Source organism: Lentzea albidocapillata subsp. violacea (assembly GCF_900100275.1).
Classification (GTDB): domain Bacteria; phylum Actinomycetota; class Actinomycetes; order Mycobacteriales; family Pseudonocardiaceae; genus Lentzea; species Lentzea violacea.
Map to the genome: position 1 here is coordinate 56,310 of NZ_FNET01000027.1, position 44,012 is coordinate 100,321.

Sequence of the window (44,012 nt, forward strand, 5' to 3'; positions counted from 1 at the left end):
ACGGACGAGGCGGCCGCGCTGAAGGGCAAAGCCGCTCTCGCCAACGCGTGGATCGCCTACGGAGCGTTCGAGAAGACGTTCCAGGGCGAGCGCTGGGAGGCTCTCAAGGCGGACGGCGCGCACGCGCAGCGTCCACTGTGGGCGTCGACCGGCGTGAAGGACCCGAGCTACTCCCCCACCCTCTACGTCGACCAGCTCGTCGTCGCCGACGTCGTGAACACGATGCCGGAGAAGACGCTGCACGCCGTCGCCGACGCGGGCAGGATCACCGGTGACACGGTCACCGGCCGCGCCGCGCAGGGCCAGGAGGTGTTCGACCAGCTCGCCGCCGTGGGAATCGACCTCCCGGATGTCTTCAGGACCCTGGAGACCGAAGGCGTCGACAAGTTCGAGAAGTCCTGGGAAGAGTTGCTCGAGACGGTGACGAACCAACTGGCTCAACTGAAGGGCTGATACCCAAGTGACCTCCGTCGAAATCGTGAGGTCACCGAACGCCGACCAGGTCAGCACCATCGCTGCTGACCTGGTCGCGGATTCGGTGCCGAGCAAGCTGACCGCGCAGGACCCGACCCTGTGGGGGCCGGAAGCCGAGTCCGAGGCGAGCATCCGCCTCTCCTGGACGACGTTGCACGAGTCGTCCCGTGCACTGCTCCCCGAACTCGTGGCACTGCGCGCCGAACTGCACGCCGAGGGTGTCGACCGCGTCGTCCTCGCCGGAATGGGTGGCTCGTCGCTGGCCCCCGAGGTGATCACGCGGACCGCGGGCGTCCCGCTGGTCGTGCTGGACACCACCGATCCCGCCCAGGTCGTCGACGCTCTCGCCGGTGATCTCGAGCGCACGGTGATCGTGGTGTCGTCCAAGTCCGGTGGCACCGTCGAGACCGACAGCCACCGCCGGATCTTCGAGAAGGCCTTCACCGACGCGGGCATCAACGCCGCGTCGCGCATCGTGGTCGTCACCGACCCCGGCTCGCCGCTGCAGAAGGCGTCCGAGGAAGCGGGCTACCGCAAGGTGTTCCTGGCCGACCCGAACGTCGGTGGCCGGTACTCGGCACTGACGGCGTTCGGCCTGGTGCCGTCCTACCTGGCCGGCGCCGATGTCGAGGCGCTGCTGGACGACGCGGCCGAGGTCGCGAAGGTCGTGTCGCAGGACTCCGTGGACAACCCGGCGGTGATCCTGGCCGGCGTCTTCGGTGCCGCGCACGCCCATGGCGCCGAGAAGATCATCTTCGCCGACACCGGGTCCGGCATCGTCGGATTCGGCGACTGGGCCGAGCAGCTCATCGCGGAGTCGACCGGCAAGAACGGCACCGGCCTGCTGCCGGTCGTCGTCGAGGGCCCCGGCGCTCCCGGTTTCGTGGACGCGCGGACGGATGCCACGACCGTCGCGATCGGACCGGCCACCGGGTCGGCGAACATCGCGGTCGAGGGCAGGCTGGGCGCGCAGTTCCTGCTGTGGGAGTACGCGACCGCGCTCGTCGGCCGGGTGCTCGGCATCAACCCGTTCGACCAGCCCGACGTCGAGGCCGCGAAGAAGGCCTCCCGCGCGCTGCTCGACGCGCCGGCCGTCGCCGCCACGATCCCGTCCTTTGTGGACGGACCGGTCGAGGGTCACGGCACCGGCTGGACGCAGCGCAAGGTCCACACGGTCGCGGAAGCGCTTGCGGCGATCGTTGAAGTGACGCCCGAGCACGGCTACATCTCGGTTCAGGCGTACTTGGACAGGATCGACGACGCGTCGTTCGAGCTGCTCCGTGCGGAGATCGCGAAGAGGACGCACCTGCAGACCACGTTCGGCTGGGGTCCGCGCTTCCTGCACTCGACCGGCCAGTACCACAAGGGCGGTCATCAGAACGGCGTGTTCATCCAGATCACCGGCGAGTCGGGTGACGACCTGGAGGTGCCCGGCCGTCCCTACACGCTGGCGCAGCTGCAGCTCGCGCAGGCGCTCGGCGACGGTCAGGTCCTGGCCGAACACGGTCGCCCGGTGCTGCGTCTTCACCTCGAGGACCGCATCGCCGGCTTGGCCCAGCTCGTCGAGGCAGTCCAGGAGGACGGTTCGTGACCACATCCGCCAAGTGGCACAACCCGCTGCGGGACGCGCGTGACAAGCGCATGCCCCGCATCGCGGGCCCAAGCGCGCTGGTCATCTTCGGTGTCACCGGTGACCTGTCGCGCAAGAAGCTGATGCCCGCGATCTACGACCTCGCGAACCGGGGTCTGCTGCCGCCGGGCTTCGGTCTCGTCGGCTTCGCCCGCCGCGACTGGGCCGACCAGGACTTCATGAAGGTCGTGCACGACGCGGTGAAGGAGCACGCGCGCACGCCGTTCAACGAGGCCGTGTGGCAGCAGCTCGCCGAAGGCATCCGGTTCGTGCAGGGCACGTTCGACGACGACGCGTCGTTCGACAACCTCGCGTCGTGCCTCGCGACTCTGGACGCCGAGCGCGGCACGGGCGGCAACCACGCGTTCTACCTGTCGATCCCGCCGGGCGCGTTCCCGACGGTGGTCAACCAGCTCAAGCGCGCGGGCCTGGCGCAGTCGCAGGCCGACCAGTGGCGCCGCGTCGTCATCGAGAAGCCGTTCGGCCACGACCTGAAGTCCGCCAAGGAACTGAACCGCACGGTCAACGAGGTCTTCCCTGAGGAGTCGGTGTTCCGCATCGACCACTACCTCGGCAAGGAGACCGTGCAGAACATCCTGGCGCTACGGTTCGCGAACCAGCTGTACGAACCCATCTGGAACTCGAACTACGTCGACCACGTGCAGATCACCATGGCCGAGGACATCGGTCTCGGTGGCCGCGCGGGCTACTACGACGGCATCGGCGCGACTCGCGACGTCATCCAGAACCACCTGCTGCAGCTGCTCGCGCTGATCGCGATGGAGGAGCCCGTCTCCTTCAAGCCGTCGGACCTGCGGGCGGAGAAGGTGAAGATCCTCTCGGCGACGCGTCCGGCGGAGCCGTTCGAGGAGACCACCGCGCGCGGCCAGTACACCGGTGGCTGGCAGGGCGGCCAGAAGGTCCTGGGTCTGCTGGAGGAGGGCGGTTTCTCGCCCGAGTCGAAGACCGAGACGTTCGGCGCGATCACCTGCGAGGTCAACACCCGCCGCTGGGCCGGGGTGCCGTTCTACCTGCGCACCGGCAAGCGCCTGGGCCGTCGCGTCACCGAGGTGGCCGTCGTGTTCAAGCGGGCGCCGCACCTGCCGTTCGACGACACGGCGACCGAGGAACTGGGCCAGAACGCCCTGGTCGTCCGCGTGCAGCCGGACGAGGGCGTGACGATCCGGTTCGGGTCGAAGGTGCCGGGCAACACCATGGAGGTCCGCGACGTCACCATGGACTTCGGTTACGGCCACTCGTTCACCGAGTCGTCGCCGGAGGCCTACGAGCGGCTGCTGCTCGACGTCCTGCTCGGTGAGCCGTCGCTGTTCCCGAAGAACGACGAGGTCGAGCTCTCCTGGGAGATCCTCGACCCGATCCTCGACTTCTGGGCGCGCAAGGACGAGCCGGCTCTGGAGAAGTACAAGGCTGGGACCTGGGGTCCGCCCTCGGCGGACGCGATGACCGCCAGGACCGGAAGGCACTGGAGGCGTCCGTGATCATCGACCTGCCCTCGACCACCACCTCCCAGATCAACTCGCGGCTGGTCCGGCTGCGGGACGAAGGCGGTGCGACGACCCTGGGTCGCGTGCTGACCCTCGTCATCGTGACCGAGGACGGCCAGCGCACCGACGCCGCGATCGACGCGGCGAACGACGCTTCGCGCGAACACCCGTGTCGCGTGATCGTCGTGGCCCGCGGTGCTCGTCAGGCGGCACCTCGCCTGGACGCGCAGATCCGCGTCGGTGGCGACGCCGGAGCCTCCGAGGTCGTTGTTCTGAGGCTTTATGGCGAACTCGCCAAGGAAGGCGCCTCGTGCGTCATGCCGCTGCTGCTGCCGGACACCCCGGTCGTGGCGTGGTGGCCGTTCGACGCGCCGGTCTCGCCGTCGAAGGACCCGATCGGCCAGCTCGCGCAGCGTCGCATCACCGACGCCGCGGCCGAGAAGAACCCGATCAAGGCCCTGGAGTCCCGGCGGGCGCACTACGCGCCGGGCGACACGGACCTGGCGTGGACGCGGCTCACGTTGTGGCGCGCCATGCTCGCCTCGTCGCTGGACCTGCCGCCGTACGAGAAGGTCCTGGAAGCGGACGTGACCGGTGAGGCCGACTCGCCGTCCACGGACCTGCTCGCCGCGTGGCTGACCGACCGGCTGAAGGTGCCTGCCAAGCGTTACAAGGCGACGTCGGGTGAAGGCATCGTCGAGGTACGGCTCGGCCGTCCCTCCGGCGACGTCGACCTGCTGCGCCCGGACGGCAAGGTCGGCACGCTGACCCAGCCCGGCCAGCCTTCCCGCCGGGTGGCGCTGCAGCGTCGTTCGGTGCGCGACTGCCTCGCCGAGGAGCTGCGCCGGCTCGACCCCGACGAGGTCTACGCGGCGGCGCTGAGGTCGCTCGCGAAGGTCGTGAAGGGCCGCACGCCGTCGCCGAAGGACGAGGCTCCCGCCGCCGTCACGGAAGCCACCAACGGTTCCGTTCCCAAGAAGTCGAAGGCGAAGGCTGGTTCGTGAGCAACCCGCAAGTGGTGGTGCACCGCGACGGCGACCTGCTGGCCGCCGCCGCGGCGGCCCGCCTGGTGACCCGCATGGTCGACGCCCAGGCCGCGCGCGGCTACGCGTCCGTCGTGCTGACCGGCGGCCGCACCGGCACCGCGGTCCTGGAACACCTGAACCGCAACGCCGCGCGGGACGCGGTGGACTGGTCCCGGGTCGACCTGTACTGGGGCGACGAGCGGTTCCTGCCCTCGGGGCACGCGGACCGCAACGAGACCCAGGCACGTGCCGCGCTGCTGGACCACGTTGCGGTGGATCCGTCGCGCGTGCACGTGATGGAGCCGTCGGACGGCAAGTTCGGCGACGACCCCGAGGCCGCCGCCGAGGCCTACGCCGCTCTGCTGGCGTCGGTCGCGCGGCCGGAGGACCACGGCGACGTGCCCGCGTTCGACGTCTGCATGCTGGGCGTCGGCGAGGAGGGGCACGTGGCGTCGGTGTTCCCGGATTCGCCTGCTGTGCACGAGAAGGAGCGGACGGTCGTGGCCGTGCGCAACTGCCCGAAGCCGCCGCCCACGCGCGTGTCGCTGACTCTCGCGTCGGTGCGGTCCGCGCAGGAGGTCTGGCTGATGACCACCGGTGAGGCCAAGGCCGCCGCGGTGGCCATGGCGCTGAGCGGTGCCGGCGAGGTGCAACTGCCCGCCGCCGGTGCCACCGGTCGCCGCCGGACGTTGTGGCTGCTGGACACGGCGGCCGCCTCGGCGGTGCCGGCCTTGTTCAAGCCGCCGCTGGCTTAGGGTCTGTATCGAGGTCTGGTTCGATGAGAGTCGCGCTTGAGGTGGTTCCTGGTGGTGCGGCCGGATGGCCCGCATACCGTTGTTGTATGTGGGTTGTCCGGCCGTGCCGCCAGGGGCCGCCTCGGGCCCGGCTATCACGGACCAGACCGCGATACAGACCCTAGTTCCGGCCCCCAGGCTTCGGCCTGGGGGCTTTTTTCGCTCAGTCCACCAGTTGCTCCATCACGCGCACCGGCAACGACGGGTTCGCCGCCGCGGCCCCCGCCGTGAACTCACGCCGCAGCAACTCCATGATCATCGACACCGGCAGGTGCGGATGAGCGGCCGCGAGGTGCCGGGCCCGGACGTCTTCCAAGCACAGCAACAAGGTCTCCCCCGAAGCGTGCGGATGCCGGGCAACTGCCCTCCAGGTCTGCTGCGCCGAAGCAGCCCGCAAAGCCATGTGGTGCAACAACTCCGCAGGACACAAAGGATTGCGCGCAACCTGCGGGTACAACCGGGGCCCGTGCCGCGAGGCCAGTTCCCACAGCTGCGGCACGGTCGCCAGAGGATGGACGACCACGGCACCGGCAACGCCCGGATCGGCGTCCCGCACCAGGCCGGCGAAGAGATCCGGCGGCAGATCGGCACGTGTCGCCACCATCATCCGCACCTGCGTGACGGGAGACGCGGCCAACGCCCGGAGTTCCGCGGGAGAAGCGGAAGCGATGCGGGGCAACGGATCGGGGCCGATCCGTGCGGCCGGGGCCAGTTCCTCCAGGAGGTCCAGCGGGATCGCCGGGTTGCGCAGGAGCACGAGGCGCAGGGCACGGGTTCCGGTGAGCTGGCGTAGAACCGGAACGGGGACCGCGGGGTTCGCGGCGAGTTGCGACAGGATGCCGGGTTCGAGTTCCGAGGCGAGCTGCTCGTAGACGCTGGGAGGCAGGTCGGGGCGCCCGGCCAGGAAGTAGCGGGACGCGTGGTGTGGCAACAGGTCCGCCGCCACGGCGGGCGGGGTCGCGGAGTTGGCCGCCAGTTCGCGAACCAGGGTGCCGGGCCGGAGCAGCGCCAGCACCGAGGCGGGGGTGTGCGGGCTGGAAGCCAGTGCGCGCAGCACGTCGGGGCTCGGATGGTGGCTCAGCGACTCGGCCAGGGCGGGCGGCAGCGCGTGGAACAGCACCAGTTCGGCCACCACCTCCGGCTCGGGGTCGCGGGCCAGCAGGGTGACCACGTCGGCGGGCAGGGAACAGGCCGATTCGGGCAAACGTGCACGGATGGAACGGTCCGGGTGGAACGCCAGTGCGCGGGCCAGCGCGGGATCGGCGTCGGCGCGGCCGGTCAGCACCAGGGCCACCGGTTCGTTCACGATCGGTACGTCCTCCGGAGCGACCATCCCGTTCTCCAGCAGCCGGTACACGGCCGAGGAGTCGCCGTGCGCGAGCAACGCGCGCACGTGCTCCGCTGTCAGGTCTGGACGGTCGGCCAGTTCGGCGGCCAGGCCGGGGCGGGTGACCAGGCGGTCGAGGAGGTAGCCGGGCAGTGCGGGGTTCGACGCCAGGCCCTCCAGTACAGCGTTCACCAATCTCCCAGGTAGCACGGCAGGCATTCCCCCCGACAACGCGTATCATCCCCAATCGCGTTGAGTAGCGGGGGTTTTGTGGCAGACGGCAGTGCGATGCGACGTCCCACCATCGGGATGATCACCGCTGGCCCGCTCATCGAGCTCGCGGGCGAGCAGTGGCGTGGTGTCAGCGACGGTGCTCAGCGCCTCGGGTGCGACCTCGTGTGCTTCGTGGGCAGTGAACTGGATCATCCGGATCCGCTCAAGCGTCGTGCCAACACGGTTTACGACCTCATTTCGCCGAACCGCATCGATGCGCTCGTGGTGTGGACTACGCGCGTGGGCCAGCTCATCGGCTCCGATGGCATGCAGGAGTACGTGAAGCGGTACGCGCCCATGCCCCTCGTGAGCGTGGAAACAGGCCTTGCTCAATGGCCAACGATTTCGATGGACAACCGTGACGGCATGAAGCAGGCCGTCGACCACCTCATCGAGGTGCACGGCAAGCGCCGGATCGCGTTCGTCCGGGGACCGCAAACGCATGCGGGCGCCCGAGAGCGGTTCCTGGGGTACGCGGACTCGTTGCGCAACCACCGAATCCCGTTCGATCCGGCGCTGGTCACGATGCCGGGCTCGTTCATCTGGGAACCCAGCCGCGCGACCGAGGCCGTGCGCAAGATGCTCGCCCGGATCGAGGACCCACCGGACGCCATCGCCGCCGCGAGCGACGACTACGCGATCGGGGTCGTGTCCGCGCTGGAGGAACTGGGTTTCCGCACGCCGGAGGACGTCGCCGTCGTCGGGTACGGCAACCACACGAACGTCCGCACGCACGACCTCGGTTACCACGCGGGCAGTCAGACGTCGAGGGTGCGGCGCGAGGTGCACGCCGACGCGGCGACGCCCGCGTTCACCACCGTCAGGGCGCCGTTCCACGAGATGGGGTTCCGGGCGGCCGAACTCGCGGTGGCGCTGGTGAGGGGTGAGCCCACGCGCCGGCGGCAGACCATGCCGACCGAACTGATCGTGCGCCGGTCGTGCGGCTGCCTGCCGTCCGGGCTCGGCGATCACGCGCCCGCGCACGACCGGCTGAGCATCAACGAGTCCGCGACCGCGTCCACCGTGGCCGACCACCTGCGCGACTCGCTCGGGCAACCCGCCGCGAAGCTGCCGGAGGGCTGGGCCGAGCAGTTGGTCGTCGAGCTCATGGCGGCAGGCCGCGGCGAGGTCGAGGGCGCGGAGTTCCTGAAGCTGCTGGCCGAGTACATCCGCGGGAGTGCGCGCGCCGGATGCGAACCGGCGCAGTGGTGGCCACCGCTGTTCGACCTGCATCGGTTCGTGACGGCCCGCATCAGTGACGCGACGATCATCAACGACCTGTGGCTGCGCGTGCAGTTGCTTCTGGGCGATGCGTTCGCCGCGGACGCACGGTTCAAGTACCTGTCGCACGAGCGTCACGACCAGACGGTGCGTGAAGCAGGGCAACGGCTCATCGCGTCACGGGACGTGGACGAGCTGACGAGCGCACTGGCCGAGGAACTCCCCCGCCTCGCCATCCCCGGCTGTCACGTCATGGCGTACGACACGCCGGGTACGGCGCGCGCGCTCGTCCGGTACGAGCACGGCGAACTCAAGACCCCGCCGGACACTCCGTTCCCCACCATCAACCTGACGCCGTACCAGTTCCGGCGGAACACCCCGTTCAACGCGCTGATCGCCCCGCTCTACACCGACGAGGACCACCTTGGGTACGTGATCTTCGAGGAGGGCCCGGAGCCGGGCTGGATCTACGAGGCCGTGCAGCAGCAGCTCAGCAGCGCGTTGCGCAGCATCAGGCTGATGCAGGAGCTGAAGGACGCGCGCGCACGGCTCGAAGAACGCGTCGGCGAGACCGAAGCGCAGTTGCGGCACGCACAGAAGATGGAGGCCATCGGCCGGTTGACCGGTGGCATCGCACACGACTTCAACAACATCCTCACGGTCGTGAACGGCAACAGCGAGATGCTGCTGCGCCGCACCCTTCAGGACGATCCGAGGCGCACAGCGATCGAGGACATCAGGCACGCCGGCGAACGAGCCGCGAACCTGACGAGGCAGCTGCTCGCGTTCACCCGCCAGCAGGTCCTGCATCCGGAGTCGTTGGACCTCAAGCACAACCTCACCCAGGTCCACTCGATGCTGCGCACGCTCGTCGGCGACCACATCGAACTGGAGATGCACCTGCCCGACGGCGTCGCCAGGGTGTGGGCGGACGCGGGCCAGGTCGAGCAGATCCTGTTCAACCTCGCGGTCAACTCCCGCGACGCCATGCCCGGCGGCGGCACGCTGAAGGTCTCGATCGCGGACAGGAAGCTCGGCGGCGGCGACACCGGCCGGATCGTCGGCGTGCGGCCCGGCGAGTACGTCGTCCTGCGCGTCCAGGACACCGGTGCCGGCATGGCCCCGGACGTGCAGGCGCAGGTGTTCGAGCCGTACTTCACCACCAAGCCGGTCGGCAAGGGCACGGGTCTCGGCCTGTCCACGGTGTTCGGCATCGTGCAGCAGTCCGGCGGGCAGATCGAACTGAAAAGCGCACTGGGCGTGGGCACGACCGTGGAGGTCTATCTGCCCGTGCCGCACGAACGCGACGGCACGCCCGAAGCGCCGTGCGCGCGCCGCCCCACCACGCATCAAGGCGCCGGCACCGTGCTGCTCGTGGAGGACGACGCGCAGGTGCGGGTCATGACCAGGCGCTCGCTGGAGATCGCGGGCTACGCGGTGATCGAGGCGGGCGACGGCCAGGAGGCGCTGCAACTCGCCACCGCGCACCGCAGCACCATCGACCTCGTGCTCACCGATGTCGTGATGCCGAAGATGGGCGGCCCGGAACTCGTCCGGCTGCTGCGCTCGACCGGTGCCGCGCCCGCCGTGATGTATATGTCCGGCTACACGACCGACGAGGTCCTCGACGACGAGGTGCTGATCACCAAGCCGTACGTGGAGTCGGTGCTGCTCGAACGCGTCCGCGAAGTACTCGCTCAGGACGCCTGAGCGCGCTTGGCGAGCACGGCGCGGATCGTCTCGTCCAGCGTCTCCAGCCGGAACGGCTTCTGCAGGTAGGCGGCGATCTCGTGCCCCGCGAACCGCCGCTCCAGCGACGGGCGGTCGTAGCCGCTGGTCAGCACCACCGGCACGGTCAGGCCCTCGCGTTCGAGCTCCGCGAGCACCTCCTCGCCGGACAGGCCCGGCATGCTGTGGTCGAGCAGCATCGCGTCGATCTCGGTGGACCGCCGGCGCAGGAGCGCGATCGCCTCGATGCCGTCGATGGCCTGCAGAACGGTGAAGCCCAGCTCCTCGAGCAGGCTCACGGTGTACCTACGCACGGGGTCCTCGTCCTCGACGACGAGCACCAGCCCAGCCAGCGACATGCGGGCAAGTATGCCGGAAACTATTCGTGTCCTCAGCACCAGGTCGCCGTCTATTCTCGGTAATTCTTCACGAACTGCTCCATCAGTGTGACCTGGGCCATTTGGATCACACCATTGGTTGAGGCTCTGCGCTAACCTTCGCGACACCGCTGCCGCGCCACGCTGAGAAAGAGGCACCAGGAAAGGCCAACTCCATGCGTAAAGCGACGGCAGCAGCCGCTCTGGCCGTGCTGTTCACATTGTCGTCAGCACCCGCGCACGCCGCGACGATTCCTTCGGAGCGCGTGACGATCGACGTGGTGACGGTGAACGGTTCCGGGTGCAAGCAGGGCACCGCCGAAGTGATCGTCTCACCGGACAACACCTCGTTCTGGGTGATCTACAGCGACTACCTGGCCCAGGCGGGCAAGGGTGCCGGTGCGACCGAATTCCGGAAGAACTGCCAACTGACCCTGCAGGTCAACGTCCCGCAGGGCTTCTCGTACGGCATCGCCGAAGCGACCTACGGGGGCTACGGGTACGTCCGGCCCGGCGCGGTCGGGTACCAGTCGGTGAATTACTACTTCCAGGGTCAGTCGGCCACCACGACGTGGAAGCACATGTTCAACGGCCCGTTCGACGACAACTGGTCGATCACCCACCGGACCGAGTTCTCCGAGATCGTCTGGGCACCGTGCGGCGAGAAGAAGAATCTCAACGTCAACAGCGCCCTGCGGGTCGACAAGGGTACCTCGGACGCTGATACGAACAGTTTCATGACGATGGACTACCAGCGCGGAGAAGTGCGCACCCTGCACCACTTCTCGTGGAAGCGCTGCTGATTTTCGGAAAGGCCGCCGCCACCGAAGTCCAACCGCCGCCACCCTCCTGCGAGACGCGTTTGGAAAGGTGCCTCATGCTCAACGCGGTTGCCGCTGCCCTGCTGGCCTCGGCCATCATCATCCCGCCCGGCGCGCCCGGCGACACGCCGCCGCCCGACCACATCACCATCGACGTCGTCACGGTCAACGGCTCGGGTTGCCCGGCGGGCACGGCGGCCGTCGCGGTGTCCGAGGACAACAAGGCCTTCACCGTCACCTACAGCGACTACCTGGCCCAGATCGGAGTCGGCGCACGACCGACAGACTTCCGCAAGAACTGCCAGCTCAACCTGCGGGTCAACGTCCCGCAGGGCTTCACCTACGGCATCGCCCAGGCCGACTACAGAGGGTTCGCCCACCTGGAACGCGGGGCGTACGCCATCCAGAAGGCCAACTACTACTTCCAGGGCATGTCGCAGAACGACTCGGCCTCACACCGGTACAACGGCCCGCACAGCGACGACTGGCAGGCCACCGACCAGACCGAGCTCGCCGCCATCGTCTACTCACCGTGCGGCGAGAAGCGGAACTTCAACATCAACACCGAGCTCCGCGTCTATCCCGGCTCGTCCAACACGGCCACGACGACCAGCTTCGTGTCGATGGACTCCACGGACGGTGCCATCGACACGATCTACCAGTTCAGCTGGAAGACATGCCCGTAGTAGTGCTGTGACTACCGCACGCGCTCGCACGAGCGTGTGCGGTAGCACATATGTGAGCCGACAGCCGTACAGATTCGCGTGTGACGGCGTCTTACTCCCATGACGGGGCAGGTCGGGGTAAAGGGGCAGCCAATGCCATCCGCCGCATACGCGCAGTACGGTGAGGATCGCAAGGCTCACAGGGGAGGTCGGATACTGACCACGACGCTGCTCCCGGCCAGACGGCCGGCGACGACCGCGGCCGGCTCGCGCTGGCCGCTCAGTGGTGACTACCGTCAGGTCCTCGCCGACCTCGCGTTGCTCTTCTTCGCCGCGCTCGACGTCTGGCTGTACGGGCTGTGGCTCGAAGCCGACCCGATCACGGACCTCCCGCCGATCGAGAACTACCAGCTGTGGCTCAACTGGCTCGGGGTCGGCGCGCTGGTGCTGCGCCGCCGGTTCCCGTTCCTCACGCTGGTCCTCACCATCCCCGGCTTCTTCGTCGGCTGGTCTCAGCTCGCCGCGATGATCGCCCTCTACACGGTCGCCCGCCGCTACATCGGCGGCTGGCAGACGGGTCTCGCGGCCGCGCTGGTGTGGCTCTGCCGGTTCGTCGCCTGGCCGTTCGAGGAACTGATCGAACGGCCCGCGTCGGGTCACTTCCACTCGGCGATCTACGGCTTCCTGGTGGCGGGCCTGCCGATCGCTATCGGCCTGCTGGTGCACGCGCGTCAGGAACTCTCCGACCGCATCTCCGAACTGGCCGAGTCACGCGAGAGAGAGCGTGTGCTCCACGCGCACGCCATCCGTGCCGACGAACGGGCAAAGCTCGCCCGCGAGATGCACGACGTCGTATCGCACCAGGTCAGTCTCATCGCGATGCAAGCGGGCGCGCTCCGCATGGCCGTGGCCGACGCCGAGCACAAGCAGGTCGCCGGCACCATCCGCATGTTGTCGACGCGCACGCTCGATGAACTCCGTCAGCTCGTGTCCGTCCTACGCACCACAGACGACACCCAGCCGAGCCTCGACGAGCTGCCGGAACTGGCCGCCGACGCGGGCTTCGAGGTCACCATCCAGCTCAAGGGCCCCGTAGAGGACCTCTCCGCACCGGTGTCCGGCGCCGTCTACCGGACGGTGCAGGAGGCCCTGACGAACATCCGCAAGCACGCCGTGGGCGCGAGCGCGACGGTGTTCATCGACGCCCAGTACGACGACAACGTGCTGGTCGAGGTGCGCAACACCGCCTCGTCCAGCCCGTCGTCGACGCTGCCCAGCGGCGGTCACGGCCTGGTCGGCCTGCGTGAGCGCGCCACGTTGCTCGGTGGCGAGTTCTCGGCGGGGCCGACCGAGGACGGCGGCTTCCTGGTGTCGGCGACGTTCCCGAGGGAACGCGTCATCACCGATTGAAGCGCTTGAAGGCCTGGTACGACTTCTTGGGCTCCAGGCGGTAGGGCGAGTTCTCGTCGTCGAACCGCCTACGGATCGTGCGCAACAGGCTGTACGAGGCCATGTCGTAGTCACGATCGCGACACGTCGGGTTGTGCGGCGAGTCCGGTGAGATGACCGAGTACAGGTGCGATCCCTCGACGTCGGGCTGTGCGTCGAACACGCGCAGCATGCGGGCGATGTGATCGGCCTGTTCGCGTTCGTTCCGCTCGAAGCCGGGCTTGATCACGGGCGGGTCGGCCCCGTAGTCGACGATGTCCCAGCCCATCCCACCGGCCTTCGCCGCGCCCGTGAACGTGCAGCAGCCGTACTCCAGGATCATCAGCGGCTTGCCCCAGCGCCGGTATTTGTCCAGGTCAGTCGTGTACTCGGTGTCGGTCTCGAAGTGCGTGTAGTAGTCGAGGCCGACGAGGTCGAACAACGACCAGTCGTTCCACTCCGCGTCCGCGCCCGCCGCCGCGCCGTAGGTGATGCGGCCGTGGAACTCCCTGCGCGCCACCTCGACGGCCTTCGCCATGAACTCGCGGAAGCGCCGGACGACCGCCGGCCAGTCCGTGATCGACGGCATGTGCGCGATCCGGTCGAGGAACGTGTCGCCGGGGATGATGCCCGGCGTGAACAGGAAGTGCTCGCAGCCGGTGACGAACGTGATGTCGTCGCCTTGCCGCTTCCGCTCGGCCGTGCACGCGGCCTCCGCCATGTGCTGCAGGATCTCCTCCTGCGGGTGGTCGTAGAGCCTGGGCTGCACGAAGACCCGCATGCCGTGGCGCAACGCCGCGTCGGTCGTCTCGGCGAGGCGGCCGAGGTCGGTGCCGAACGCCGTGATCGAGGGGCAGCGCAGGTCGTCCGCGATCAGCCGGATCTCCCGTTCCAGCTGCGGACGGCTCCAGCGCACGCGGCTCAGCGGTTCCCCTGCCGCGTGCAGCACACCGGTGTCGTAGCAGACGCCGCCACGCTTCCGCGGCGCCGCTGCCGCCGTGCCGCCCCCGATACTCGCCAGCGCCGCGGCACCGGCGACGGACTTCAGGAACACCTTTCGACTGATCATCGTTCCCCCTGACTGGTTGCTCTCCCCGAAGCACTGCTTCTTCGAGAACGCTCGTCAGGGGTCGAATTGTCGCGTCCGAAAATCGGTCAGGCGCGCCTGGAGGCCAGCGACGCACTCAACGCCGCCGCCGCGCCGAGAACACCACAGGTGAGCGCGACGGACATCGTCGGCTCGTGCTTGAGCAACACCGACACCAGCAGCCACACGGCCAGCCCGAGGCCGAGGCCGAGCGGCACCGACGCGATCACCGCCGCCATGCCGGTCTGCCGCCGCCGCAACGCCCGCAGGTTCGACTCCAGGTACGCGAACGTGAACAGCAGCAGCAACGCCGAACCGGTGCCCATGAGGCTCAGCCACGGCGTCCGGCTGGACTCCAGCAGAAACGGCGGCTGCTCGTCGACCTGGGCCGTCACGACGCCGCCGATGATCCACCGCGCCGCGCCGGGCAGCACGAACCCTTCGGGCCCGGGCGCCGGCACGTCCGCGAGCGGAATCCCGGCCGCCGTCACGACCAGATGCGTGCCTTCGACCTTCACGGGATCCGCGAGGTCCATCTCGATGGTCGTCGCGGGCGGGTTGCCGGTCGCCACGAACGGCACCACGGCCATCGCGATCAACGCGAGCGCCGCCACCAGCCACAACGCCCACGGCGTCGACGGCGGCTTGATCACCTGCGAAGCGGGTACCAGCGTGCTGCTGCCGCTCAGGCGCGCGGCGGGGATCGGGTCGACCAGCGTGGCCCGGATCCGCTGTCCCGTGAGCGTGACCGTCTCGCGTTCCGGCACGGGCCGCAGCGACGGACGTGTGGACGACGCCGACACCTGCGGTGCGAGGTGCACGGGAATACCCAGGCGCACGAGCCAGTCCGGGCCGAACAGCTGGCCCGCCGCGCCCGCCAGGTCGATCGCGAACGTCTCGGCGTTGCGGTAGCGCGCGTCGGGCTCCCGCGCGATGCTGCGCATCACCACGCCGGCCAGGGGTTCCGGCACCTTCGGCAACGGCCGCGGTTCCTGGAACACCCGCTTCTGGATCATCGCGATCGGGCCGCCGCCGCGTTCGAACGGCAGGTCGCCGCACAGCAGTTCGTAGAGCATCGTGCCGGTCGCGTAGACGTCGGCCGCGGGCGACAGGGCGTTGCCCATCGCCTGCTCCGGCGCGATGTAGGCGGGCGTGCCGAGCACCGCGCCGCCGTGCGTCACGAGCGTCGCACCCTCCGACACGACCTGGGAGATGCCGAAGTCCGCCACCTTCACCACGCCGTTCGAGGTGAAGAGCAGGTTTTTGGGCTTCACGTCGAGGTGCAGCACGCCGGCCTCGTGCGCCGCGTGCAGCCCGGACAGCGCCGCCAGCACGATCCCGCACGACTGCTGCGCGGTCAGGCCGTCACCGGAGAACCGCGACCAGACCGTGCCGCCGTCGAGGCGTTCCATCACCAGCAGGTGCTCGCCCTGCTGCCGCACGTAGTCGTAGACCGGGACGATGTGCGGGTGGTCGAGGCGCGCCAGCAACCGCGCCTCGTGCTCGAAGCGCTCACTCATCCGCGGATCTTCGGCCACGGCGTGCGGCAGCCGTTTGATCGCCACGGGACGCCCCAGCTGACGGTGCAGACCGCCGTAGACGACACCCATGCCGCCCTCGCCGATCTGGTCGCCGACGGCGTACTGCGGCAGGGCGGCGACCACACTGGACAGAGTCACCGTTGAATCCTCACGGTATCCATTTCGGACGGTGGCCGTTGCTCACCGGGGTGCGGCGTCACGTAACCGAGCACGAACGCCACCGCGGCCGCACCGATGATGAACGGAATCTCGGCCGTGGGCGACGGCGCCACGAGCCGCAGCACCGACAGCGAGATCACCGCGATCAGCCCGGTCCCGATACCGGCGGGCAGAAACCGCATGGCCCGCTGCCACCGGTTCGCGGGCAGCCTCCTGCGCGCCAGCGCGATCAGCGCGCCCGCCCACGACAACGCCGTCAGCACGAGCACGCCCAGCCCGAACGCCCCGTAGACCGACCAGAGCGAGCCCCGGACGTCACCGGTCGTCTCGACGGACGCGATGCTCTCGCGTTGCACGTCGATGACCTCGACCGTGACCGGAAGGAGACCGATCGCCTGCGAGCCGAGGTCGGTCGGCTCCAGCGGGAACGAACGGGTCTCCGAGGTCTTCGCCGGCACGTCGAAGGGAACCGTTGTGTCGTAAGCGAAGAAGGTCAACGCCAGCGCGGTGCCGCTGATCCGCACGGTCTTCACGCGCTGCAGGGTGTTCGTGTTGTTGCGGACCGTGACCGAGACCTTGGCAGTCTGCGACGGGTCCAGCACCAGGTTCCCTACTCCAACCGGCCTACCGTCCACATCGGCCTCGAGGATCACAGACCCGTCCTGTGCGGAAGCCGCGAAGGGAAGCAGCATAATTCCGCACCACAGCAGTAAACCTGCACCGGCCATGCGACGTCTCACTAGCGCACCTTAGGTTCTGATCCGGGGAGTTGGAATGCGGTCTTTAGGTCTACTCGTGGCTGTAGCAGCCGGTGTTACGGTGCTGGTCGCCACACCTGCGACCGCTCAGCAGCAGACGTCGGTGACCGTGAACCCGACCAGCGGTCCTGCGGGCTCTAGCGCGACCTTCACCTGGTCAGGCTTCTACAGATGCAAAGGCACCATGCGCATCAACTGGGCGGGAAGCGTACTGGCCACCGCACCGTGGGCGGCTAACGGTTCGGTCACCGCGACCATCCCGGCCGGTTCCAAGCCAGCCACGTACAGCTACAACGCAACCGACGAGTGTGGCCGGACCGCCTTCGGCAGGTTCACCGTGACCCCGCCGCCGCCGGTCACCACGACGCGGCCGCCCGTCACCACGCAGCCTCCCGTCACCAACCCACCGGTGACCAAGCCTCCCGTGACGACCCGTCCCCCGGTCATCACGACCACCACGACTCCCCCGGTGACGACCACGACCACCACCACCACCACGGACTCGTCGACCCCGCCGTCCTCCTCCACGACCGACGCGCTGACCGACCCCGATGACGGCGTCCTGATCCTGGACAAGGACAACATCCAGCCCGGCGACGACCTGACCGCGACCGGCACCGGCTGCCCCAAGGGCGCGAACGTGACGCTGAAGTCGCTGGGCCAGGACGTCGGCAGGACCACGGCCGACGAGAACGGCGAGTTCCGGTCGCCGGTGCGGTTCGAGAACATCGAGCCCGGCCGTCACAAGGTGCGCGCGGAGTGCGGCATCGTGCTCGTGGGCAACGTGGACGTGACGCTGTCGAGCTCGTCCGGTGGCACGACCAGCACGCTCGTGGTGCTGTTGTTCTTCCTGCTCGTGGGTGCCGCGATGCTGCGCCGTCAGTTCGCCGGCCTGAGGCGATAACGAGAAACGCGAAAGGTCCCCTCTCCGCAGTAGAGGGGACCTTTCGCGTGACTACCGAAGATCTGAGCCTTACGGCTCTTCGCGCTGGCGGCGCAGCTTGGCGAGAGCCTCTTCGAGGATCGCCTCGCCGTCCGCGTCGGAGCGCCGCTCCTTCACGTACGCAAGGTGCGTCTTGTACGGCTCGTTGCGCGGAGGCGCGGGTGGCGTCTGCTCGTCACGACCTGCCGGCAGGCCGCAGCGCGGGCAGTCCCAACTCTCCGGAACGTCCGCCTCGACCGCGAAGGAAGGCCGGGACTCGTGACCGTTCGCGCACCAGTACGACACCCGACGACGGGGCGCGGACTCGCCGCGCTCCGACTCACCCATCGGGCCTGCGCCGACGCGGGTACCGCGAATCGCGTTACCACCGGACATCGACCGTTACACCCCCACCAAGTGGTTACCCCAAGCCCCTGAGGGCTTCTGCCGCTGAACGGAAGATCAGGCTCCGGGGAGCTTGATCAGCAGCCCGATACCCACGATGGCGATGACCCAGATCGCGCCGACGAAGAGCGTCAGGCGGTCGAGGTTCTTCTCGACAACGGAGGAACCGGACAGACTCGACTGCATGCCGCCGCCGAACAGCGAAGAAAGGCCGCCACCACGGCCGCGGTGCAACAGCACCAGCAGCACCAGCAGCACGCTGGAGACGATCAACAGGATCTGCAGGAACAGGATCATTTCTTCCTCGCTGTCAGGCAGCCGACGCCATAGAGTACCTGTTCGACTGCCGAACGTGTGCATCCGGTGGGATTAGGGATTAAGCCAGATCAACTTAGGGTAGAGGCCCGCCGGCAGCCAATGCGCACAGCTTGGTGAATTCGTCCGCCTGAAGGCTGGCACCGCCCACGAGAGCGCCGTCGATGTCCTTCTGCGCGATCAGTTCACCGATGTTCGACGACTTGACCGAACCGCCGTAGAGCACCCGGACGACCGCCGCGGTCTCCTCGCCGTACTTCTCCGCCACGAACGAGCGGACCAGTGAGCACACCTCCTGCGCGTCCGCGGACGACGCGGTGCGGCCGGTGCCGATGGCCCACACGGGCTCGTAGGCGAACACGATCTTGGCGACCTGCTCGGCCGTGAAGCCCTGGAGACCGGTCTCCAGCTGCTGGCGCACCAGCTCCAGGTGACCCTTGGCCTCGCGGACGTCGAGCTTCTCGCCGAAGCAGAAGATCGGGGTGACCTCGACCTTCAGTGCCGCCTTGACCTTGGCGTTGACGATGGCGTCCGTCTCGCCGTGGTACTCGCGCCGCTCGGAGTGCCCGACGACCACGTAGTGGCAGCCGAGCTTCTTGATCATCAGGCCGGAGACCTCACCGGTGTAGGCACCGGAGTCGTGCTGCGAGATGTCCTGCGCGCCGTACTTGATCAGCAGCTTGTCGCCGTCGACCAGCGTCTGGATGCTGCGGATGTCGACGAACGGGGGAAGAACGGCGACCTCGACCTTGGCGAAGTACTTCTCCGGGAGGGAGAAGGCGATCTTCTGCACGAGGCCGATCGCCTCGAGGTGGTTGAGGTTCATCTTCCAGTTGCCCGCGATGAGCGGGAGCCGGGCTGCCATCAGGACTCCAAAACGCTGATGCCGGGGAGTTCCTTGCCCTCAAGGAACTCCAGGGACGCGCCACCGCCGGTGGAGATGTGCGAGAAGCCGTCCTCGGGCAGGCCCAGCGCACGCACCGCGGCAGCCGAGTCGCCGCCGCCGACGACGGTGAACGCGTCGGACTTCACGAGCGCTTCGGCGACGGCACGGGTGCCGCCGGCGTAGGTCTCGATCTCGAACACGCCCATCGGGCCGTTCCAGAACACGGTCCTGGCGTCAGCGAGCTTCGACGCGAACAGCTCGCGCGACTTCGGGCCGATGTCGAGACCCATCTTGTCGGCGGGGATCGAGTCGGTGCCGACGACGTCGTGCTCGACGTTGCCGAACTCGGCCGTGACCAGCACGTCGACCGGCAGCACGAGCTCGACGCCGCGCTTCTCGGCCTCGGTGAGGAAGCCCTTCACCTGGTCGAGCTGGTCTTCCTGCAGCAGCGACGTGCCGACCTCGTGGCCCTGGGCCTTGAGGAACGTGTACGCCATGCCGCCGCCGATGAGCAGCCGGTCGACCTTGGCCAGCAGGTTCGCGATGACGCCGAGCTTGTCGGACACCTTCGCGCCGCCGAGCACCACGACGTACGGGCGCTCCAGGTCGTCGGTGAGCTTCTTGAGGACCTTGAGCTCGGCTTCGACGAGACCGCCGACGTACGCGGGCAGCTTCTGCGCCACGTCGTAGACCGAGGCCTGCTTGCGGTGCACGACACCGAAGCCGTCGGACACGAACGCGTCCGCGAAGGACGCGAGCTCGTCGGCCAGTGCCGAACGCTCCGCGTCGTCCTTCGATGTCTCGCGGGCGTCGAAGCGGACGTTCTCCAGCATCACGACGCCACCGTCGGTGAGCGCTCCGACCACGGACGTGGCGGACGAGCCGACCAGGTCGCTCGCGAGCGCGACCTCGGCGCCGAGCAGCTCACCGAGGCGAGCGGCGGCCGGGGCCAGGGAGAACTTGGGGTCCGGCTCGCCCTTGGGGCGGCCGAGGTGGGCGGTGACGATCACGCGGGCACCCGCGTCGGCCAGGGCCTTGATCGTCGGCACCGACGCGCGCACGCGGCCGTCGTCGGTGATCTTGTCGCCGTCGAGGGGGACGTTCAGGTCGGCGCGCACGAGGACGCGCCGACCCGAGACACCCTCGGCGAGCAGGTCGCTGAGAGTCTTCACTGACTGTTCGCCCCTGCTCAGATCTTGGAGGCGACGAGCTTGACCAGGTCCGCGAGGCGGTTGGAGTAGCCCCACTCGTTGTCGTACCAGCCGACGACCTTGACCTGGTTGCCGATCACCTTGGTCAGCGGCGCGTCGTAGATGCACGAGTGCGGGTCGGTGACGATGTCGGCCGACACGATCGGGTCCGTCGAGTACTTGAGGATGCCGGCCAGGGGGCCCTCGGCGGCGGCCTTGTACGCGGCGTTGACCTCGTCGACGGTGACCTCGCGCTTGAGCGTGACGGTCAGGTCGGTGGCCGAGCCGGTGGGGATCGGCACGCGCAGCGCGTAGCCGTCGAGCTTGCCCTTGAGCTCCGGCAGCACCAGGCCGATGGCCTTCGCGGCGCCCGTGGAGGTCGGGACGATGTTCAGCGCGGCGGCGCGGGCACGGCGGAGGTCGCTGTGCGGCGCGTCCTGCAGGTTCTGGTCCTGCGTGTACGCGTGGATCGTGGTCATGAGGCCCTGCTCGATGCCGAAGCTGTCGTTCAGCACCTTGGCCAGCGGCGCGAGGCAGTTCGTGGTGCAGGACGCGTTCGAGATGATCGTCTGCGAACCGTCGAGCTTCTCCTCGTTCGCGCCGATGACGACGGTGAGGTCCTCGTTCTTGGCCGGCGCGGAGATGATGACCCGCTTGGCGCCGCCCTCGTCCACGTGCGAGCGCGCCTTGGTGGCGTCGGTGAAGAAACCGGTCGACTCGACCACGACGTCGACGCCGAGGTCCTTCCAGGGCAGCTTGCCCGGGTCGCGCTCGGCGAGGGCCTTGATGACCTTGCCGTCGACGGAGATGCCCTCGTCGGTGACCTGCACGTCGGCGTCCAGACGACCGAGGATGCTGTCGTACTTCAGCAGGTGGGCCATGGTGGCGACGTCACCGAGGTCGTTGAACGCGACGATCTCGATGTCGTGGCCGCCGGCCCTCACGGCGCGGAAGAAATTGCGCCCGATCCGACCGAAACCGTTGACACCTACACGAACCGTCACGACTGACTCCTTGCGTTCAGCTTGGTAGGAACAAGCCCACCCTATCTGCCGAACTGCGTCCCTGGTCACAGGGATAGTGAGTATCTCTTGATCGAGCCAGAAAATCGGCCCCTGACTAGGCCGTTCGGCGGCGCAGCGCGCGGAGCATCCAGAGGTACGCGCTCAGCTCCTCCGCGGCCTCCGCGGCAGTGCGGCAGGCCTCCGGACCGGTCTCCTGCGCGTCCCCGCCGACGACGGCCGTGATCCGGGCGAGCCACTCGTCGACGACGGCCCGGTCCTGGGGCGGCACGAGCGACGCCGCCGGTCTGTCCTGTGCTGTCATGGACCGATCCTGGCGACACCCGGGAGGACCGTTCAATACCCCGAAACAGCGGGTGTTACGGACCGTTACGCGCCGGGTACGGTCAATGGTCATGACGGCCACCGCCGCCTGCGTGACATGTGGAAACCCGCTTCCCGAAGCGGTCGCGGGCCGACGCTACTGCTCCAACGCCTGCCGTCAACGCGCGTACCGCGAACGCAGCTCGGCACGCGAGGACTCCCCGCACGACTCGGCTCTCCCGGCGCCGCTGGACACGTTCGTGGGCCGCCGCGAGGAACTGGCCTCGCTGGCACGCGAGACGGCACGTCTCGTCTCGCTGGTCGGTCCGGCGGGCGCCGGCAAGACCAGGCTGGCCGTCCAGCACGTGGCCAGACGCGCTGACCAGACGTGGTGGGCGGCGTTGGCGCCGGTGTCCGACGCGGTCCAGGCCGTCTACACGGCGGTCGGCGCCCACCCGTTGCCGAACCGCTCGGTGCGTGACGCGGTGGTCGCCGAGATCGAGCGGCACCGGCGGCCGTTGCTCGTGCTCGACAACTGCGAGCACCTGCTGGCCGACGTCGCCGGCGTGGTGTCGGAGCTGCTGGCGTCCTGCCCGCGGCTGCGCGTCCTGGTGACGTCGCGGGAGCCTCTTCGCCTTGCCGGGGAACAGGTCTTCGCGGTCGGCGAGCTGGAACTGCCACCCGCCGAGGCCGACGTCACCGAGGCCCTGCGTTACGACGCGGTGGTCCTCTTCCGCGATCGCGCGGTGTCGGTGGACCGCTCGTTCGAGGTGGACGCCACGAACGTCGCCGACGTCGTCGCAGTGTGCCGTTCCCTGGACGGCATGCCGCTGGCGATCGAACTGGCCGCGCGGCGCATCACCGTGCTCTCCCCCGCAGACATCCTTGCCCGCCTTGGCGACCGGCTCGCGTTGCTGACCGGCGGGCCGCGCGCCGCCGAGGACCGGCACCGCACGCTGCGGACCGCGATCGGCTGGAGCTACGACCTGCTGTCGGAGGAGGAGCAGGCGGCGTCACGCCGGCTCGCCGTGCTGGGCGTGCCGTTCGACCTCGGGGCGGCGAGCGCGGTGTGCGGTGTTCCCGACGCACTGGAACTGCTGACCGGTCTCGAGCAGAAGTCGCTGCTGGTGGTCGACCGGGTCGGCGGCCACACGACGTTCCGTCAGCTCGAATCGGTCCGCCTCTACTGCCACGAGCGCGCTATCGCGCACGCCGACATCTCTCTCGTGGCCGACCGTGTCGTCGAGTGGGTGTGTTCGGTCGTGGAACCGGAGATCTCGTCGTTCTTCCCGTCACCGCCCGTCGTGCTGCGCTTGGACCGCAACGTCGGCCTGCTCGCACTGGCCGCGAAACGCACCGCGCAGACCGGCGACTGGTCGCGGCACGCGCTCGCGATCGTCGCGACGGCCTGGACCTCGACCCCGCACGGCCCTCGCGGCGCCACCACCGAACTGCTGCACCAGGCACTGTCCCGGCCGATGCCACAGGCGTACCGCAGCGTGCTCGCGGTGCTGGCGGCGATGCACCACCGGGTGCGCGGCGGCTGGCACGTGACCCGCCGGTTCGCCGAGGAGTCGCTGGCGATCGAACGCGCCGACGCCCGCCGCCCCGGCACGACGGCCCGCGCGCTGGAGGTGCTCGCGTCCGCCGAAGCCCACACCGGCAACCCCGAGCTGGCCTGGCAACTGTTCGACGAGGCCGCCGCACTCCTGCACGAATCGGACGACAAGCTCGCACGCGCCATCCTGCTGAACTCCTACGGCTGGACGTTGGTACAGCACGGTTTCGCGGACCGGGCCGCTCCGCTGGTCCGCGAGGCGCTGACGCTGACCCGCCTGATCGGCCTGCCGCACATGCTGAACCCGGTCCTGCACACAGCAGGCGCGATCGCGTTGGCGCGCAACAGCTTCGCCGAGGCAGTCGACCTGTTCCGCGAGAGCCTCGAAGTAGGTTCCGAACACCCGATGGACCAGTACTACGACCTGGAAGGGCTCGCACTGGGCTTGGTCGGCGTCGGTTCCGACGACGAACGCGCCCTCTCACTGCTCGTGTCGGCCGCCGCCGTCCGCACCCGCTACGACTTCCGCGCCGAGCCGTACTGGCAAACGCTGCTGGACGAGGCACGAGCCGTGTGCCGCGAACGCATCACGGCGGCGCGCCTGCGCGCCGCCGAGTCGGCGGGCGAGCGGATGTCGTTGGCACAGGCCATTTCCTACGCCCTGACCGCGCGCCCGCACGCCGGTGGCGACGGGCTGGTCTCCGCACGCGAGCTGCACGTGGCGACGCTGGTGGCGGAAGGGCTGACGAACCGGCAGATCGGGCAGCGGCTCGGCATCTCACCGCACACGGTCGCCCGGCACGTCACGCACGCGCGGTCCAAGCTGGGGCTGCGGTCGCGGGCCCAGCTCGCCGTGTGGGCGGGCCGTCAGACGCCCTGATCAACTAAAACCCCAGGCCAGGTGGCTTCGGTTACAAAAGGTCATCAACTGGGGCTGCAGTTGCCGTGACCGGGTTAGCATCCGCGCCTCGAACGCGGAACCGTTCCGCAGCACTCTCCACGAGGAGTCACCTGTGGCGACGATGTCCGCTGAGCGGGCGGCCCTGGCGCCCGATCCTCAGCGCCCCCAGCACGCGCTGAGAGGGGACATCCAGGGCCTGCGCGCGCTCGCCGTCGGCATCGTGCTGCTCTACCACCTGCGGCCGGCGTGGCTGCCGGGCGGTTTCGTCGGCGTCGACGTCTTCTTCGTCATCTCCGGCTTCCTGATCATCGGCACACTGACCGGCGAAGTGCGCCGCTCTGGCACCGTGAGCCTGCGCGACTTCTACGCGCGCCGCATCCGCCGCCTGCTGCCCGCCGCGACCGTGACGCTGCTCGCCACCGTGGCCGCCGTCGTGCTGCTGCTTCCCCAGTCGCAGTGGCCCAAGATCATGCGTGAGGCCGTCGGCTCCGCGCTGAACGCGCAGAACTGGCTGCTCGCGTTCCTGTCCAACGACTACGGGCACGCCACCGCGGGCGCCTCGCCAGTGCAGCACTTCTGGTCGTTGGCGGTCGAGGAGCAGTTCTACCTGGTCATCCCCCTGCTGCTGATCGCGAGCGCCGCGCTCGCCCGCCGGTTCGACAGCCGCGCGGTGCGGTACGCGGCGGTGGCCATCGCCGTGGTGACCGTTGCCTCGTTCGTGTTCTCGGTCGTCTACACCCGCATCGACCACGGCGCCGCGTACTTCGTGACGCCGACCCGCATGTGGGAGCTCGGCGTCGGCGGTCTGGCCGCGATGGTGCTGCACCGCGTGTCGCTCGGCCGCGCGGCCCGCGAACTGCTCGGCTGGCTGGGTTTCGCCGCCGTGGCGTTCAGCGCCGTCTACTACACGACCGACCTGCAGTTCCCAGGCTGGGTGGCGGCGGTGCCGGTGCTCGGCACGGCGGCCATGCTGATCGCCACGGACACGCTGCTCGGACGCATGCTGGGCATGCGGCCGGCGCGCTACCTCGGCGACATCTCCTACAGCCTCTATCTGTGGCATTGGCCGGTCATCGTCGTACTGCTCGAACTGAGCGACAACGAGCAGCTGTCCAAGAAGGAGATGCTCGTCGCCGCGGTGCTGAGCCTCGCGTTCGCCGCGGCGTCCAAGCGGTTCGTCGAGGACCCGTTCCGCCGCAACAGGTTCGGCCGCCGCCGTGGCACCTACGCCTTCGGCGCCGTGCTCGTGGTCGTCTCGGTGGTCGCTGCCTCGGTCCCCTGGTACACCTCCGTGCGCACGCTGGACCGGCTCGCGGGCACGTCGGCGCTGGACGCAGACCACCCCGGCGCCATGGCGCTCGATCCGCGCGACCCGGTGCCGGCTCCGGCGCGCGTGCCGCTCGTCCCCGACCCGGCCATCGCGAACGAGGACGGCCCGTACCGCGGCCGCGGCGACTGCCACGTCTACCTGCTGACGTTCCCGGACAACGCCTGCTCGTGGGGTGAGGCGACGGCGCCGAAGACCGTCATACTGCTCGGCGACTCGCACGCGGCGCAGTACAGCACCCCGCTGATCGACTTCGCCGAGGGTCACGGCCGGGGTCAGTGGAAGGTCAGGACCATGACCCGCAACGGCTGCCCGTTCACCACGGTGCCGCCGTCAGAGGCGGGCTGGCCGTTCACCGTCTGCTCGGACCAGAACCTCGCCGTGCTTGAGCGGGTGAAGGCTGCGAAGCCGGACCTCGTGGTGTTGTCGGGCATGACCCGTGAGGCCTACCAAAGCGACCTGAAATGGACCTGGGCCTCCCGCGAGGAAATGCTGCGCGGCTACCGGGAGATGCTGGGGTCGCTCAAGGCCGCGAACATCCCGGTCGCCGTCGTCAAGGACCTGCCCCGGCCGGACGGCCAGGTCCCGCGATGCCTCGAACGCAACCGCAGTGACGTGGCCGCCTGCGGGACTCCTCGCGCCGAGGCGTTCGCCGGCGCCGGAGACCCGCTCGTGGAAGCGGCGGCCGGGTTCCCCAGCACCAAGATCGTCGACCTGACGCCGTGGTACTGCCGTGACGAAGTCTGCCCCGCCGTGGTGGGCAACGTCGTGGTGTACCGCAACAACCACGTGACCAACATGTACTCGCGCACGCTCGCCACGCCGCTGCTCAGCCAGCTCGGGATGATCTGACCCGAGCCAGCCGAACGCGGCAGACCCTAGACCTCTGCTTCGAGCATCTCCGCCGTGACCGCGGACTCGGTGTCCGGCAGCCCCAGGTCCTTGGCCCGCTTGTCCGCCATGGCCAGCAGACGCCTTATCCGGCCTGCCACCGCGTCCTTGGTCATCTGCGGGTCCGACAGCTGACCCAGCTCCTCCAGCGACGCCTGGCGGTGCGCGAGGCGCAGCTGCCCGGCGGCGGCCAGGTGGTCCGGTGCCTCCGGGCCGAGGATCTCCAGCGCACGGGCGACCCGTGCGGCCGCCGCCACGGCCGCGCGGGCCGAGCGGCGCAGGTTCGCGTCGTCGAAGTTCGCCAGCCTGTTCGCGGTCGCGCGGACCTCACGCCGCATCCGGCGTTCTTCCCACGCCATCACGCTGTCGTGCGCGCCGAGCTTGGTCAGCATCGCCCCGATGGCGTCGCCGTCCCTTATCACCACGCGTTCGGCTCCGCGGACCTCGCGCGACTTGGACGAGATGCCCATCCGGCGTGCCGCGCCGACCAGCGCGAGCGCCGCCTCAGGGCCGGGGCAGGTGATCTCCAGCGACGAGCTGCGACCGGGTTCGGTCAGCGAGCCGTGCGCCAGGAAGGCACCGCGCCACGCGGCTTCGGCGTCGCAGACGCCACCGGACACGACCGGCGCGGGCAGGCCGCGCACCGGGCGGCCACGCGGGTCGAGCAGACCGGTCTGCCGGGCGAGACCCTCGCCGTCCTTGACCACGCGGACGACGTACCGGGTGCCCTTGCGCAGGCCGTTCGACTGGATCGTGAAGACCTCGGCGTGGTGGCCGTAGAGCGCCTGGATCTCCTTGAGCAGCCTGCGGGCTGCGGAACCCAGGTCGAGCTCGGCCTCGACGACGACCCGGCCGGACACGATGTGCAGGCCGCCGGCGAACCTGAGCAGGGAGGACACCTCCGCGCGGCGGCAACAGGTCTTGGATACCGCGAGCCTGCTCAGCTCGTCCTTGACCGCCGACGTCATCGCCACTGGCCAGTCCCTCCCACTCCGGTCTCCACGACCACTTGCCTCAGGCAACCGGCAAGTGCCTCCGGATCATGCCGTTCTGCGGCGTCCGGTGCGGCGATCTTGGCCAGATGCGTACGCGCACCCAGTGCCGAGGCGGCTCGCGTCAACCGGTCCGGGGTGGGGACCGAGTCGACGTCGGCGATCACCGCGTCCACCTTCAGCTTGGGTGCGTGTTCGCAGACTACGTCCAAATGCCGCTCCGGAGAGAAACCAGCGGTTTCACCCGGTTGGGGGACGAGATTGAGCACGAGCACCTTTTTGGCCCGCGTGTGCACGAGCGCGTCGTGCAGTTCGGGCACCAGCAGATGCGGCAAGACGCTGGTGAACCATGATCCGGGGCCGAGTACCACGACATCGGCGTCAAGTACAGCCTGTACTGCTTCCGGACAGCCGGCAGGTCGCCCGTTCGGGGCTGTCAACCGGATGCGCTGCACCAGTCCCGGAGTGGTCGCGATGGCGACCTGCCCCCGGATCCGCCGCACGTCCGTCTCGTCCTCGTCCAAGCCGACGACGTCCGCCTCGATGTCGAGCGGATCGTTCGACATCGGCAGCACCCGGCCTGTGACGCCGAGCAGCCTGCTGGTGAGGTCGAGCACCGCGACGGGGTCGCCGAGCTGCTCGAGCAGCCCGGCGATCACCAGGTTGCCGACCGCGTGCCCCGCGAGCGCCCCGGTGCCGCCGAAGCGGTGCTTGAACAGCGACGTCCACCGCCGGCTGGCCTCGTCGTCCCCCGCCAGCGCAGCCATGGCCTTACGCAGGTCACCGGGCGGCAGCAGGTCGGCGAGCTCGCGCCGCAGCCGCCCCGACGACCCCCCGTCGTCCGCGACGGTCACCACGGCCGTCACGTCGTCGGTGACCTGCTTCAACGCACTCAGCGTCGCGTGCAGCCCGTGGCCGCCGCCCAAAGCAACAGCTTTCAACTTCGTCATTCACGTCCCAGATCCCTGTGCACGACCTTCACGGCCGTGCCGTCCTCGCTTGCCAGCCGCCCGGCCAGCTCTTCGCTCAGGGCGACACTGCGGTGCTTGCCGCCGGTGCACCCGATCGCGAGCGTCAGGTAGCGCTTGCCCTCACGCCGATAGCCGGCACCGATGAGCCTGAGCAGCTCGTGGTACCGATCAAGGAACTCGTCCGCGCCCTCCTGGGACAGCACGTAGTTGCGCACCTCACCATCGAGCCCCGTCTGTTCCCTGAGCTCCGGGATCCAGAACGGGTTCGGCAGGAACCGCACGTCCATGACGAGGTCGGCGTCCATCGGCAGCCCGTACTTGTACCCGAAGCTCAGCACCGTGACCCTGGTCCGGCTGGCCATTTCGCTGCCGAACGTGTCCTCGATCTTGGCCCGCAGCTGGTGGATGCTCAGCGCGGACGTGTCGACCACGAGGTCGGCCTCCTGCTTGAGCGGCGTCAGCAGGATCCGCTCGGCCTCGATGCCGTCCTGCAGCCGCCCGTCCCCCTGCATGGGGTGACCGCGCCGCACCGCCTCGAAGCGCCGGATCAGCACGGCGTCGGTGGCTTCGAGGAACAGCACGCGCGGCTTGTACCCACGCGCGTCGAGGTCCTTGATGATGGCGGCCAGGTCCTCGGTGAACGCGCGGCTGCGCACGTCCATGACGACCGCGACCCGGGTGATCGCCCCGCGCGCCTGGGCGCCGAGCTCGACCATGGTGGCGATGAGTTCCGGGGGCAGGTTGTCGACGACGAACCAGCCGAGGTCCTCCAGGCACTTGGCCGCGGTGCTGCGGCCCGCACCGGACAGCCCGGTCACCACGGCGACTTCGATGCCGGACTTCTCCGCGTTCACGACTACGACTCCGTTACCTGTTCATGAGCGCGACTGTGCCGCTCTCGTTTGGGCAAGCTCGATGTTGGGTCACGCCACGACCGGACGCGCCCTTGGAGAGTCTCCACCGGAACGACCCTCACGTGCCGCAGGTTCCCCGGTTGACGGGGCGCGTCGTGGTCGTGGTCACGATCCTCACCCGGTCCGCGGAACGTTCGCAGTGCGAGCGTGACCGGTGCGGCGGGTGGGGCGGGTGAGAGGCACCGCGCTCACCCCGCGACCGGGTAGCTCGACCGGAACGCCGAACACGATCTGCGTGTCCACGCGAACCGAGCCAGCCGCTCCTCGGCCCCGCTCGCTGCAGCTCGTGGCCCGCCGACTCGTGCACCGAGCCCGGACCGGACAACTCGCTTAGGGTGCAACATCGTCCCGGTGTCGTGGGTGGCCGCGCCGTACACGGCCCGCAGATGCGCGACCGGGCGCGGCGCAGCCTGAAGCTCGGTCAGCAACTCCTCGACGGACGTGGGCAACGGCCGCAGCGTCACGGCTTCGGCCAGGCCCTCGAACTCGGCTGCCACCGGCGCCGGACCTCCCGCCTGCTCCGTGAAGCGAGCCGGCTCCTGTCCCATCAGGAGTTCCCGCCCGACGAGGCCAGCGTCGCCACCACGGCCTCCGCGGTGCGACGGCCCACCCCCGGCACGTCGCTGATCTCGTCCACTGTGGCCTGTCGCAGCTTCCGCACCGAGCCGAAGTGCTTGAGCAGCGCGGCTTTGCGGGTCTCGCCGAGGCCCGGTACCTCGTCGAGGGCCGAGGTGGTCATGCGCTTCGAGCGCTTCTGGCGGTGGTAGGCGATGGCGAAGCGGTGGGCCTCGTCGCGGACTCGTTGGAGCAGGTACAGGGCGTCGCTGGTGCGCGGGAGGATCACCGGGTCCTGCTCGCCCGGGACCCAGACCTCTTCGAGGCGTTTGGCCAGGCCCACGACTGCCACGTCGGTGATGCCCAGTTCGGCCAGGACGTCGGAGGCCGCGGCGGCCTGCGGGCCCGCGCCGTCCACCACCAGGAGGTTGGGCGGGTAGGCGAACTTGCGGAGTTTGCCGGTGTCCGGGTCTATGCCGGGGTTGGGGCCGCCGGACGCGGTTTCGCGCAGCATGGCCTGGAAGCGGCGGCGGACCACCTCGGCTATCGAGGCGACGTCGCCCTCGGTGGCTGCCTCGCGGACGGCGAAGCGGCGGTATTCGGACTTGCGGGCCAGGCCGTCCTCGAACACCACCAGGGACGCCACCACGTCGGTGCCCTGGACGTGGCTGATGTCGATGCACTCGATGCGCAGCGGCGCGGTGTCCAGGGACAGGGCGTCCTGGATTTCCTGCAGTGCGGCGGAGCGGGCGGTGAGGTCGCCCGCCCGGCGGAGCTTGTGCTGGGCGAAGGCCTCGGAGGCGTTGCGCGCCACCGTTTCCATCAGGGCCCGCTTGTCGCCGCGTTGCGGGACGCGCAGGACCACTCGCGAACCTCGTTGCTCGGACAGCAGGGCTTCCAGGGCCGGGGCGTCGTCCGGCAGCACCGGGACCAGCACCTCGCGCGGGGTGTTCTCGGTGTTGTCGCCGTAGAACTGCATGATGAACTGGTCGACGAGCCCGCCGTCGTCGAGGGCCTCCACCTTGTCGAGCACCCAGCCCCGCTGACCGCGGACACGGCCGCCGCGCACGTGGAAGACCTGGACCGAGACCTCCAGCTCGTCCTGCGCGAACGCCATCACGTCGGCGTCCGTGCCGTCGCCCAGCACGACGGCCTGCTTCTCCATCGCGCGGCGCAACGCGCCCAGGTCGTCGCGCAGCCGCGCGGCGCGTTCGAACTCCAGCTCATCCGACGCCTGCAGCATCTCGCGCTCCAGGCGGCGGACCATGTGGTCGGTCTTGCCCGCCAGGAAGTCGCAGAAGTCGAGCACGATGTCGCGGTGCTCGTCGGCCGACACCTTGCCCACGCACGGCGCCGAGCACTTGTCGATGTACCCGAGCAGGCACGGGCGGCCGATCTGGTTGTGCCGCTTGAAAACGCCCGCCGAGCACGTGCGCGCGGGGAACACGCGCAGCAGCAGGTCGAGCGTCTCGCGGATGGCCCAGGCGTGGGCGAACGGCCCGAAGTAGCGCACGCCCTTCTTGCGCGGGCCGCGGTACACGTGCAGGCGCGGATAGTCCTCGTGCAGCGTGACGGCCAGCACCGGGTACGACTTGTCGTCGCGGTACCGGACGTTGAAGCGGGGGTCGAACTCCTTGATCCAGTTGTATTCGAGCTGCAGCGCCTCGACCTCGGTGGTGACCACCGTCCACTCGACGGAGGCCGCCGTCGTCACCATCTGGCGCGTACGCGGGTGCAGCCCGGCCAGATCCGCGAAGTACGAGTTCAGCCTGCCGCGCAAGCTCTTCGCCTTGCCGACGTACACGACCCGGCCACCGGCGTCGCGGAACCTGTAGACGCCGGGAGCCTCCGGAATCGTGCCCACAGCAGGGCGATACGTCGAGGGATCTGCCACGCCGTCCAGACTATCGACGCGGTCCGACAAAAACAGAAAGGGTCAGGTCAGGACCACTTGGTCGCCGTCGACCTTCACCGAGACCGCACGCAGCCCGGTCGTCGCCGGCCCCTTCTTCACCGCGCCGTCGGAGGCACCGAACTGGCTGCCGTGCGAAGGACAGGTGATGGTGCCGCCGGAAGGCTCCGCGACCATCGAACCCTGATGCGGGCACGTCGCGTCGTAGGCCTTCACCTCGGTGGCGGAGATCCGGGCGACGACGATCTTCTTGCCGCCGGGTGCGTCGACGACGGCCCCGCCGCCCTCGGGCACGTCGGCCAGGGCGACGAGCGCGGTGCCGCTGGTCCCGGCGGATCCCGTCGGGGTCGAACCGCCCTGGGTGGGTGTGGTTCCGGATCCGGTCGAGGTCGGGGTGGAACTGCACGCCGTCACGAGTCCGCTGGGCACGGCGAGCGCAACCGCGATTCCGCACAGCGCCGCGCGCCTGCTGACCAGGCTTTCGGTGTTCACGACCGATCCTCCGTGGTGGTGGGTGTTCGGGGTCACACCACAGCATTACGCGAACAGGTCCGCGAGAGTTCAGCGAGAAGCCGGATGCACAGCGAACGCACAGGTCTCAGCCGAGCACCAGATCGTCTCCGGAACGGACGAGGGCGACCTCGGCGAGACCCGATTCCGCGGGTCCTTTGCGGACAGCGCCGGTCGAGGCGTCGAAGGTGCTTCCGTGCAACGGGCAGGTGATCACGCCGCGGGCAGGCGGGTTGACCATCGAACCCACGTGCGGGCAGGCCGGGTTGAAGGCACGGAATTCACCCGATCGAGGTTGCACGACCAACAGCTGGGCGTTGCCGGGCATGTCCACCAGCACGCCGGAGCCGTCGGGCACCGAGGAGACGGCGACGACACGGTCTCCTGGCCGGGCGGTGCCGGCACCACCCGTCTTGCGAGGAGCGGGCTCGCCACAGGCGCTCAAGGCGGCAGCGAGCCCACACAACAACACTGAACGACGATCCACGAGGACCGATTATCGGCGCTGGTCCTCCGCGGCGGCCTGCCGGGCCAGCGCCAGCACGGCGGTGAACGGCGGGAACCAGTGCCGCGAGTGCGACGGCGGGTTCGCCCAGCGCAGCGATCCGTACCTGGTCATCGTCGGCGGGAGCGCGATCCGGTGCGGCGATCGCACGAACTGGACCTCCGGCGGCGCCTTCAGGTGCGTGGGCAGCAACGCCACCAGTTCGGCGAGGAAGATCCAGTGTTCGCGGGGGCCGGGGATCACCGTGACCGGTCCGGCGAGCATCCGCGACTTCAGGTCGGCCAGGACTCGCGACCCGATCCGCGCCGGCATCGCCAAGGCTGTCGTGGCGGGACCCAGGGGCAGGAACACACCCTGCTCGGTGACGGTCACCTGCCAGCCGAGCAACCGGTAGCCCGCGACGGCCTCCCCGATCGCCCGTGCGTGTCCTCTGTTCTGTGGGATCCCGGCCGTGCCGGTCTCCGCGGTCGTGAGGCTCATCGGCGGTTGTCCTCCCCGTTGGTGGGTCAGGCACTGGTCAAGCCACGGGGATCCACCCGCAGCCTGACGTTGTGCAGGGTCCTTCTCACTTCCCGCCAACACCACTCGCCTGCTGCATGGGCCCCATGCAGCGGACGTATGAAGCTCATCCACCGGGTGGAGGTACCCGGACTGCGACACGCGAACCCATTACGTCTTATGCATGAGATGGATGGACTGACGATCACACGTCCGTACACTGGGGAAACGCTCAGTGACGGGGGCGAGGCCGATGGATGCAGCGAGACCCAAATCCAGACGCGCTTGCCCGTGTGGGGCGTTCATCGCCGCCGACAACTCCGATCGGCTGTGTCACCGGTGCCGCCGCAACGCTCGTGCGGACGTGCACGGACCACCTGAGGTCCCCAACGACTTCTGGGACCACCCCGCGATCGCCGCCGCATGCAACGACCGCGACATGGGTGCGCTGATCTCCGCGTACCGGCACCACCCCCGGCACCTCAGCCGGGTCACGCAGGACCGTATGGCGGCGTGGCTCGGCATCAGCCAGGCGCAGCTCTCGCGTTACGAGTCGGGCGAGAACCAGATCGACCGGCTCGACCGGCTGCGCCACTTCGCGCTGGTGCTCGGTGTACCGGGCGAACGACTGTGGTTCGACCGCGTCGTCATCCCAGCTCAGGTGGGCTCACCCGATACGGGCCCGCCAGACGTGCTCGCCGCCCCCTGGGAGGCGACGAGCATTGCCCGTTCGGTCGAGGAGACGGCGAGGAGCGACTTGGCGATCAGCAGACGAGCGGCGCTCACCGGAGCCGCCGCGGTGACGGTGGGTTCCGCACTGGTCGAGCCGCTGCAGCGGTGGTTGCACCCCCTGCAGAACCTGTCGAAGTGGTCGTCGCACTCGGCGATCAGCGAGGAGGAGCTCTTCGCGTTGCAACGCGTGGCGGACGGGCTGCGCGGCTGGGGTGGCCGGGGCGGCTACGGACTGGCCCGCAAGGCCGTCCTGGGTCAGCTGGACGAGCTGGCCGAACGCCTGGGCCGGGCACCGTCCGGCCCGACGACGGAACGCGCGTTCTTCATAGGCGCGGAACTGTCGAAGGTGGCGGCGAGTATGTCGTTCGACGCCGGCCTGCACAACGCGGCCCAGCGCTACTACGTGCTGGCCATCCGCATGGCCAAGGCCGGCCACAACGACGGCTTCGCGGCGCTGTGCCTGGCCGCCATGGCGCGGCAGATGTTCGACCTGGGCCGCCCCGAGGACGGCCTGGAGCTGGTCCAGCTGGGCCAGTACGGCACCCGCCGCACCGGCACCCCGACGCTCAGGGCGCTCCTGCTCACCCGCGAGGCCTGGGCCTACGCGAGCATGGGCAAGACCCGTGAGTTCCACCAGGCCGTGGGCATGGCGCAGGAGAGCTTCGCCCAGCGGGTCGCGGACAACGAGCCGCGCTACCTGCACAACTTCGACGAGGCCGAGCTCGAGGGCGTCATCGGCGCCCGCTGCCGCGACCTCGCCCTGCACGACCCGTCCCAGGCCGTGTTCGCCGAACAACACATCCGGCGGGCCCTGGCACTGCGGGACCCGTCCAAGGTGCGCAACCGCGCCTTCGACGTGATCGGACTGGCGCGCACCAAAATGGTCGCGGGAGACCCGGAGGCAGCGTGCGGGTTGATCAACGAGGTCCTGCCGACGGCGGCGAAGCTCTCCTCGGGCCGAGTCCTGCGCAAGCTCGAGGACTTCGCGAAGGAAGCGGCACGGCACCGCCACATCCCCGCCGTGCAGGACACCAGGGACGCGATCAGAGCGATCCGGACCGCTTGATGCGCGTAGGCATCACCGGGCACAGCAACCTGGTCCCGGAGTGCGTCCCAGCCGTCCAGGCCGCCATCACGGAGGCCCTGGAACGGCTGGGCACCACCCTGGTGGGCGTGACCTGCCTGGCCCCGGGAGCCGACCAGGTCTTCGCCAGGGCCGTGCTGGCACTGGGCGGTGAGGTGGAGGTGGTCCTGCCCGCTCTGGACTACCGCGACCGCCTGAAACCGCACCAGGTGGCCGACTACGACGAGCTCCGCGCCGCCGCCACGGTCGTCAGCGTCCTCCCGCACATGTCGAGCGGACGGCAGGCCTACGTGGCGGCCAACGAACGCATGCTCGCCTCCGTCGAGCTCCTGGTGGCGGTGTGGGACGGCGTCCCGGCCCAGGGCAGGGGCGGCACGGCGGACGTGGTGGAGCAGGCCCGCGCCTCCGGCGTGCCGATCGAGGTCGTCTGGCCGGACGGGGCGCGCAGGAAACCCTGAGGATCGTTAGGCCGAGTGAGGGAAGTTGATCCGGCAACCGGACCAACTCCCCTCACAGGCCTAGCCCCGCCCACCGAGCTTGATCACGATTTCGGGGCATGGCAGCCGATCAGTTCGCTCGCCTGGCCGACCGCCAGCAGTCCCTGCGAACAGCCCTGCGAGTCCTTCGGTCCGCAGGCCCTGGCAGCCCGGACTTCCAGTCCCTCCTCACCACCACGAACGCCGAGGTGGAAGCGGTCATGCAGGCCCGCAGGGACGTCGAGGCGGCCAGGCTGACCACCCCGAACCGCGCGATCGCCACCGCCACCACCGCCGCGGCGCTGATCGTCGCCGTGGGCTGGTTCGACGCCTGGTCGCTGCTCTCGCTCCTGGTGGCGGTGGCCACGGCCGCGTCGGTCCTGGTGGATCCGGCGGGCCGCCGGATCTTCGAACCGCGGGCCAGGACCACCGCGATCACCGCGGCGCTGGGCGCCACCCTCCTGACCCCGCTGGCCGGCGGCTGGGCGACACTCATCACCGCGGCGGGCATCGCCTGGTGGGCCTGGAGGACGCTCAGATGAACATCGACCCGGTCAAGGCACTGGACGGCAAGGTCGAGCGGCTCAAGAAGGAACTGAAGTCGCTGGAGACCCGCATCGACCACGCCCAGACCGACGCGGCGCACGACCAGCTCAGCCAGGCGAACCAGCTCAAGGACACCGCGCGCAAGCTCACCAGGACCGACGACCGCGTCACCGAGCTCGCGGAGAGCGTCCACCGCCTGGAACGTCTTCTGGTGGCACTGAACCGGAAGGTCCGGGCGGGCGAGACCCGGAAGGCGAACTTCGACGACTGGCCCGAGATCGACGAGGCACAGCTCGCCAAGATCCTCAAGGGCCAGGAAGCCTACGCCCGCAGGGCTTTCACCCCGCAGGAAGCCAAGGACACGCGCAAGGCCATCGCCGAGTACGACCGGCTGGCCCTGCAGGCGATCGACGCGGCCGAGGCCCTGACGCACCTCCCGCCCACGGCGGAAGCGTTGTGGCGCAAGAACTACAAGCAGTGGCGGTCCATCTCGGACCGGAAACGCCCGGAAGCCCCGGACGACGACACGCATGCCAAGGACACCGTCGCCAAGTCGGCCGGCAACGAGGCCATCGCGCACACACGACAGCTGATCCGCGCGCGCATCGAGGACGCGGTGGCACGTGATCTGCTGTTCCCCGCGTGGTTCGAGAACATGCTCGGACCCGCCGCGCCGCCCGGCAAGGCGGACGATTGGCTTTACACCGCAACGGATGTCGTGCTGTACCGGCTGTTGCACGACGTCACCAGCCCAGCGGACGCGCTCGGTCCGGCACCCCTCGAAGAGGGGCACCGCAAGACCCTGCACGACCGCCTGACCGGCGAATGCGCGGACTACCGGAAACCGTGAGAAAGCCCGGGCAGGGCGCCTCTGCCCGAGCACTCAACTCACGCCAGCTCCAGGCTGAACCGCTGCTGCTCGGCGTCCACCGCGAGCACCTTCACCTGCACCGAAGCACCGACCTCGGCCTGCCGGCCGTGCAGGAGCCCATGTGCACCGGCGGGGTGCTCGATGAACGAACCGAAGGGAACGGTCGAGACGACCTTCCCCGAAAAGACATCACCAACGTTGGGAAGCATTGCGCATCACCTCCTCTCCCTGAGCGCGTATCCCACAAAGCAGATAGGCGCGGGGCTGGAGGGGCCCTGATCAAGTCAGGGCCGGGCAACCGTTCCGCTCACGGCACAAGGCCGACCCGGCAGTCATGACGAGAACCTTAACCACCGCAGGCCGTTGTCCGCAACGGAATCTAGACTTCCCCACATGCTGGAGACGTCCGCACGACTGCTGAAGCTCCTGTCCCTGTTGCAGGTGCGGCGTGACTGGACGGGCCCGGAGCTCGCCGACCGGCTCAGCGTCGACGTGCGCACGATCCGCCGCGACGTGGACAAGTTGCGCAGCCTCGGCTATCCCGTCACGTCACTGCCCGGCGCGGCCGGCGGCTACCAGCTCGGGGCGGGCGCGGAACTCCCGCCGCTCCTGCTCGACGACGACGAGGCGGTCGCCGTCGCGGTCGGACTGAGGACGGCGGCGAACGGTTCCATCGCGGGCATCGAGGAGACGTCGATCCGTGCCCTCACCAAGCTCGAACAGGTGCTGCCGACGAGGTTGCGGCGGCGCGTGCAGGCACTTCAGGCGCACACCACCGCCCTGCCGGCCGCGGGCCCCACGGTCGACCCGGAGACGCTCACGATCATCGCCGCCGCCTGCCGCGACCACCAGCAGCTGCGGTTCACCTACGCCCCGACGCAGGGCGAGCCCGCGAAACGGCTGGCGGAACCACAGGGCCTCGTGCACACCGGCCGCCGGTGGTACCTGGTCGCCTGGGACGTGTCCAAAGAGGACTGGCGGACGTTCCGGGTGGACCGCATCACCGAGGAACCCGCGCTCGCGGCGAGGTTCACGCCCCGCGAACCGCCCGCGAAGTCGCTCGGCGAGTTCGTGTCACGGCAGGTCGCCTCCAGCGTCTACACCTACCAGGCGGTGCTCACGATCCACGCACCCATGCAGGCGGTCGCGGAACGCACCACGCCGATGTCCGCGGCGCTGGAACCGATCGACGACCAGTCCTGCCTGATGCGCACGGGCGCCGACGCGCTCGAACGGATCGTGTTCCACCTGCTGTTCCTGGGCTTCGAGTTCGACGTGCACGAACCGGCCGAACTCAGGGACTACATCGAGATTCTCATCGGCCGGCTCCGCAACGCGATTACAGTGCGGGAGTGACAGTGGACTTCGCGACGGCCGCGGACCCGTTCAGGCGGGAGCTTCTCGCGCACTGCTACCGGATGCTCGGCTCGCTGCACGACGCCGAGGACCTGGTGCAGGAGACGTACCTGCGCGCGTGGAAGGCGTACGGCCAGTTCGAGGGCCGCTCGTCGGTCCGCACCTGGCTGTACCGGATCGCGACGAACGTCTGCCTCACCGCCCTGGACGGCCGCACGAGACGCCCGCTGCCGTTCGGGCTCGGCACCCAGGCGGCCACCGAGGCAGACCCGCTCACCCAGGACCACGAGGTCCCGTGGCTGGAGCCGTTCCCGACCGATCCGGCCGCGATCGTCACCGAACGCGAGTCCACCCGGCTGGCGTTCGTCGCGGCGTTGCAGCACCTCCCGCCGAGGCAACGGGCGGTGCTGATCCTGCGCGACGTGCTCAAGCTCAGCGCCGCCGAGACCGGGGACGAGCTGGACATGACGGTGGCGGCCGTCAACAGCGCCCTGCAACGGGCGCACGCTCAGCTCAAGGACCTCACCGAGGACGAGGTCGTCGAACCGGCGGAGGCCAAGCCGCTGCTCGACCGGTGGGTGAAAGCCTTCGAGGCCAAGGACATCCCGGCGATCATCGGCATGTTCGCGCAGGACGTCGTCTGGGAGATGCCGCCGTACCCGCAGTTCTACCGGGGCCCGGACATGGTCGCGTGGCACCTCGCGAACCAGTGCCCGTCGGTCCCCCACGGCGCCAGGATGATCGTCACCGAAGCGAACGGCCAGCCCGCGTTCGGGCTCTACCTGCGCGCCGAGGACGGCGTGTTCCGGCCGTTCAACCTCCAGACACTGGAGATTCGCAAGGGCCGGATCACGCGCGTCTCGTCGTTCTTCGACCTCAGTCTGTTCCCGCGATTCGGGCTGCCCTCGACCGCATGAACTCGGCACGGTCCAGCGGCCGGTTCACGATCCGCATGTCGCCGATCCAGCCGTGCAACGACTTCTCGACGACCTTGTCGTACGCGTAGGCGCCGACGAGCCACGGGTCACCGGCGGTCGAGATGCCGCGCGCGGGCGTGGACGGGTTGCGCAGCAACGGGGATCCGTCGACGTACAGCGTGGTGTGCACGCCGTCGTTGACCACGGCGATGTGCCACCACGTCTCGTAGTCCATCTCGTGACCCCAGTTCGTGGAGATGCCCGGCAGGTTGCGCGGGAACACCGCCCACTGCAGCTGGCCGCCACCGGCGACGTTCAGGGTCGCGATCGGCTCGCTCGGGTCGTCCCCGGTCTTGCCGGCCGCGGCACCGGGCGCGAGCTTCGTGAACAGACCGCACCACGGATGGTTGAAGTCCGTGGGCAGCTTGAGGAACAGCTCGATGGTGTAGCCGCGCTCGAACGTCTCCCTGTTCACCGGCGCCGAGTCCACTGTGGACAGGTGACCGTCCTTGCCGAAGTACAGCGAACGGTGTGACGGCGCGAGCCGGCTGTGGTCGTCCGAGGCGGTCAACGAGCCGGTCTGCCGCAGGTCGTTCCCGTTGCCCGACAGGTCCTTCAGGCCCTCGCCCAGGCGCCAGTACGCGACCGTGCCACGCACCAGCACGTCACGGACGGGCTGCGGCGCGGGCAGCACCGGCGGGTCGAAACGGGCGAACCGCTGCTCGAAGTCGATCGGCACGCTGAACCGGTCGGCCGGGCCGGTGAGCTCGGTTTCCTTGCGCTCCAGCGGGTTGAGCGACTTCTTGCCGAGCAGCCACGGCGACAGGGTGCGGACGTCGATCACACCGCGGTCCAGGTCGAAGTGGTAGAACCGGATCATCGCGCCGCCGCCGTAGTAGCGGTCCTGGTAGTTCGCGATGTGCACGTGCACGTCGTTGCCGGCGGTGTTGCGCATCGTCGTCCGGGCGGGCGGCCAGAAGTGCCCGTTCAGCGTCAGGAAGATCTGGTCGTTGTCCTTGATCAGCTCGTTCCACAGCCTGCGGCCGTAGTCGGACATCGCGGCGGTGCCGTCACCGCCGTCGTAGACCAGTTCGTGCGTGGTGAGGATGACCGGCAGCTTGGCGTGCTGCTGCAGAACCGAGCGCGCCCACTCGAAACCCTTGGCGGACATGCGCCAGTCCAGCGCGAGCACCAGCCATTCCTGGCCGGCCGCGCGGAACACGTGGTAGGTGTTGTAGCCGTCCGCGCTCGCCCCGCGGAACGTCGGCGAGTTGCGGAACCGCCGCGGCCCGAACCTGTCGAGGTACGGCGTGCGGCCGCGCTGGTCGTCCAGCCGCGAGTCCGGCACGTCGTGGTTGCCCGCGAGCACGCTGTACCCGATCCGGCGGCGGTCGAGCACCTCGAACCGCTCGCTGATGTCGTCGATCTCGCTCTGGCGTGCGTTCTCGACGAGGTCGCCGAGGTGGCTGACGAAGACGATGTTCTCGGACCTCCGCCGGTCGATCAGGTACTGCAGCGTGGCCTTCAACGGCGCCGAGTCGCCTCGGTCGAGGTCGAACATGTACTGCGTGTCCGGGATCACGGCGAGCGTGAATCGCCGCGACTCGGGGTCGGGACGGCCGCCGACAACGTTGTCAGCGGCGGCGGAACCAGGCGTGACCAGGGCGGCAGCGGCGGCGGTCGCACCGGTGCCGAGCAGGAAGGAACGACGGGACGCGGTCATGGCGCGGAGCGTAGGTGCGCTGGGCCAACGGCAGGCGAACAATGGTCGATAGCATTGCGAACTATGTCTTGGGGGTTGCTGGCGGTCGCCGGCGTGGTCGTCGCTTTCGGAGGGTTGCTGCAGGGCCTGATCGGCTTCGGACTGGCCCTGGTCGCCGTGCCGCTGCTCGCGTTGCTGGACCCGGCGCTCGTCCCGGTGCCGGTCCTGGTCATCGCCTGCGCGCACGCGGTCATGTCGCTGGCCAGGGAGTTCGGCCACGTGGACTGGCGCGGCGTCGGCTGGGCGATGCTCGGCCGCCTGCCGGGCACGGTCGTCGGCATCTGGATCGTCGACTCGCTGGACCCGAAGAGCTTCGGCGTGGTCGTCGGCGCCGCGGTGCTGGCGTGCGTGCTGCTGTCGATCACCTCCTGGCGCCCCCACCCCACCCCGCCGTCGCTGGTCACCGCCGGCGTGGCGAGCGGCTCGTTCGGCACGGCCACGTCGATCGGCGGCCCGATGGTCGCGTTGCTCTACCAGAACCAGGCCGGGCCGGAGGTGCGGGCGACGCTGGCGGCGTTCTTCACGCTGGGTTCGGCCGTCTCGATCCTCGGCCTGACCGTCACCGGCAACGTCGCCGCGCACCAGCTGTGGAGCGGTGTGCTGCTGATCCCGTTCCTGGTCGCCGGATTCCTGCTTTCGGGGCCGTTGCGCGCCAAGTTCGACGCGAAGGGCGTCCGGACTCCCACGCTGATCGTGGCGGGGGCGAGTGCCGTCGTGCTGATCGTGAGGAGCGCACTGCTGTGAGGGTGGCGGTGCTGCACGAGCACCGCCACCGCTTCAGGCGAACCGGTCAGGCGAACGGCTGAACGTTCGGCTGGAACACCTGGCCGTCGGCCGGCGCGACAAGATCCACCAGGTACTTCGCGACCGCCGCGTCCGTGCCCGCCGAGCGGCCCAGGATGCAGTGACCGAACGCGTCGACGCTGATCAGGCGCGCGTTGCCGAGCTGCTTGGCCATGCGCTGCGAGAACAGGTACTGCGTGGCCGGGTCGTAGTAGTTGCCCACGACGACGATCGGGTTCTTCGTCTTGCGGTGCCACGGGCCGATCCAGCGGTCCGGGTTGCGCGTCGGCCACGTGGCGCAGGTCAGCAGGTCCGCGGCGGCCTGGTAGCGGCCGAACGTGGGCGACTCCCGCTCCCACTTCGCCGCGGTCCTCTCCCAGTTGCGGGTGGTGCGGGAGAACGGCTTGTCGGTGCAGTTGACGCCGAAGTACGAGTCGTCCGCGGTGTACGGGGTGTCGGGCAGCGGGTCGACGTCCATGCGGCCGCCGGCGTTGTTCAGCGGCGCGGCCAGCTCCACAGTGGACTGGACGCTGAGGGTCGCGGCGGACGGGTTCAGCGCCAGGTGGACGTTCTGCAGCCAGGCGGCCAGCGGCGCGATCCGGACGATCGAGTACAGGTCGCCGGCGACGCGGCCCACCAGGCCGGACAGGGTGACCTGCGTGCCGTCCGGCAACGTCGCGGGTGCCTTGCCCAGCGCGACCTTGAGAGCCTCGAACTTGCCGCGGGCGTCACCGGCGAACGCGCACTTGGCGGCACCGACGGAGTCGCAGCGCTTCAGCATGGCGTCGAGGGCGATCTCGAAGCCGTCGGCGCGCTGGCGGTCGTACTCCGCGCCGTTGGTCAGGCGGAGGCGCGGGTCGACGTTGCCGTCGATCACCATCGCCCGCGTGCGCTGCGGGAAGATATTCGCGTACGTCGAGCCGATCAGCGTGCCGTACGAGAAGCCGACGAAGTTGAGCTGCTTGTCCCCCACGGCCTCGCGCATGACGTCGAGGTCGCGTGCGACCGCTTCGGTCGACATGTGGTTCAGCAGCGGGCCGGCGTTGATCCTGCAGTAGTCCGTGTAGGCCTTGGACTGCTTGATGGTGCTCGCGATCTCGGCCTTGGTGATGGGCAGGGAGTACCAGCCCTCGTTGACCGAGTCGGCCTCCTCCTGGGTGCGGAAGCAGCGCATCGGCGCGCTGCGGGCGACGCCGCGCGGGTCGAAGCCGACGACGTCGAACCGGTCCAGCACGGACGGCTGGAAGTAGTTCTTCGCGACGGCGCCGCGCAGCAGGCCGGAACCGCCGGGGCCGCCGGGGTTGAGGAAGATCGAGCCGATCTTGCGCGACGGGTCGTTCGCGGGGCGCTTCATCATGGCGATGCCGGTCTTCTCACCGCGCGGGCGCGAGTGGTCGACGGGCACTTCCTGAACGGCGCAGGTGAGCTTCGCGCGCTCCTCGGGCGTCACGGAGGCGGGCAGGGTGGCGAGGATGTCGGCCGCGCACTGCCCCCAGGCAGCGGGTCTGACGTTCGACGAGGCCTCGGTCTGGGCGCTCGCCACGCCCAGGCCGGAAACGATGGTGCCGAGCACGAGCGCGCTCGCGAGCACGGCACGTGCTGAAGATGATGACGTCACGAATGCACCCCATCACCGACCGTGCACCGTTTGTACCCGCCTATCGTCGGGTTGTCAGGCGACAGGCGGGCTTCAACGAACTAGTGTCCTGCGCCTGAAATCCGCCAGGTAAGTCTATGGTGGGGTGATGGCGCGGATTGGACGTCCTCCTGCTGAGGTGACGTTGACCGAGCAGGAGCGGGAGACGCTGCAGCGGTGGGCGCGGCGGGCGAAGTCGTCGCAGGTGCTGGCGCAGCGGTGCAGGATCGTGCTGGCGTGCGCGGATGGTGTGCCGGGTAAGCAGATCGCCGAGGATCTGCGGGTGCACCCGACCACGGTGACCAAGTGGCGCAGGCGGTTTCTTCAGCATCGGCTGGACGGCCTGGTCGATGAGGAGCGGCCAGGCCGGCCGCCGTCGATCACGGTGGATCAGGTCGAGGATGTCGTGATCGCGACGCTGGAGGAGACTCCGCGGAACGCGACGCACTGGTCGCGGGC

General features: G+C 69.3%; 42 protein-coding genes (1 of these 42 only partly in view). 20 read left to right on the forward strand and 22 right to left on the reverse strand.

Annotation, left to right across the window (positions count from 1 at the left end):
* The 5 genes in view from tal to pgl are tightly spaced (at most 50 nt apart) and all read left to right on the forward strand, a layout consistent with a single transcriptional unit that may run on beyond the window.
* On the forward strand, positions 1 to 453 hold the end of the coding sequence (tal, locus tag BLR21_RS36815; protein ID WP_090013945.1) for a transaldolase. Its footprint begins 660 nt before the window's first position; only the last 453 of its 1,113 coding nucleotides appear in the window; its start codon lies beyond the left edge, outside the window; the stop codon is at positions 451 to 453.
* 25 nt (positions 454 to 478) lie between these two features.
* Positions 479 to 2,065, forward strand: coding sequence for a glucose-6-phosphate isomerase (locus tag BLR21_RS36820; protein WP_245816690.1), 1,587 nt, complete (start codon positions 479 to 481; stop codon positions 2,063 to 2,065).
* A gap of 50 nt (positions 2,066 to 2,115) precedes the next feature.
* The gene (gene zwf / locus BLR21_RS36825; RefSeq protein WP_143028042.1) at positions 2,116 to 3,603 is read left to right on the forward strand and encodes a glucose-6-phosphate dehydrogenase; all 1,488 of its coding nucleotides are present in this window, start codon (positions 2,116 to 2,118) and stop codon (positions 3,601 to 3,603) included.
* Positions 3,600 to 4,613, forward strand: coding sequence for a glucose-6-phosphate dehydrogenase assembly protein OpcA (opcA, locus tag BLR21_RS36830; RefSeq protein ID WP_090013949.1), 1,014 nt, complete (start codon positions 3,600 to 3,602; stop codon positions 4,611 to 4,613). The genes zwf and opcA overlap by 4 nt, the downstream gene beginning before the upstream one ends.
* On the forward strand, positions 4,610 to 5,389 hold the full coding sequence (gene pgl, locus BLR21_RS36835; protein WP_090013951.1) for a 6-phosphogluconolactonase: 780 nt from the start codon (positions 4,610 to 4,612) through the stop codon (positions 5,387 to 5,389). The genes opcA and pgl overlap by 4 nt, the downstream gene beginning before the upstream one ends.
* A gap of 202 nt (positions 5,390 to 5,591) precedes the next feature.
* Here the strand turns inward: pgl and BLR21_RS36840 are convergent, their stop codons facing one another.
* Entirely contained in the window at positions 5,592 to 6,947 is a 1,356-nt protein-coding gene (locus tag BLR21_RS36840; RefSeq protein ID WP_090013954.1) for a serine/threonine-protein kinase, read from the reverse strand.
* A 117-nt stretch (positions 6,948 to 7,064) separates the two neighbouring features.
* Between BLR21_RS36840 and BLR21_RS36845 the strand changes: the two genes are divergently transcribed.
* Positions 7,065 to 9,959, forward strand: coding sequence for a substrate-binding domain-containing protein (locus tag BLR21_RS36845; protein ID WP_176929954.1), 2,895 nt, complete (start codon positions 7,065 to 7,067; stop codon positions 9,957 to 9,959).
* Here the strand turns inward: BLR21_RS36845 and BLR21_RS36850 are convergent.
* On the reverse strand, positions 9,947 to 10,336 hold the full coding sequence (locus BLR21_RS36850; protein WP_090013959.1) for a response regulator: 390 nt from the start codon (positions 10,334 to 10,336) through the stop codon (positions 9,947 to 9,949). The two genes, BLR21_RS36845 and BLR21_RS36850, sit on opposite strands and share 13 nt — an antisense overlap.
* A 194-nt stretch (positions 10,337 to 10,530) precedes the next feature.
* Between BLR21_RS36850 and BLR21_RS36855 the strand changes: the two genes are divergently transcribed.
* From BLR21_RS36855 to BLR21_RS36865, 3 genes are all read left to right on the forward strand, one after another.
* The gene (locus BLR21_RS36855; protein WP_090013961.1) at positions 10,531 to 11,157 is read left to right on the forward strand and encodes a DUF4360 domain-containing protein; all 627 of its coding nucleotides are present in this window, start codon (positions 10,531 to 10,533) and stop codon (positions 11,155 to 11,157) included.
* A gap of 74 nt (positions 11,158 to 11,231) precedes the next feature.
* Positions 11,232 to 11,861, forward strand: a complete 630-nt coding sequence (locus BLR21_RS36860) for a DUF4360 domain-containing protein (RefSeq protein WP_090014039.1) — start codon at positions 11,232 to 11,234, stop codon at positions 11,859 to 11,861.
* A 132-nt stretch (positions 11,862 to 11,993) separates the two neighbouring features.
* Positions 11,994 to 13,250 carry a sensor histidine kinase gene (locus BLR21_RS36865; RefSeq protein ID WP_090013963.1) on the forward strand — a complete coding sequence of 419 codons (1,257 nt, stop codon included), beginning with the start codon at positions 11,994 to 11,996 and terminating at the stop codon, positions 13,248 to 13,250.
* Here the strand turns inward: BLR21_RS36865 and BLR21_RS36870 are convergent.
* The 3 genes from BLR21_RS36870 to BLR21_RS36880 all read right to left on the reverse strand — a co-directional run bounded on the left by BLR21_RS36870 (position 13,240) and on the right by BLR21_RS36880 (position 16,747).
* Positions 13,240 to 14,337 (reverse strand): abortive phage infection protein, encoded by a 1,098-nt coding sequence (locus BLR21_RS36870; protein WP_143028038.1) that lies wholly within the window; start codon positions 14,335 to 14,337, stop codon positions 13,240 to 13,242. The genes BLR21_RS36865 and BLR21_RS36870 overlap by 11 nt on opposite strands.
* 86 nt (positions 14,338 to 14,423) lie before the next feature.
* Positions 14,424 to 16,034, reverse strand: coding sequence for a serine/threonine-protein kinase (locus BLR21_RS36875; RefSeq protein ID WP_256335175.1), 1,611 nt, complete (start codon positions 16,032 to 16,034; stop codon positions 14,424 to 14,426).
* Entirely contained in the window at positions 16,031 to 16,747 is a 717-nt protein-coding gene (locus tag BLR21_RS36880; protein ID WP_143028039.1) for a hypothetical protein, read from the reverse strand. Before BLR21_RS36880 ends, BLR21_RS36875 begins: the two co-directional genes overlap by 4 nt.
* A 250-nt stretch (positions 16,748 to 16,997) precedes the next feature.
* Between BLR21_RS36880 and BLR21_RS44210 the strand changes: the two genes are divergently transcribed.
* Complete coding sequence (locus BLR21_RS44210) at positions 16,998 to 17,717, forward strand: hypothetical protein (RefSeq protein ID WP_256335176.1); 720 nt, start codon at positions 16,998 to 17,000, stop codon at positions 17,715 to 17,717.
* Between the two features lie 69 nt (positions 17,718 to 17,786).
* On the opposite strand, the gene BLR21_RS36890 is transcribed toward BLR21_RS44210, so the two are convergent.
* The 6 genes from BLR21_RS36890 to BLR21_RS36915 form a co-directional block, all read right to left on the reverse strand.
* The gene (locus BLR21_RS36890) at positions 17,787 to 18,131 is read right to left on the reverse strand and encodes an RNA polymerase-binding protein RbpA (RefSeq protein ID WP_090013973.1); all 345 of its coding nucleotides are present in this window, start codon (positions 18,129 to 18,131) and stop codon (positions 17,787 to 17,789) included.
* Between the two features lie 66 nt (positions 18,132 to 18,197).
* Positions 18,198 to 18,437, reverse strand: coding sequence for a preprotein translocase subunit SecG (secG, locus tag BLR21_RS36895; protein ID WP_030478109.1), 240 nt, complete (start codon positions 18,435 to 18,437; stop codon positions 18,198 to 18,200).
* A gap of 94 nt (positions 18,438 to 18,531) precedes the next feature.
* Positions 18,532 to 19,320, reverse strand: coding sequence for a triose-phosphate isomerase (tpiA, locus tag BLR21_RS36900; protein WP_090013976.1), 789 nt, complete (start codon positions 19,318 to 19,320; stop codon positions 18,532 to 18,534).
* Entirely contained in the window at positions 19,320 to 20,513 is a 1,194-nt protein-coding gene (locus tag BLR21_RS36905; protein ID WP_176929955.1) for a phosphoglycerate kinase, read from the reverse strand. Before BLR21_RS36905 ends, tpiA begins: the two co-directional genes overlap by 1 nt.
* 17 nt (positions 20,514 to 20,530) lie before the next feature.
* Positions 20,531 to 21,535, reverse strand: a complete 1,005-nt coding sequence (gene gap, locus BLR21_RS36910; RefSeq protein ID WP_090013980.1) for a type I glyceraldehyde-3-phosphate dehydrogenase — start codon at positions 21,533 to 21,535, stop codon at positions 20,531 to 20,533.
* A gap of 115 nt (positions 21,536 to 21,650) precedes the next feature.
* On the reverse strand, positions 21,651 to 21,857 hold the full coding sequence (locus tag BLR21_RS36915) for a hypothetical protein (RefSeq protein WP_090013984.1): 207 nt from the start codon (positions 21,855 to 21,857) through the stop codon (positions 21,651 to 21,653).
* A gap of 91 nt (positions 21,858 to 21,948) precedes the next feature.
* Here BLR21_RS36915 and BLR21_RS36920 point away from each other — a divergent pair, with 91 nt between their 5' ends.
* Both BLR21_RS36920 and BLR21_RS36925 read left to right on the forward strand, forming a co-directional pair.
* A complete protein-coding gene (locus BLR21_RS36920) occupies positions 21,949 to 24,294 on the forward strand; it encodes an ATP-binding protein (protein ID WP_176929956.1) in 2,346 nt (781 codons plus the stop codon).
* 142 nt (positions 24,295 to 24,436) lie between these two features.
* Positions 24,437 to 26,494, forward strand: a complete 2,058-nt coding sequence (locus BLR21_RS36925; RefSeq protein ID WP_090014046.1) for an acyltransferase family protein — start codon at positions 24,437 to 24,439, stop codon at positions 26,492 to 26,494.
* A gap of 26 nt (positions 26,495 to 26,520) precedes the next feature.
* Here the strand turns inward: BLR21_RS36925 and whiA are convergent, their stop codons facing one another.
* The 8 genes from whiA to BLR21_RS36965 form a co-directional block, all read right to left on the reverse strand.
* Positions 26,521 to 27,507 (reverse strand): DNA-binding protein WhiA, encoded by a 987-nt coding sequence (gene whiA / locus BLR21_RS36930; protein ID WP_030478101.1) that lies wholly within the window; start codon positions 27,505 to 27,507, stop codon positions 26,521 to 26,523.
* On the reverse strand, positions 27,498 to 28,466 hold the full coding sequence (locus tag BLR21_RS36935) for a gluconeogenesis factor YvcK family protein (protein ID WP_051770265.1): 969 nt from the start codon (positions 28,464 to 28,466) through the stop codon (positions 27,498 to 27,500). The genes whiA and BLR21_RS36935 overlap by 10 nt, the downstream gene beginning before the upstream one ends.
* Positions 28,467 to 28,471: 5 nt before the next feature.
* Positions 28,472 to 29,329: an RNase adapter RapZ gene (gene rapZ / locus BLR21_RS36940; RefSeq protein WP_176929958.1), complete on the reverse strand. Its 858-nt coding sequence runs from the start codon at positions 29,327 to 29,329 to the stop codon at positions 28,472 to 28,474.
* A gap of 269 nt (positions 29,330 to 29,598) precedes the next feature.
* The gene (locus BLR21_RS36945) at positions 29,599 to 29,907 is read right to left on the reverse strand and encodes a hypothetical protein (RefSeq protein ID WP_143028040.1); all 309 of its coding nucleotides are present in this window, start codon (positions 29,905 to 29,907) and stop codon (positions 29,599 to 29,601) included.
* Positions 29,908 to 29,957: 50 nt separating this feature from the next.
* Positions 29,958 to 31,859 carry an excinuclease ABC subunit UvrC gene (gene uvrC, locus BLR21_RS36950; protein WP_090013997.1) on the reverse strand — a complete coding sequence of 634 codons (1,902 nt, stop codon included), beginning with the start codon at positions 31,857 to 31,859 and terminating at the stop codon, positions 29,958 to 29,960.
* Positions 31,860 to 31,901: 42 nt separating this feature from the next.
* On the reverse strand, positions 31,902 to 32,369 hold the full coding sequence (locus BLR21_RS36955; RefSeq protein ID WP_090014048.1) for a Rieske (2Fe-2S) protein: 468 nt from the start codon (positions 32,367 to 32,369) through the stop codon (positions 31,902 to 31,904).
* A 106-nt stretch (positions 32,370 to 32,475) separates the two neighbouring features.
* A complete protein-coding gene (locus BLR21_RS36960) occupies positions 32,476 to 32,874 on the reverse strand; it encodes a Rieske (2Fe-2S) protein (RefSeq protein WP_090014000.1) in 399 nt (132 codons plus the stop codon).
* A gap of 9 nt (positions 32,875 to 32,883) precedes the next feature.
* Entirely contained in the window at positions 32,884 to 33,372 is a 489-nt protein-coding gene (locus tag BLR21_RS36965; protein ID WP_090014002.1) for a hypothetical protein, read from the reverse strand.
* A 382-nt stretch (positions 33,373 to 33,754) separates the two neighbouring features.
* Here BLR21_RS36965 and BLR21_RS36970 point away from each other — a divergent pair, with 382 nt between their 5' ends.
* The 4 genes from BLR21_RS36970 to BLR21_RS43355 all read left to right on the forward strand — a co-directional run bounded on the left by BLR21_RS36970 (position 33,755) and on the right by BLR21_RS43355 (position 37,078).
* Positions 33,755 to 35,188 (forward strand): helix-turn-helix domain-containing protein, encoded by a 1,434-nt coding sequence (locus BLR21_RS36970; protein WP_256335177.1) that lies wholly within the window; start codon positions 33,755 to 33,757, stop codon positions 35,186 to 35,188.
* Positions 35,188 to 35,664, forward strand: coding sequence for a hypothetical protein (locus BLR21_RS36975; RefSeq protein ID WP_090014005.1), 477 nt, complete (start codon positions 35,188 to 35,190; stop codon positions 35,662 to 35,664). The genes BLR21_RS36970 and BLR21_RS36975 overlap by 1 nt, the downstream gene beginning before the upstream one ends.
* A gap of 98 nt (positions 35,665 to 35,762) precedes the next feature.
* Positions 35,763 to 36,224: a hypothetical protein gene (locus BLR21_RS36980; RefSeq protein ID WP_090014007.1), complete on the forward strand. Its 462-nt coding sequence runs from the start codon at positions 35,763 to 35,765 to the stop codon at positions 36,222 to 36,224.
* Positions 36,221 to 37,078 (forward strand): hypothetical protein, encoded by an 858-nt coding sequence (locus BLR21_RS43355; protein WP_218131076.1) that lies wholly within the window; start codon positions 36,221 to 36,223, stop codon positions 37,076 to 37,078. Before BLR21_RS36980 ends, BLR21_RS43355 begins: the two co-directional genes overlap by 4 nt.
* Before the next feature lie 38 nt (positions 37,079 to 37,116).
* On the opposite strand, the gene BLR21_RS36990 is transcribed toward BLR21_RS43355, so the two are convergent.
* Entirely contained in the window at positions 37,117 to 37,308 is a 192-nt protein-coding gene (locus BLR21_RS36990) for a S1 RNA-binding domain-containing protein (RefSeq protein WP_030478090.1), read from the reverse strand.
* 184 nt (positions 37,309 to 37,492) lie between these two features.
* Here BLR21_RS36990 and BLR21_RS36995 point away from each other — a divergent pair, with 184 nt between their 5' ends.
* On the forward strand, positions 37,493 to 38,455 hold the full coding sequence (locus BLR21_RS36995) for a helix-turn-helix transcriptional regulator (RefSeq protein ID WP_090014009.1): 963 nt from the start codon (positions 37,493 to 37,495) through the stop codon (positions 38,453 to 38,455).
* Positions 38,452 to 39,372 carry a sigma-70 family RNA polymerase sigma factor gene (locus BLR21_RS37000; RefSeq protein WP_090014011.1) on the forward strand — a complete coding sequence of 307 codons (921 nt, stop codon included), beginning with the start codon at positions 38,452 to 38,454 and terminating at the stop codon, positions 39,370 to 39,372. The genes BLR21_RS36995 and BLR21_RS37000 overlap by 4 nt, the downstream gene beginning before the upstream one ends.
* Here BLR21_RS37000 and BLR21_RS37005 read toward each other — a convergent pair.
* Positions 39,332 to 41,095, reverse strand: a complete 1,764-nt coding sequence (locus BLR21_RS37005) for a LamG-like jellyroll fold domain-containing protein (protein ID WP_090014013.1) — start codon at positions 41,093 to 41,095, stop codon at positions 39,332 to 39,334. The two genes, BLR21_RS37000 and BLR21_RS37005, sit on opposite strands and share 41 nt — an antisense overlap.
* A 63-nt stretch (positions 41,096 to 41,158) precedes the next feature.
* Here BLR21_RS37005 and BLR21_RS37010 point away from each other — a divergent pair, with 63 nt between their 5' ends.
* Positions 41,159 to 41,878: a sulfite exporter TauE/SafE family protein gene (locus BLR21_RS37010; RefSeq protein WP_090014016.1), complete on the forward strand. Its 720-nt coding sequence runs from the start codon at positions 41,159 to 41,161 to the stop codon at positions 41,876 to 41,878.
* 46 nt (positions 41,879 to 41,924) lie between these two features.
* Here BLR21_RS37010 and BLR21_RS37015 read toward each other — a convergent pair whose 3' ends face one another.
* Positions 41,925 to 43,535, reverse strand: coding sequence for an alpha/beta hydrolase (locus tag BLR21_RS37015; protein ID WP_090014018.1), 1,611 nt, complete (start codon positions 43,533 to 43,535; stop codon positions 41,925 to 41,927).
* Positions 43,536 to 43,662: 127 nt separating this feature from the next.
* On the opposite strand from BLR21_RS37015, the gene BLR21_RS37020 reads away from it, so the two are divergent.
* On the forward strand, positions 43,663 to 44,012 hold a 350-nt coding region (locus tag BLR21_RS37020), incomplete at its 3' end, for a helix-turn-helix domain-containing protein (RefSeq protein WP_143028041.1).

Coding starts and splice junctions, on each gene's coding strand:
- zwf (WP_143028042.1), top strand. CDS start 2,116: ATGCCCCGCATCGCGGGCCCAAGCGCGCTGGTCATCTTCGGTGTCACC.
- BLR21_RS36845 (WP_176929954.1), top strand. CDS start 7,065: ATGATCACCGCTGGCCCGCTCATCGAGCTCGCGGGCGAGCAGTGGCGT.
- BLR21_RS36850 (WP_090013959.1), bottom strand. CDS start 10,336: ATGTCGCTGGCTGGGCTGGTGCTCGTCGTCGAGGACGAGGACCCCGTG.
- BLR21_RS36855 (WP_090013961.1), top strand. CDS start 10,531: ATGCGTAAAGCGACGGCAGCAGCCGCTCTGGCCGTGCTGTTCACATTG.
- BLR21_RS36860 (WP_090014039.1), top strand. CDS start 11,232: ATGCTCAACGCGGTTGCCGCTGCCCTGCTGGCCTCGGCCATCATCATC.
- BLR21_RS36865 (WP_090013963.1), top strand. CDS start 11,994: ATGCCATCCGCCGCATACGCGCAGTACGGTGAGGATCGCAAGGCTCAC.
- BLR21_RS36870 (WP_143028038.1), bottom strand. CDS start 14,337: ATGATCAGTCGAAAGGTGTTCCTGAAGTCCGTCGCCGGTGCCGCGGCG.
- BLR21_RS36880 (WP_143028039.1), bottom strand. CDS start 16,747: ATGCTGCTTCCCTTCGCGGCTTCCGCACAGGACGGGTCTGTGATCCTC.
- BLR21_RS44210 (WP_256335176.1), top strand. CDS start 16,998: ATGCGCATCAACTGGGCGGGAAGCGTACTGGCCACCGCACCGTGGGCG.
- BLR21_RS36890 (WP_090013973.1), bottom strand. CDS start 18,131: ATGTCCGGTGGTAACGCGATTCGCGGTACCCGCGTCGGCGCAGGCCCG.
- secG (WP_030478109.1), bottom strand. CDS start 18,437: ATGATCCTGTTCCTGCAGATCCTGTTGATCGTCTCCAGCGTGCTGCTG.
- tpiA (WP_090013976.1), bottom strand. CDS start 19,320: ATGGCAGCCCGGCTCCCGCTCATCGCGGGCAACTGGAAGATGAACCTC.
- BLR21_RS36915 (WP_090013984.1), bottom strand. CDS start 21,857: ATGACAGCACAGGACAGACCGGCGGCGTCGCTCGTGCCGCCCCAGGAC.
- BLR21_RS36920 (WP_176929956.1), top strand. CDS start 21,949: ATGACGGCCACCGCCGCCTGCGTGACATGTGGAAACCCGCTTCCCGAA.
- BLR21_RS36925 (WP_090014046.1), top strand. CDS start 24,437: ATGTCCGCTGAGCGGGCGGCCCTGGCGCCCGATCCTCAGCGCCCCCAG.
- BLR21_RS36965 (WP_090014002.1), bottom strand. CDS start 33,372: ATGAGCCTCACGACCGCGGAGACCGGCACGGCCGGGATCCCACAGAAC.
- BLR21_RS36975 (WP_090014005.1), top strand. CDS start 35,188: ATGCGCGTAGGCATCACCGGGCACAGCAACCTGGTCCCGGAGTGCGTC.
- BLR21_RS36980 (WP_090014007.1), top strand. CDS start 35,763: ATGGCAGCCGATCAGTTCGCTCGCCTGGCCGACCGCCAGCAGTCCCTG.
- BLR21_RS43355 (WP_218131076.1), top strand. CDS start 36,221: ATGAACATCGACCCGGTCAAGGCACTGGACGGCAAGGTCGAGCGGCTC.
- BLR21_RS36990 (WP_030478090.1), bottom strand. CDS start 37,308: ATGCTTCCCAACGTTGGTGATGTCTTTTCGGGGAAGGTCGTCTCGACC.
- BLR21_RS36995 (WP_090014009.1), top strand. CDS start 37,493: ATGCTGGAGACGTCCGCACGACTGCTGAAGCTCCTGTCCCTGTTGCAG.
- BLR21_RS37005 (WP_090014013.1), bottom strand. CDS start 41,095: ATGACCGCGTCCCGTCGTTCCTTCCTGCTCGGCACCGGTGCGACCGCC.
- BLR21_RS37010 (WP_090014016.1), top strand. CDS start 41,159: ATGTCTTGGGGGTTGCTGGCGGTCGCCGGCGTGGTCGTCGCTTTCGGA.